The following is a 56,557-nucleotide window of genomic DNA, read 5'->3' on the forward strand; positions in this document are numbered from 1 at the left end:
ACCAGAAGCGTCGTGGCGTCGCGCATCGCGGCAATGATCTCGATCTGCTGCTTGGTCGCCAGATCGATCTCCGAGATGAGGGCGGAAGCCGGGATGTGCGACGCGTCGTACTCGGCGAGGATCGCGGTCGCCTTCCGCAGAAGCTTCCGCTGCGAGATCATGCCCAGCGCGTTGTGCGGCGCGTCGCGCAGGCAGAGCTTCATGGCGACGGAGATGTCGGGCGGGGAGCTCAGCTCCTGGAACGCGATGCCGATCCCGGCTCGGCGCGACGCGCGCGGGTCGCCGAGCGGCATGACGTGCCCGTCCACCGTGACGCTTCCCGTGTCGGGTGCCACCACGCCAGAGAGCACCTTCATCAGGGTGGACTTGCCGGCGCCGTTCTCGCCGAGCAGCCCGTGGATCTCCCCGCGCTCCAGCGTGAGACTCACGCCCTGCAGCGCGCGCGTGGCGCCGAAGCGCTTGCTGATGTCCTCGATATCGATGAATCCCATGTCCGCCTCCTTTCCTTCCTCAGGCCGTTCGACCCGCACGGACGATGCGCGACGCCGCGGTCTCCAGACGGATGTCCGCGAACCGCTCGCGCGCGTGCTCCGGGTCCACCGCGATCAGCTGCTCCAGTGCGGGCCACGTCGCCGCGCTGCGCGAGGCGGCGTACTCGCGATTGCCGGCCTGTCCGCGCGCGCTCCACGTGCTGGCGTTGACGGCCAGGCGTGCCACCGCGAGCGGATACAGGAGATCGACCTCCAGATCCGTGAGCTCTGCCCGTGAGCAGAAGCCGGTCACGACGTCGCAGAAGGCGGAGAAGGCGTCGGGCTGCCGCAGGCCGGCATATGCGGCGGCGACCGCGAGCTCAGCCACCGCAGCCGTGAACACGGCGTCATTGAAGTCCACGACGCCCGAGACCCGTGCCGAGCCGTCCTCGTCCCGCAGCCCGAGCACGTTGAAGTCGTGCAGGTCCTGGTGCACGACGGTCTGGGGAAGCGCGGGGATCCGCGCCTCCACCTGGTCGAACCAGGCGGCCGCGGTGTCGAGGAGAGAGCGTCGCGCGGCATCCTCGACCGCGTGGCTGCCCGACCGGATGGAGTATCCGCTTCGCACGACCATCCAGTGGTGCTCGTTCTGCTCGATGTGCGCACCGTTGAGGGGGCGCAGGCTCTCGATCATCTCCGCCGCCAGGCGGCCGAGCTGCCTCCGGAACGCGGTGTCCGTGACGCCCAGCTCGGCCACCGAACGACCGGGCACCCATGTCGTCACGCGCAGCACGTACTGGTCTTCGCCGAGTGCGACGACCGACATGCTGCCGCCGTCGCGCTGCGGCAGCAGCACGGGGGTCTCGACCGAGAGGGGACGTTCCTCCAGCTGACGCAGCACCGCATTCTGCCATTCGATGGGGGCCATGCCGAAGGAGATCGGCGTGAGCCGCACGAACCACCGGTCACCGCGCGCATTCATCGCCCGGAAATTGCAGTCGAGCTCACCGCCGAGCCGACTGAGTTCGGCGACATCGATGCCGTAACATGCCTTTAACGTGCCGATAATGTGTTGCACATAATTGCGTGAGACATCGACGTCTGGCACGTGATCATCTCCCGCGTTCGAGTGTGCTGGATATCCCCCGGATTGCATTGACGACACACAACCATATGAACGACGCCTCAGACAACGGACGCGACGCCCCCGGATCCGGGCGTATAGTGGGCGCCGTGCACAACCCGTCACCGCAGGCCCAACTCGCCGCCGCCGCCCGCCGCCTCATGACCGAGGAAATCGATCACCTCGTCGAGAAATCCACGGCGCAATTGCTGACGCTTGAGCCGAGCTATAAATTGGTCGACGAGATCAGCCTCAACAGTCGAATGCACACGAATATCGCATTAGCGCTCATGCGAGTCAGCGGCGACCCCATTCCGAAAGACCTGGCGCTTTCCGCATTTGAAACGGGCCAGATGCGCGCAATTCAGCAGATCGGACTTCCCGCCGTCTCGCGGTCGTTCCGCATCGACCTGCGGGTGCTCTGGGAGGCCTTCCTCGCGGACGCCGAGCGGCACCATCTGAGCGGCGATCCGGCCTATCTCACGGCTCTGGTCGGGGTCTGGGAGGCGGTCGAAGCGAACATCAACGAGATGATGCGCGGATACCGCGAGACCAGTGAGAAACTCAAGCAGCAGGACAACGAGCTCAAGGCCGCGGCCTTTCAACGGCTCATGTCCGTGGGTGCCGAGGGCAACTTCGCGGCCATCGCGAAACAGCTCGCCGTGCTCTCCTTCGATCCCAATGAGCCGCTCCTCTGCGTGGTGTCCGAGCTGCGTGATTCCGATTACGGCGCGCTGTCGGCCGTGCAGGGCCGCCTTTCGCACCACGGCGTCACGCATCACTTCGGGTGGCACAGCGGCTACCTCGTGGGGTTGCTCCAGAGCCCGGACCTGCCTGTCGCGCGCCTGACACAGCTGCTCGAGGAGCTGCAGGGCTTCCGATCCGGCATGACGGAGGTCCCGCGCGCCGCGGCGCTGACGGACGCCATCCGCAACACCCGCGTGCTGGTCACGGCCGCCGCCGCGCCGGGGCTGCGGGAGCTACGCGATCACTGGCTCGAGGTCGTCGCACACCTCGAGCCGACCGTCATCGACGCTCTGGTCGAGGACATCTTCAGCCCCTTCGAGGACCTCTCCGACTACGTGCGCGAGGAACTCACCCGCGTGATCGACGGGTTCTTCTCGACGAACGGGAGCATCGCCGAGATCGCGGCGTCTATCTACCGGCATCGCAACACGGTGCGCACCCGGTTGCAGCAGGTCGAGGAGCTGACGGGGCTGCGGCTGAGCGTGCCGCGCGACGCCGCTCTCCTTGCGCTCGCCTTCCCGAGCTGGAAGCGAGCGGGCCGGGCGCGCGCCGCCTCACGCGCCGGCGATCGACCGCGGTGACACCCGGGTCACGTGCCGCAGAAGGTGCGGTACGCCCCGAAGTCCTCCGGTGCGGGCTCGGCGTAGCGCTCGAAGCCCGGACGCTGCGTGTACGGGTCGGTGACGGCCTCCCACAGTCGCCCGAGCGGAGCGAGATCTCCGTCCGTCGCGGCGGCGAGCGCTTCCTCGACCAGGTGATTGCGCGGGATGTACACCGGGTTCACGGCGTCCATCGCATCCGGGTCGGGGGCGAGCTGCTTCCACCGTTCCAGCCACGCGTCGAAGCCCGCGAGATCGATGAACATGCCGCGCGCGCCCTCGGGGACACCGCGGGCGGCGTCGGCGAGACGCCGGAAGAACGACGTGCCGTCGACGCGACTTCCCTGCATCAGCGCGACGAGATCGCCGATCAGGGGGCCCGTCACCGCCTCGTCCACGCCCTCGCGCAGGCCGATCTTCGCGCGGAACCCCTCCGACCACGCCGCGCTGTACTGCGTGCCGAACGCGTCGAGCGCCTCCTGCGCCAGCGCGATCGCCTCGTCTCGGTTCTCGTGGAAGGCGGGCAGCAGCGTCTCGGCGAACCGGGCGAGGTTCCAGCCTGCGATCGCGGGCTGGTTGCCGTAGGCATAGCGGCGCCCGACGTCGATCGAGCTGTAGGCCGCGGCGGGATCGAAGCCGTCCAGGAAGGCGCAGGGCCCGTAGTCGATGGTCTCGCCCGAGATCGTCATGTTGTCGGTGTTCATCACGCCGTGCACGAAGCCCAGGAGCATCCACTGCGCGACCAGCTGCGCCTGCGCGGAGCGCACCGCTTCGAACAGCGCGAGCGCCCGATTCTCGGCCTCGAGCAGGTGCGGATAGTGCCGGGCGACCGCGAAGTCGACGAGACGTCCGACCAGCTCCGCATCCCCCGTCGCCGCCGCATACTGGAAGCTGCCGACCCTCAGGTGGCTGCTCGCGACGCGCACGAGCAGCGCGCCCGGCAGCGCCGTCTCGCGATACACCGTCTGCCCCGTCGCCACGACGGCGAGCGACCGGGTGGTGGGCACCCCCAGCGCGTGCATCGCCTCGCTGACGACGTACTCGCGCAGCATGGGACCGATGGCCGCCAGACCGTCGCCGGCGCGCGTGAACGGAGTGGGTCCCGACCCCTTGAGATGGATGTCGCGCACCCTCCCGGCGACGTCGACGACCTCGCCGAGGAGGAGTGCTCGTCCGTCGCCCAGACGTGGCGAGTACGCGCCGAACTGATGGCCGGCATACCCCTGCGCGACCGGCGTCGCGCCAGGCGGCAGTGCGGCACCCGTCAGGAACCGCACCCCGTCTCCGGCGCGGAGAAGCTCCGCGTCGAGGCCGAGCTCGGCCGCGAGGTGCTCGTTGAGCACCACCAGACGCGCGTCGGGGAAGTCCTCCGCCCGCCAGGGCACCGCCAGCTCCGGAAGCTCGCGCGCGAAGCGGCTCTCGAGGGACACCGCGGACTGCACTCCGGCGCTCATGCGGCCACGATACGCCGCTCACGGGCGGCAGGGGCCGCTCGCGTCAGCGCGACGGGCGCGGCCCCACGACGCTCGCGCAGCAAGACGCCGCTCAGCCGCCCGCGACCGCGCTGCTGACCTCGGCGGGACTCTCGAAGGAGTCCTTCCCGGCCGACTCGAGCGCCGAGACGAGGTCATCCGGCGCACCGTTGTCACGTGCCAGAGCGACCAGGTCGTCCTTGCTGGCCGGATAGTCGGCGCCGCCGAGGTACTTCTGAAGCTCGATGGGCGTGGGGTTGTCGGACATGATCGTTCCCTTCGGGTTGTGACCGTCGCGGGCCATGCTAGGAACGGGCCAGACGCACGGCCCGGGGCTTGACAGAACGCGTCGAGCCCCGCGCCTGCGCTCCGCCGGCATGCCCGCCCCCTGCCATACCATCGGGCGATGACCCATGACGCACCCGCCACCGACGCCACACAGGCGTGCCCCGATCCGCGGCTGCGGCGACGCGCGCCGGAGGTGCTCGACGAGTTCCAGCGTCGCGAACGCCACCCCGAGTACCGCGTCGACCTCGAGCGCATCCGGTTCTCGCCCTACTTCTCGCGCCTGTCGGCCGTCACGCAGGTGATCTCCCAGACCGGCGCGGGTCTCGCGGTGCACAACCGGCTCACCCACTCGGTCAAGGTGTCCGCGGTAGCACGGGCGATCGCCGTGCAGGTGTCCCACGACAGCGGCACGACGGGTCGAGTGGTGGCGCAGCTGGGCGGCTGCGACCCCGTCGTCGCGCAGGCAGGGGCGGCCGCGCACGACCTCGGTCACCCGCCCTTCGGGCACCTGGGAGAGCAGGCGCTCGACCGGCTCGCGCAGGATCGCTTCGGCCTGAGCGAGGGGTTCGAAGGGAACGCCCAGACCTTCCGGATCGTCACACGCCTCGACGAACACGACCGTGCCGGCACGGGGCTCAACCTCACCGCCGCGGTGCGCGCCGCCGTGCTGAAGTACCCCTGGCTGCGCAGAGAGGGGCAGCACGCGGTCGGCGGGCCCGACACGCCGCGCGGCCTCACGCCCTCCTCCCCCGGAGGCGGAGCCAACAAGTTCTCGGTCTACGCGCTCGACCTGCATGAGCTGCACGATGCGCGGTCGGCCTACCCCGCCATCGCGCCGTTCCAGCAGACGCTGGAGTGCGCCGTGATGGACATCGCCGACGACATCGCCTACTCGCTGCATGACCTCGACGACTTCTATCGCGCCGGTCTGCTGAACCAGGTCACCATCGCGTCGGAGTTCCGCGCCTGGCGACGCGAGCGCGCCGAGCTGGCGCAGGCGGAGCCGGGCGAGCTGCGCCGGACCTCGCGCATCCCTGGCCGGTCGCTGGAGCTGCTGTGGCGGCGGCTGGCGGACAAGGATCCGTGGGTGGCCGACGAAGACGCCTTCGCCGAGGCGGTCGCCCGCGTCAACGACGACGTCGTCGAGGGCCTGCTGTCGGTGCCGTTCGACGGGTCGCTGCACGCGGAGCGGTCGCTGTCGCAGTTCACCAGCGGCTGGATCAACCGGCTGCAGCACTCCGTCACGGTCTCGGCGGAGCCTCCCGTGCGCTCCGCGCACGTCACCCTCAGCACCGCCGCGTGGCACGAGGTGGCCGTCCTGAAGTTCCTGCACCAGCGGTTCATCCTGGAGCGGCCCGACCTGGCCGTCTACCAGCGCGGCCAGGCGAGCGTGCTCGAGCGCCTCGTCGACGGGTTCGCGGCCTGGCTCGACGATCCGCACGACGTGCGGCGCGCTCCGCGGCGCCTGCTCGACCTGGTCGACCTGGCGAGCGAGGACCTGGCGCGGCTGCGTCGTGAGGACCCCGATCTCCTGGACGCCGAGGACGGCTCCGACCTGCGCCTGCGCGCCCGCGGTCGCGCGATCATCGACTATGTCGCGGCGCTCACCGATGCGCAGGCCATGCACCTGGACGCGATGATCAACGGCGGGTCCGAGCGACTCTGGGAGGGCGGCCAGGGCCTCTGAGTCCCTCCGGGACCGCCTCGCGTAGCGCCGCCGCAGGGTGAACCGCGGAAGCACCCGCAGCAACCCCATTGCCGCAGACGAGCCCGGGTGTTTAGGTTCGCGGCATGACCGTCACCCTCGCAGGTCTCGCGACCGTCGTCCCGCCTACCGTGCTCGTGCAGGACGAGGTGCGGGATGTCTTCGCCGCGCAGCCGGGCCTGACCCGGCTCGCGCAGCGCATCGTCTCGACGTCGTTCGGCGTCTCCGGAATCGAGACCCGGCACACCGTGCTCGAAGAGCTGACGCGCAGCGCTCGGGACCCGGGCGACCCCGCGCTCTTCTTCGACGCGGAGTCGGGCGAGCTGCTGCTGCCCGGCACGAAGGCACGAAACGACCTCTACGCCGAGCACGCAGGCCGCCTGTACGTCGAGGCGGGACGCGCGGCACTCGACCGCGCGGTCGGCCTCGCGGCCGACGACGTGACGCACGTCGTCACCGTCTCGTGCACCGGCTTCTACGCGCCCGGGCCCGACTTCGTGCTCGCGCGGGACCTGGGGCTGCGGGCAGGAGTGCAGCGCTACCACCTGGGCTTCATGGGCTGCTACGCGTCGATGCCCGCTCTGCGGCTGGCCGCCCAGCTCTGCGAGGCGGATCCGGATGCCGTCGTGCTGGTGGTGAGCGTCGAGCTGTGCACGCTGCACCTGCGCACCTCGAACGACCCCGACACGATCGTCGCGACGTCCCTCTTCGCCGACGGCGCGGGCGCCGCCATCGTCACGGCCCGCCCCGCGGCGGCGGGCGAGCGCGTGCTCGAGCTCGATCGCTTTGCGACCCGCACCACGCCGCAGGGCGAGGGCGACATGGCGTGGAAGATCGGCGATCACGGGTTCGAGATGGTCTTGTCCAACGCCGTGCCTGGCCTCATCGGCGAGCACATCACGGGCGCGCTCGCGCCGCTCCTCGCCGAGGAAGCGGACCTCGCGGACGCTCTGGCCGCACAGACCGCCGGCGACGCGATCACGCACTGGGCCGTGCATCCGGGAGGGCGCAGCATTCTCGACAAGGTCGAGGCGGCCCTGGCGCTGTCGGCCTCTCAGCTGGCCCCGGCGCGGCGCATCCTGCGCGACTTCGGCAACATGTCGAGCGCGACGGTGCTGTTCGTGCTGCGCGACATCCTCGATGCGCCCGAGACGTCGAACGGCGACCGGATCGCCGCGATGGCCTTCGGACCGGGCCTCACGGTGGAGTCGGCACTGATGACCGTACGGGGCTGACCGTGGCGGGGTTCCTCGCCGAGCGGGATTCCACAGCCCGGGAGCTGATGGACGATCCGGCCTGCGACCCGGATGCGCTGCGGCGCACGTACGACCGGTTCGCGCTGGTCAACGCCGCGGTCTCGGGCCAGCGGGCGGTCTACCGGAAGTGGATCCGGCCTCGTCTGCGGCGGGATCGAGCGCTGCGACTGCTCGACATCGGGACCGGAGGCGGCGACCTGCCGCGGCGCGTGCTGCGCTGGGCCCGACGGGACGGGATGCGCGTCGAGGCGGTCGGGATCGATCCGGATGCGCGCTCGATCGGGTTCGCCCGCGAGCAGCCGGAGATGCCCGGTCTGCGCTTCGAACAGGCCGACTCTCGAGCCGTGAGCGAGACGGGCGAGCGCTTCGATGTGGTGGTCTCGAACCACGTGCTGCACCACCTGGACGATGCGGCGCGCGACGCTCTGCTCGCCGACAGTGAGCGACTGCTCCTGCCCGGAGGCGTCGCGGTGCACGGCGACATAGAGCGCTCCCGCCTCGCCTATGCCGCGTTCGCGGCGGCCACCTGGCCCCTGCAGGGGACGCTGCTGCGGGGCACCTTCATCCGGCCCGACGGCCTCACCTCCATCCGGCGCTGCGCGACGGCGTCGGAGATGGCCGCGGCGCTGCCACCGGGCTGGCGAGTGCGCCGCGCGTTTCCGTCGCGCCTCGAGGCGATCCACGAGGCGCTGTGAGCCGTGCCACGAGCCGCGCCGGGAGCCGTGCTGCGCCCGAACCCCTCGGCGCGCGACCAGCCGGTGCCCGCGCGGTCGACGTGGCGATCGTCGGCGCCGGGCCCGTGGGTCTGCTGCTCGCCTGTCTGCTGGCCGCTCGCGGCGTCGACGTGGTGGTGCTCGAACGTCGCGCCGAGCCCGGCGGGCGCACGCGCGCCATCGGCATCCATCCGCCCGGGCTCGCGGCTCTCGACGCGGCGGGAATCGGCGCCTCGGTGCGTCGGGAGGCGACGGCCATCCGCAGCGGCATCGCGTCGTGCCAGGGGCGCCGGCTCGGCGCCCTCGACTTCGGCGACGACCCCGTGCTCTCGCTGCCGCAGCATCGCACCGAGAGCCTCCTCGAGGCCCGCCTCGCAGCCCTCGCCCCCCGGGCGATGCACCGCGGCGTCGAGATGACGGGCCTGCGAGAATCCGGTTCCCGCGTGATGGTGCGCGTGGCCGGCGACGAGACCGGATGGCGAGCGCGCTACGTCGTCGGCGCCGACGGCGTGCGCAGCACCGTGCGCAAGATGCTCGGCGCGGCCTGGATCGCGCGTCCCGGCTTCGCTCGGTATGCGATGGCCGACGCACCCGAGCGCGCAGACCCATCCGCGTCAGCGCTCCTGCACCTCGAGCCCGACGGCGTCGTCGAGTCGTTCCCCCTACCGGGAGGCGTACGGCGCTGGGTCGCCAGGCTCGATGAGGGCGCCGTCACCGACGGCCGCCGCTTCGCCGCGCTCGTGGAGAGCCGGACGGGTACGGCGATCGAGGCGCTCGCGGAGCCCAGCGAGTTCATCGCGCGCCAGCATCTGGCATCGTCCTTCGCGCGCGGCCGCACCGCCCTCGTCGGCGACGCGGCGCACGAGGTGAGTCCCATCGGCGGCCAGGGCATGAACCTCGGATGGCTCGACGCGGTGCACCTGGATCGCGCGATCGCGCTCGCCCTCGAGACCGGTGCGCCGCGCGAGCCCTTCGCGCACTACGACCGTGCGCGCCGATCCGCCGCCCGCCGCGCGATGCGCCAGGCGGCCTTCAACATGGCGATGGGGGCGCCGGCGCACGGGATGCGGCTGACCACCCGCAATGCGCTCGTGGGGCTGCTCTCACGCCGGCCGGCGCGGGACATCCTTGCGCGCGCGTTCACGATGGACGGCCTGAGCACGGGAAGCATGCCGAGATCGGCCGGGCAGTCTACGCGGACAAGCGCGCCGCGTCGAGGGCTCGGCGGCGAGGACCGGTGCACCCCAGACTGAGGGCATGGCATCGGAGAGGCTCGATGCGACCATCGGCGGTCGCATCCGCGCTCACCGAGTCCCCCCGACGGTCCTCGCCCGCGGTGCCTCGCGCTGCGGTCCCGGACCCTCCTCCCCCGATCGGAGACCGTGTGTCCCAGACCATCACCGCCCCTGAGACGGGCCGGCTCCCCTTCGCCGCCCGCGGCCCGCTGAGCGAGGCCGTGCTGCGTCACCTCACGCGGCCGCAGGAAGGCGGCACCGCGGAGCTCGGCGAGCTCGCACTCCAGGCGGCGACGCGGACGCCCGACATCATCCGCGACGACGACGTGCAGCTGGCCCTGTTCGCGCTCTACGCCTCGTCGTACGGCTCGATCGATGCGTTCGACGCCGACCTCGAATGGGACCCGGCGATCATCGCCGCGCGGCGCACGCTGGAGGAGCGCTTCGAGCGCGACCTGCGAGCGGCGGTTCCCATGCCGGAGCTGCCGGAAGCGACCGCCGATGCGGTCTCGCGCTCGCTGTTCGCGCTGGCCGCGGCCGACTCCGGGCCGAGCGTCTCGCGCTACCTCGCGAAGAAGGCGACGCTCGAGCAGGCGCGCGAGTTCTTCATGCAGCGTTCGGTCTACACGCTCCGCGAGGCCGACCCGCACTCGTGGGCGATCCCGCGCCTGCACGGACGGGCCAAGGCCGCCCTCGTCGAGATCCAGGCCGACGAGTACGGCGGCGGGCAGGCCGACCGCGTGCACTCCGCGATCTTCGCGGCGACGATGCGCGGTGCCGGCCTGGACGACACGTACGGCGCCTACATCGACGACGTGCCGGCCATCACCCTCGCCACGCACAACATGATGTCGATGTTCGGGCTCAATCGCCGGCTCGTGGGGGCGATCGTGGGCCATCTCGCGGCCTTCGAGATGACCTCCTCGATCCCCAACCGGATGTACGGCGACGGCCTGCGCCGCCTCGGCTTCGGCGAGGACGTGACCGACTACTTCGACGAGCACGTCGAGGCGGACGCCGTGCACGAGCAGATCGCCAGCCGCGACCTCGCCGGCGCTCTCGCGGAGGACCGACCCGATCTGCTCCCCGACATCATGTTCGGCGCCGCCGCGTGCCTGGCCGGGGACGGCTGGATGGGCGCCCACCTGCTGGAGGCGTGGACCACCGGGGTCTCGTCGCTGCGGAAGGCCGACGCCCGTGGCTGAGCAGCGCCCGACCATCACCGCGTATCCCGATGGACCGCTGCTGCTGCGTGGCGACGTCGACCTGCGCACCGCTGACGGCGAGCCGATCCCCCGGCACCGTCGCACCGTGGCGCTGTGTCGCTGCGGGCTGTCGACGATCAAGCCGTTCTGCGACGGCACGCACAAGGCGGCCGGTTTCCGCACGGATGACTGAGCCGCCCGCGCCTCCGCAGCCGGCGCCCCCTCCTCGGATCGCCGCCGAGTACATCCTGCCGCTGCGCTGGAGCTCGGATGACGGGCTGGACGAGCTCACGGCGTATCTGCGACGGCTGCGCGAGTGGGTCGATGTGACCGTCGTCGACGGGTCCGACCCCGAGCGCTTCGCGGTGCATGCGCTCGCCTGGCAGGGACTCGTGCGGCACGCGCCGGTGGCGGTCGCCCGCGGGGCGAACGGCAAGGTGCGCGGCGTGCTCACGGGCATCACGATCGCTAGACACGAGGCGATCGTGATCGCCGATGACGACGTGCGCTACGAGCACGGGTCGCTGGCGGCGGTGGTGACCGCGTTGCAGCGGGCCGATCTCGTCAAGCCGCAGAACCACTTCCAGCCGCTGCCCTGGCACGCGCGCTGGGACACCGCGCGCACGCTGCTGAACCGCGGCCTGGGGTCGGACTATCCCGGCACGTACGGGGTGCGGCGCTCGACCGTCACGGCGACCGGCGGGTACGACGCCGACGTGCTCTTCGAGAATCTCGAGCTCGAGCGCACCGTGCGGGCCGCAGGCGGGGTGGTGAGCACTCGACCCGACATCCTGGTCGTCCGACGCCCGCCGTCCGCCCGTCACTTCGTGTCCCAGCGGGTGCGCCAGGCCTACGACAGCTTCGCCCAGCCCTGGCGGCTCGTGCTGGAAGCGTCCATCCTGCCCGTCCTCGTGTGCGCAGGGCGCCGCCCCGCAGCGCTGGTGGGCCTGCTCGCGGTGCTGATGGCGGTCGCCGAGCGAGGGCGGCGCCGGCACGGAGGACGAGCGGTGTTCCCCGCATCGAGCATCCTGTGGGTGCCGTTCTGGATCGCCGAGCGCGGCGTGGCCACCTGGATCGCGATCGGGCTGCGGCTGCGAGGCGGCGTGCGCTACAGCGGACGCCGCCTTGCGCGCGCCGCGCACCCCGTTCGCACGATACGCCGCCGCCTCACACAGGCCGGGATGTCACCGCCCGACCGCTCGCGATCGCGTTAGGGGCGCGTCTCGCCCCGGCTCACTCCGCCGGGTCGTTGCCCGTCTGCTCCACGCGCGCGGGATCCTCCTCGACCCAGATCGCCGGGGTGGGGCCGTCGGGCGGCGGCACGGGCCCTCCCCATGGCGCAGCGCCGGCATCCGTCACGCCCTGGGCGCGATACCCGGCGGGGAGCTCGTCGACGGTGCGGCCGTCCTGCGGCCCGCCCTCCAATACGTATGGCATGGCGCGACGATACGTCCGGAGTCCTCGTGACGGATAGGGGTTGCCGGGGCGCTTGCGCCGTGCAACGCGGATCGCTCGGCGGTACGATCGCGCCACATCGCGGCCGGCGAAGAGGTCGTCTCACCGCCGCGCACCAGGGAGCTCGGAGGCGCCGACTGTGAGTGCACCACCGCCCGTGACGCCCGACGAGCGCGCATCTTCGGCGCTGCGGACCCACCAGCACCTGCGACTGTCGCTCGTGCTCCTGATCGCGGTGCTCCTCCTCGCGGTGGCGATCCAGACGGTCGTCGTGTCGTGGCAGCCGTTGCGCCTGGGCTGGAATCTGCTCCCCTCGATCAGCCATTACTTCTACACGCCGGCCCGGTGGGTGTTCATCAGCGTGCTGGTCGGAGCCGCTCTGGCCCTTCTCGCGCTGTCCGGACGGCGGGGGCCGACCGTCGCGCTCGACATCGCCGCGATCTTCGCGCCGGTCATCGCGGTCGTGCCGCCCGGCGTCCTGCCGGGCACAGACGGCGGCAGCGACGGCATCACATGCGTCAGGGACGACTGCATCCCGACGGAGGTGCTGGCGGACGTCCGCGCGAGCGTCGCGACCTACGGCGTCGCGGTCATCCTCGTCGTCGTCGTGATGGGCCGCGTGCGGAGGCGGCAGACGGTGCGGGCCACGCGCGGGCACCTCATCGTGTCGGCCGTCGCGGTGGCGAGTGGGCTCGCACTGGCGCTGCTCGCATTCGCGCCCGGTGCGAGCCGCGGCTTCCCGTTCAACATCTGGCCGATCCCGTCCGTGCACTTCGCCGCTGTGCTGCTGTTCTTCGCCGCCTTCACTGCGGTGCCGCTGTTCTACGGCTGGCGTCCGGCCGAGCCCGACGAGACCCCGCCGACGCCCTGGCAGGCAGGGGTCTACCGGCTGGTGACCTGGCTGATGGCGGTCGACGTGCTCTTCCTCGCCGTCGCGCTCTTGGCGCTGGAGCATGGATGGACCGACTTCGCCGGTGCTCCCGTCGTGCTCATCGGGGAGGCGCTCGCGCTCATCCTGTTCGCCTGGTTCTGGTGGGAGCAGACGCTGCAGCGGTGGAACGACGAGGAGACGCCGTTCCTGATCCCGCCGGCCTGAGGCCGTGCACCGCGGGTTCCTTGTGGGCGACGGAGCGGAGGCCATAGCGTGACAGCGGGGAAGGGATCCACTGCTGGTTCTACTCAATGGGGAGTACGCATGCGCAGGATGAGATTCGCGGTTGCCGCCGTGGCGGCGGTCGCGCTCGCAGGGTCGGGGACGACCGCCGCCGCCGCCGAGAGGGGTGAGAGGGTCGTGCTCCGCGAGGAGGTGCGCGAGGCGTACGCCGACTTCGTCGCCTCCGAGCGGGGGCAGCTGATCGAGCAGCAGATCAAGATGGCATCGCCGAGCTTCTACCTCGCCGACGTCGCACGGGGCATCGACGAGACGAGCGCCGACCCGGCCGACTACTGGTACGTGCGCATCGGCCTTCACGACGACGGCATGTCGCTCGCGCCGCAGGCGACGCTGTACGCCAACCTGCAGCGGCTGAAGAAGGCCGGCGCGATCGAGGACGTCAACTCGGCTCTCGTGGCGAACCTCGGCCACACGGAGAATGTGAGCACGGCGGAGGCGATCTCGTGGATGGATGAGATCCTCGCGAGGGCCGGCTCGTCCGACCCGGTCGACGTGCAGCCGGCGAGCGGCTGGTGGGACGTCACGACCTACGCGGGCGGATCGATCGCGGAGGCCCCGAACGGCACGGTCACCTCGTCGACCGACACCGGATCGCGCACGCTGACCGTCACGCTCGACGGCGAGCCGTTCACCGTGACGCACTACTGGGGCTACTACGCCGAGAACCCCAACAGCCCGGCGCAGAAGATCAGCATCTACGTGCCGGAGAACGTGCGCGAGGACAGCCCGACGTACTTCCGCACGAACAACAGCGGATGGACCCAGAACCCGTTCCGCGGCACGCTCGTCGACGGCGGCGTATATGAGACCGGGAACCTCACGTACAACACCACGCAGGGGCCGAACGTGTACGCCGAGCTGCTGGATCGGGGCATGATCCTCGTGTCGTACGGCGCCCGGAGCCGAGCCGATGCACCGGTGGACGGCGTGTATCAGGGCCACTCCCCCGCCACGATGACCGACACCAAGGCAGCGCTGCGCTTCCTCGCCCACAACCAGGTGTACGGGAGCCTGCCGGGCGACCCCGAGCGCGTGATCATCACGGGCATGAGCGGCGGAGGCGCCCTCACGGCCGTCGTGGCCGCGAGCGGCAACAGCTCCGACTACCACGCGTCGCTTGCCGAGATCGGCGCGCTGGGCCTCACCGAGCGCGACGGAGGGTACGTCGACGACCCGCTCACGGGCGACGACGTGTTCGCCACCTTCTCGAGCGCTCCCATGATCGAGCAGGACATCGCCAGCGAGGCGCACGAGTGGATGTACTACCCGACGCGTCAGAAGGTCGCCGACGGCGAGTACGCCGATGCGGCAGGCATCACGAACGGTCGGAACAACCCCGATCGGCTCGCGGAGTGGCAGCTGCTCGCCTCCGCAGTGCTGTCGCAGGACGACGGCTACCCGGCGTACCTGGAGAGCCTGGGCCTGAAGCCGAAGGACATCCAGCGGACGATGCTCGACATGGTGGCCACCTCGCTCGAGCGTCTGCTGAACGAGGGCGTGACCTATCGTCCGGAGCTGTTCGACGTCGCGACGATCGAGAACCGGGCCGAAGCTGAGGAAGCGCTCAAGACCTACCTGCGGTACGCGATGAACAACCCGGTGCCCGGGTTCGAGGAGCTGCCGCTCGACTGGTTCAAGGTCGCAGGCAAGGCCGGGAAGTTCAAGGTCGTCATCACCCCGAACCAGTGGGAGACCGTGAACGAGTACATGTACTGGAGCGCCCAGTTCGTGAAGAACCCGCCCGCCACCGACCAGGACGGCCTGGTGAGCAACCTCGGCGGCGCTCCCGGCTACAGCGAGAGCAGCCTGTACGGCGGACCGGATGAGCCCTACAACCACGTCAGCGCCGTCGCATGGGCGCTCGACGTGAACAACTGGCCGGCGCTGGGCCTGACGCCCAGCACGAACCCCGACAGCGCCGCGCGCCAGGCCGAGAACGCGGCCATCGCGACGTCGCTGTTCGAGATCACCCGCTGATCGGCGCGAGGGGCCGGGACGCGCCATGCGCCCCGGCCCCTCGTCGTACGCGCGCATTCCGCCGGCGCCATACGTCTCTAGCGGGGAACCGCGGGCACGACAAGCCCGTTCTCATCGGCGGCCGACTCGGATAGCAATACGGAGTGCCTCTTCTCGATACCGCCCAGGACGTGCCGGCGCCCCGGACACCGCTCGATGCACCCTCGATCGTCCGCAGGGGCCCTCGCACCATCCGCGTCGCCTCCGTGCCCTCCGGCCACGTGTATGTCCGCCATCTGCAGCCCGAGGCCGACCTTCCCGGGCTCCCCCGTGTCGAGCGGCTGCGCGATCCGGATCCGGATGCCCCCTCCCGCTCGGCCCAGTCGCGGTGGTGGCCGCCGGCCATGCTCGAGCCGGAATGGGTGCGCGCAAACCCGGACTTCGACATCCTGCACCTGCAGTTCGGCTTCGACGCTCGCACGCCCGCGCAGCTGGAGGAGTGGACGGATGCCCTGCGGGAGACGGGCCGACCGCTCGTCTACACGGTGCACGACCTGCGCAATCCGCACCACCTCGACCGCACGCTGCATGACGCGCAGCTCGACGTGCTGGTGCCACGGGCGGACGCGCTGATCACGCTCACGGACGGTGCTGCGTCCGAAATCCGCGCGCGCTGGGGCCGGGAGGCCCTCGTGCTGCCCCATCCGCACGTCGTCGACTTCGAGACGATGTCTGCCGTAGCCGAGGCCGCCCTCGCACGCGAGTCGCGGACCACGGGCGCATTCCGTGTCGGCGTGCACGTGAAGAGCCTCCGCGCCAGCATGGATCCGCTGCCGGTGCTGCGCGCCCTCCGGGAGACCATCGCCCAGCTGCCCGGCGCGGTGCTGCAGGTGAACGGGCACTGCGACGTGCTGCAGGAGGACGGCGCGAAGTACGACCGCGAGCTCGCCGAGTTCGTGCGGGCGGGAGCCGACGCGGGCGACATCGACCTGCGCGTGCACGACTTCTTCGACGACGCAGCCCTGTGGGAGTACCTGTCGTCGCTCGATGTCTCCGTGCTGCCCTACCGCTTCGGCACCCATTCGGGATGGCTGGAGGCCTGCCGGGATCTCGGGACGCGGGTCATCGCGCCGAGCTGCGGCTACTACCGCGACCAGGGTCCCGTGCTCGAGTACCGCCACGACGAGACCGGGCTCGACGCCAACTCTCTGGACCGCGCGCTCCGCGCCGCGTACGACGCCGGTCCCGCCCAGCCGGAGACGATCGCCGCGCGAAGGGAGCAGCGCCGCGCGGTGGCGACGGCTCATGCGCGACTGTACGAGCAGCTCCTGGCATGAGGCCCCTTCGGATCTGCCTCATCGCGTCGAGCCGCTTCCCTGTGCGCGAGCCGTTCGCCGGCGGCCTGGAGGCGCACACGCATGCCCTCGCGACCGAGCTCGCGGCGCGCGGTCACGAGGTGAGCGTGTTCGCCGCACCCGGATCGGACGAGCAGCTTCGTCCGCATGCGCTCGAGGTCGAGCCGTTCCAGGCATCGGATGACGCGCGCGCCGACGTCGCCGCGCCACCCGAGATGTGGATGCAGGAGCATCATGCCTACCTGTCGCTGATGCTGTCGCTGTCGCGCGCGGGATCCGAGCAGTACGACGTGATCCACAACAACAGCCTGCATCACCTGCCCGTCGCCATGTCGTCGGCGGTCGAGGTCCCGATGCTGACGACGCTGCACACGCCGCCCACGCCGTGGCTGGAGTCGGCCTTGAGCTTCGCGGCGCCGAGCTCGCGGTTCGTCGCGGTGAGCGACTCGTCTGCCCGCCAGTGGCGCGCGGCGGTCGCGGCAGGGGTCATCCGCAACGGCGTCGACACCGACCGCTGGGCGCCCGGGCCCGGTGGAGACCGTGCGGTGTGGTTCGGGCGGATCGTGCCGGAGAAGGCGCCGCACCTGGCCCTCGACGCCGCCCGCATCGCCGGCATCCCGATCGATCTGGCCGGGCCCGTCTTCGACACTCGCTACTTCGCCGACGAGATCGAGCCGCGCCTCGGCCCCCACGCGCGCCACATCGGGCATCTCGACAGCGAGGGACTCGCTCAGCTCGTCGGACGCTCCGCCGTGGCGGTCGTGACGCCGGCGTGGGAGGAGCCGTACGGCCTCGTGGCGGCGGAGGCGATCTCGTGCGGCACCCCCGTGGCCGCCTTCGCACGCGGCGGCCTGCGCGAGATCGTCGGCGAGGGCAGCGGCTTCCTGTGCGCTCCCGACGACGTCCAGGCGCTCGCCCGCACCATCCGGCGCGCGAAGTCGCTGCCGCGCGCCGGCGTGCGCGCCTACGCACTCGCGCACCTGTCGCTCAACCGGATGGTGGACGAGTACGAGGACCTCCTGGCCGACATGGCGCACCGGACCCGCGCGGCATGATCGGCTACTACATCCATCACCACGGACGCGGGCACCTGTCGCGCGCGACCGCGATCGCCCGGGCGCTGGGCGAACCCGTCACGGCGCTCTCGTCTCTGCCCCGTCCCGACGACTGGCCCGGCTGCTGGATCGAGCTGCCGCTGGACCTGCCGCGCGACGCGCCGCTCGACGCGCTGCACCCGGACGCCGAGCCGCCGGACGACGCCCGCGCCCACGGACGCCTGCACTGGGTTCCGCTGGGCTCGCCGGGCCTGCGCGACCGCAGCGCCGCGATCTCCCGGTGGATCTCGGCGGCCCGCCCGCGCGCCTTCGTCGTGGACGTCTCCGTGGAGGTGGCGCTGCTGGCCCGGCTGCATGGGATCCCCACGGTCGTCTTCGCCCTGCCCGGCGACCGCGCCGACCCGGCTCATCGTCTCGGCTTCGACGTCGCCACCGGCATCCTCGCGGCGTGGCCGCCGGATGTCGCCGGGATGCTCACGGGTCTGTCGAACGACGCGCAGCGCAAGCTCGTACCGGTCGGAGCGATCGGCCGGCTCGCCCCGGCCGCCGACGCAGCCGGCGACGTCGCAACGCCGCAGGAGCGACGCGTGCTGGTGCTCGGGGGCGCCGGCGGAGACGACTTCACCGCCGCCGAGGTCGCCGCCGCGCGGCAGCAGACGCCCGGCTGGTCGTGGGAGCATCTCGGCGCCTCGGGCGAGTGGGTGCCCGATGTGTGGCCCCGCCTGCGGGCGGCGACGGTCGTGCTCACCCACGCGGGCCAGGGCGCGCTCGCCGACGTGTCCGCCGCGCGCCGCCCGGCGATCGTGGTTCCCCAGGACCGACCGCATCGGGAGCAGCGCACCACCGCGCGCGTGCTGGAGTCGGGCGACTGGCCGGCGCTCGTGCTGGATGGGTGGCCGCGCTCCGGCGCGGAGACGGGCTGGGCCTCCCTGCTCCAACGGGCTGCCGCGCTCGACGGCCGGGGCTGGGCGAGGTGGAACGACGGCGCCGGCGCGGACCGCGCGGCCGCAGAGATCCGTCGCATCGCGGGAGCCGCCTGATGCGCACGGCCCTCATCACCATCGCGCACGGGCGTCACGAGCACTGGAGGATGCAGCGGGCCGCCCTGGCGCGCCACGCGTCCACGGCCGACCGCCACGTGCTCGTCGCCATCGCGGACCCGCACCTCGAGGAGGACGCGGGCATTCCCGGGCTGCACGTCGTCCCCCTGAGCGGCGATCCCACCCGCCTGCCTCTCGCCCAGGCGCGCAACCGGGGCGCGGCCGCGGCGCTCGCCGACGGCGCCGAGCTGCTCGTCTTCCTCGACGTGGACTGTCTGCCCGGGCCCGAACTCGTCGACGGGTACCGGGCCGCGGCCGCGCAGTCGCGCGGGCACCTGCTGTGCGGGCCCGTCACCTACCTCGATCCGCCAGGCCCGGGGGGATACGACCTGGACGCGCTGCCCGACCTCGATCGCCCGCATGCCGCACGCCCGGCACCGGAGCCAGGCGAGGTCGTGGCGGGCGGCCCGCACGAGCTGTTCTGGTCGCTGTCGTTCGCTCTCGACGCCGACACGTGGCGACGCATCGGCGGCTTCGACGAGGCGTACGCGGGCTACGGCGGGGAGGACACCGACTTCGGGCAGCGCGCCCGCCGTGCGGGCGTCGACCTCGCCTGGGTGGGCAGCGCCCGCGCGTACCACCAGCATCACCCGGTCGAGAGCCCGCCCGTGCGGCACATCGACGACATCCTGCGCAACGGCCGGCTCTTCGCCGAGCGGTGGGGCTGGTGGCCGATGACCGGCTGGCTGGACGCGTTCACCGACCTCGGCCTCGTCGAGCGCGACCCGGTGCGGGGCTATCGTCGGGTGAGGAGAGAGCACGCATGACGAGACCGCTTCCCTTCGACGTCGCGCCCTGGAGCATCGGCCTGAGCGGGCCGGGGCTGTCGGCCCTGGCCCACCTCGAGTCTGTGTTCGCGCTCTCGAACGGGCATCTCGGCTGGCGTGGCAACCTCGATGAGGGCGAGCCGCACAGCACACCCGGCAGCTACCTCAACGGCTTCTACGAGCGGCACCCGATGCCGTACGCCGAGGGCGGGTACGGCTACCCCGACTCAGGCGAGAGTGTGATCAATGTGCCCGACGGCAAGATCATCCGGCTGCTGGTCGACGACGAGCCGTTCGACGTGCGACGCGGCCGCGTCATCCGTCACGAGCAGCGCCTGGACTTCCGGGCAGGCACGCTCCACCGGGAGGTCGAGTGGGCGTCGCCGGCCGGGCGAATGGTCCAGGTGACGTCGACCCGCCTGGTCTCGCTCACCCACCGCGCTGTCGCCGCGGTGCGGTACGAGGTGCGAGCGGTCGACGGACCGGTGACGCTGACCGTCCAGTCGGAGCTCGTCGCGAACGAGCCGCTGACCGAGGTGCACCACGACCCGCGTGTCAAGGACGCGCTCACCGATCCGCTGGACAGCCTGGGCCACTTCCAGCTCGGCACGGCCGCCACGCTGGTGCACGTGACGCGCGAGAGCGGACTCGGAGTGGCCGTCGCGATGAACCACGTCGTCGCCGGCGCGGGCTCGGAGGCGCCGACGGTGAGCACGGAGACCTCGCCCGATCTCGCCCGCACGACCATCCGGGCGCGGCTCGATCCGGGCGAGCGGCTCGAGGTCGTCAAGTTCGTGGGCCACGAGTGGTCGACGTCGCCGTCCGCGCCTGCGCTGCGGGACCGTGCCGAAGCGGCGGTCGCCGAGGCCCTCGAGGCCGGATGGGATGCGCTCGCCCAGGGGCAGCGCGAGCGCCTGGACGAGTACTGGGCGTGCGCTGACGTGGAGGTGGAGGGCGAGCCGCGCCTGCAGCAGGCCGTGCGCTTCGCCCTGTTCCACGTCTTCCAGGCCGCTGCGCGCGCGGAGGTGCGTTCGATCCCGGGAAAGGGCCTCACCGGCGCGGGGTACCAGGGTCACACGTTCTGGGACTCGGAGATGTTCGTGCTGCCGCTGCTCACCGTCACGGCACCCGAGTGTGCGGAGCAGGCGCTGCGCTGGCGGCATGCGACCCTCGACCATGCCCGCGAGCGCGCCGCGCAGCTGGGCCTGGAGGGCGCCGCCTTCTCGTGGCGCACGATCAGCGGACGGGAGAGCTCCGGCTACTGGCCGGCGAGCATGATCGCCTTCCACCTCAACGCCGACATCGCCGCCGCCGTCATGGGATACGTCCGGGCGACCGGCGACGAGGCCTTCGAACGCGAGGCGGGACTCGAGATCCTCGTCGAGACGGCGCGGCTGTGGGTGTCGCTCGGCCGCTGGGACGACGCGGGGCTGTTCCACATCGATGGCGTGACCGGTCCGGACGAGTACTCGGCGATGGTCGATGACAACGTCTACACGAACCTGATGGCGCGGGCGAACCTCGACGGTGCCGCCGCGGCGGCGCGCCGACATCGGGACGTCGCACACGCCCTCGGAGTGTCGGACGAGGAGATCGGCAGCTGGACCGTCACCGCCGCCGCCCTCGCCATCCCGTTCGACGCCGAGCGCGGGGTGCACCCGCAGTCTGCGGGATTCACCGAGCGCGAGCGCTGGAGCTTCGACTCGACGCGGCCGGAACAGTATCCCCTGCAATCGCACTTCCCCTACTTCGACCTCTATCGCAAGCAGGTGGTGAAGCAGGCCGATCTGGTGCTCGCGCTCTTCACCGCGCACGAGGCCTTCACCGCGGAGGAGAAGGCGCGCGCCTTGACGTACTACGAGCCGTTGACCGTGCGAGATTCGTCCCTGTCCGCCGGGGCCCAGGCCGTGATCGCCGCCGAGGTCGGGCACCTCGGCCTCGCCGCCGACTACCTGGCGGAGGCCGCCACGCTCGACCTCGACGATCTGCAGGGCGACACGGAGGACGGCCTGCATCTCGCCTCGCTCGCCAGCCTCTGGATGGCGCTGACGGCGGGTCTCGGCGGCATGCGCCATGGCGCGGCGGGGCTCCGGTTCGCCCCTCGTCTGCCGTCGCGGCTCACGCGCCTCCGGTTCGGTATCCGCGTCCAGGGCCGCACACTGCACCTCGACATCGCTCCGGACGCGACGGAGTACCGGCTCAGCGCCGGACCGCCCCTGACGGTGCACCACTTCGACGAAGAGATCGTGCTCGAGGCCGGCGTGCCGACGATCGCGCCCACACGGCCCGCGCCGGATCCCGGGCCTCGGCCGGCGCAGCCCCCGGGCCGCAGCCCCCGGGCCTTCGACGCGGCCTTCGCCGACTGACGCGGCGGCGGCCGCGTCTCTCCGGGATCAGGCGTCGTCCGAGGAATCGCCCTCCTTCTCGGCGGTCGACTGTGCGGAAGCGGCCGCCTCGCTGACCTCGTCGCTCACGACGGGGGTCGGTGCCGCGTCGTCGGGGCGCGCGTCGTCCGCGTGCCGCTCGTGGGGCTTCTCATCGCTCATGGAGAGCTCCTCTCGCTGGGATCCTCAGACTCCACGGTCGCGGCCTCCCAGCGCAGCCCCTTGACATGCAGTACGACGGTGTCAGGTCCCTGAAGCGAGAGTCCTGGCGCGCAGCGCCCCGCGGGGCCATGATGTCGGCATGACCGGCACCCACCGGCCCGTGATCCGCACCCCCGACCAGCGGATCCGGGTGTTCGTGAGCTCGACCCTGCGCGAGCTCGCCGAGGAGCGCCGCGCCGCGCGAGCCGCGATCGAGCGGATGCGGCTCGCGCCCGTGATGTTCGAGCTCGGCGCGCGGCCCCACCCGCCGCGTGCGCTCTACCGCTCGTATCTCGCGCAGAGCGACGTGTTCGTCGGCATCTACGCCGACAGCTACGGATGGGTCGCGCCCGGCGAGGAGGTCTCGGGCCTCGAGGACGAGTACGCGCTCGCACCGCCGGACATGCCGAAGCTCATCTACGTGCGCGCCTCCGAGCACCGGGAGCCGCGGCTCGAGGACCTCATCGCGCGCATCCGCTCGGACGACACCGCCGCCTACCTGCCGTTCGGGACGGCCGAGGAGCTCGAGGAGCTCGTGTCGAACGACCTCGCGACGCTGCTCGCCGAGCGCTTCGACGAGTCGCGACTGCACAACGGGGGCGGGCCGGAGGAGATCCCGCCGACCCCCCAGTCGCGCATCCCGGTGCCGCAGACGAGCACGATCGGCCGCGACCGCGAGATCGCCGAGGTGCGGTCGCTGTTCGAGCGCGGCACGAAGCTCGTGACCCTGGTCGGCCCGGGCGGCATCGGCAAGAGCAGGCTCGCAGTCGAGGTCGCGCAGGGAAGTGCGGACCTGTTCCCCGACGGGCGATACTTCCTCCCGCTCGAGGGGGTGTTCGAGCCGGGACTGCTGCTGCCGACGGTCGCATACGTGCTCGGCATCCGCGACACGGGCGAGGCGGCACTCGAGGAGCGGATCTCGCGAGCGCTCACGGGCCGGCGCGTGCTGCTGGTGCTCGACAACTTCGAGCAGATCGTGGAGGCGGCGCTCCTGCTCGTGCGGCTGTTCGACGCCGCGCCGTCGGTGTCGCTGCTCGTCACGAGCCGCACGGTGCTGCGGATCCGAGGGGAGCGCGTCTTCGAGGTGAAGGCGCTGGGAGTGCCCGAGGCCGTCGCCCACCCGAGCGTCGAGCGGATGCACCGCTCGCCCGCCGTCGCTCTTTTCGTCGACCGCGCGCAGGCCGTGAAGCCCGACTTCGCGCTCACGGCCGAGAACGCGCCGGCGGTCGCCGACATCTGCCGACGGCTCGAGGGGCTGCCGCTCGCGATCGAGCTCGCCGCCGCCAAGGTGCGGCTGCTCACGCCGCACGGCATCGCGCAGCGGCTCGAGGAGAGCCTGCCGCTCCTCACCGCCGCCGCAAGGGACCTGCCCGACCGTCACCGCACGATGCGCGCGACGATCGACTGGAGCGTGGGCCTGCTGCCGACCGAGCAGCGCGCGCTGCTCGAGGACCTCGGCGTCTTCGCCCGCCAGTTCACGCTGGAGGCGGTGGAGGCGCTCGGTACCGGCCGCGCGTGGGAGGGCCAGGCGATTGACGGCATCGCCGGCCTCATCGACGCCTCGCTCGTGCGGCAGACGGAGGTCGGTGGTCGGTCGGTGCTGTCGTTGCTCGCCGTCGTGCGGGAGTACGCGCTCGGTCGCCTCAAGGAGCACGGCGAGTCGGCGCGGATGCGCGCGGCCCACGCCGACTACTACAGCGACCTCGTCGCCGCGGTCGCGCCGGGCCTGCGCGGCGCCGGGCAGAGCGAGGCCGTCGTGCAGCTCGGCCTCGAGCTGCCGAACCTGCGCGCCGCCGTGCGACACCTCGTGCACATCGACCGGCTCGACGACGCGGGGGACTTCGCGTGGCGGCTTCTCGTCTACTGGTGGATCGCCGGATTCTTCGGCGAGGTGCGCGTCTGGATGCTCGAACTGCTCGGCAAGGACCAGCCGATCACGCCGCACACGCGCGCGGTGGCGTGGTTCTTCGCGCTGTGGAGCGAGATGTGGCAGCACCCGACGGAGGAGGTCGTGGCGGGGCTGGGCGAGTGCGTGCGGCTCTTCACCGAGAGCGGCGACGGCGACGCAGCCGCGATGGCGACCGCGGCGCGCGCCACCGCGCGGCTGCAGCTGCCGCTCCCCGACCTCGACACCGCCGAGCGGGAGCTCGCGGATGCGGTCCACCAGCTGCGGGATCTCGGCAATCCGTGGGCGGAGGCGATCACGGAGGTCTCGCGCGGCCGGCTCGCGTGGCTGCGTGGCCTCATCGACGAGGCGCAGGCGTGCTTCGACCGGGCGACGGAGGTCGCCGAGTCGGTCGGCGACCATTTCACCGTCTCGGTCGCGGGCAACCACCAGGCGAGGCTGCAGCTCGTGCGGGGCGACATCGACGCCGCGGAGGCGGGATGTGTCCGTACCCTGCTCGTCTCGGTGCGGCTGCACTTCGAGGAGGGGGTGGCCTACGCGCTCGAGGGGCTCTGCGCGGTCGCCGCGGCGCGCGGCGACGCGGAGCGGGCCGGGACGCTCTCGGCCGTCGCCCACGCCATCCGGCAGCGCATCGGCGTGTTCGACGCGGAGGCGTTCACGGTTCACATCCCGCAGCTCGACGGCATCCGCTCGGCGCAGCCGGAAGCGGTCGCGGCGGGCGAGCGGCGGGGCGCGGAGCTGACGGTGCCGGAGGCGATCACGCTCGCGCTTCCCGAGCACGAGCGCAGCCAGCTCGAGCCGGAGCTGGCCCGCTGGTGAGCGCGACCGGCGGCATCCGAACGGTCGATCGACGAGGGCAGCGAGTCAGCTGGAAGCGTCGGATTCGAGAAACAGAAAATCCCCGGCGAACCGGGGATTCTTGGTGGACCTGAGGGGACTCGAACCCCTGACCCCCTGCATGCCATGCAGGTGCGCTACCAGCTGCGCCACAGGCCCAGATGTTGTCCGGTAGAAGCCCCGGACAACTCCATCAGCTTACAACAGCTTCTGGGCGACGTGAAATCCGGTCAGTCGGCCGGGCGCGTCGCGACCTCGACGGGCAGCACGGGGCAGTCCTTCCAGAGGCGCTCGAGTGCATAGAACGCGCGCTCCTCCTGGTGGAACACGTGCACCACGAGGTCGCCGAAGTCCAGCAGCACCCACCGCGACTCGGCGCGCCCCTCGCGGCGCAGGCGCTTGTGCCCTGCCTCGTTGAGCTTGTCCTCGATCTCGTCGGCGATCGCGGCGACGTTGCGCTCACTGCGACCGGTGACGAGCAGGAACACGTCGACGAGCGGCAACGGCTCGGAGACGTCGAGGGCGACGAGATCCTCGCCGCCCTTCGCGTCGGCCGCCGCAGCGGCGATCTTCAGCATCTCGAGCGAATCAGCAGAGGCCATCAGCCCAGAACTCCTGTCGTGAATGCGGCGACCACCACGCCGATGAGAGCGATGCCCAGCACCCCCGCCGTGATGCCGAGGAGCAGGGTCAGGCGGTGCGTCTTCTCCGGTGCCGGCGGGCGGATCACCTCCGACGGGCTCTTCGAGGTGCTCACCGCATCACTGGCGGCGATGGGGGTGGGCGACGATGCGAGCGGCAGTTCGCCGTCGATCAGCACGACGTCCACGTCCTTGCCGTCGGTCGTGCCGGCGACGTGCCCGCGGGAGCCGAAGCCCTCGGGCAGAGCGTGCGTGCTCGTGACCAGGATCTCCCCGGTCGAGTCGATGGGCGCCGAGAGCGGGATGGTGCCCGGATCGGTCGCCAGGATGAGGGCGCTGCCCGCGGTCGCGCTGCCGCTCGAGTCCATCGAGTGCGACAGGATCTCCTCGAACGACGCCGACGACGTCGGGCGCGCGGGAGTCTTGAGCACCGTGGAGCCGAAGGCAGGGGCGACCGTGGGGCGGTCTTCCGGCTCCTCCTCGAGCGCGTCCTCGTCGAGCGCCTGCTCATCGAGCGCGGCGTCGTCGGGCACGTACACGGTCTGCACCGGCGCTGTCAGGAATTCCTGCTCGAAGCGCGGGGTGTGCTGCCCCGCCGGCTCAGCGGCGTCCGAGGGCTCCCCCGGCGCCTCACCGGCCTCCTCCGCGTCGGCGGGCTGCTCACCCTCGTCGTAGACGAGCTGCGCGACGGGCAGCGCGTCCTGGTCGGTGGGCTCGTCCTGCGCCTCTTCGGCGGCCTCGCCATGGTCGAAGGGCACCTCGACGACCTCGTAGAGCACCGAGGTCTCGTTCTCCCCGACGACGACGGTCTCGATCGCCGCAACGTTGGGCTCGCCCTCCGGTCGTGCCTCGTCCGGGATGTCCGCGTCCTCCGCGGCCTGCAGCCAGGGGTTCTCCTGCGCGGGCTCCGACACGGCGTCCTGCTCCGCGTCGATGATGGGCACCCCGTTGGTGCGCAGCCGTTCCTGCTCACGCACCTGGCGGCGTGTCAGGGGGCGCTGCTCCCCGAAGCCGAACGACGGCGCGGGGGCGCTCGACTCTTCCGCGGCCGATTCGAGTGCTTCGGCCTCCTCCGCCGGGGACGCCTCGGCGGAGGGCTCATCCTGTGCCGACTCGACGGGCTCGGCCTCGACGGCCTGGGCCTGCTCCTCGCGGACGGCGGCCTCCGCCTCCTCCGCTTCCCGGGCCGCCTTCGCCGCCTCGACCTCATCGGGGCCGATCACGGGGGTCTGGCCGGTCATCTTCAACTCGCGCAGCCTACGGCGAGTCAGCGGCTGCGAAGGCTGGTCCGGTGTGCTCATGCCTTGCTCCGATACAGATGATGCTTCGCGATGTACTGCACGACGCCGTCCGGCACGAGGTACCAGACGGGGAATCCGCGGCTCACGCGGTCACGGCAGTCGGTCGACGAGATCGCGAGCGCCGGGATCTCCAGCTGGCTGACGTCCGCGCTCGGAAGTCCTGCGACGTCGAGGATGTGACCGGGCCGGGAGACCGCGACGAAGTGGGCGAGATCCCACAGTTCATCGTGGTCCCTCCAGCTGAGAATCTGCGCCACGGCGTCCGCGCCGGAGATGAAGAACAGCTCCGCATCGGGACGCTCGGCCTTGAGATCGCGGAGGGTGTCGACCGTATAGGTCAGACCCCCGCGGTCGATGTCCACGCGGCTGACGGTGAAGCGCGGGTTGGACGCCGTGGCGATGACGGTCATCTCGTACCGCGCTTCGGCGGGCGAGACCTCCTCCTTCTGCCACGGGTGCCCGGTCGGCACGAAGACGACCTCGTCGAGATCGAACGACTGCGCGACCTCGCTGGCCGCCACCAGGTGGCCGTGGTGGATGGGATCGAACGTCCCGCCCATCACGCCGATTCGCGGCGGCCTCGGCTGCACCGTCACAGGGGCGACCTAGTGGCCGTGGCCCGTCTCGTGTTCGACATGCACCTCGGCAGGGTCGGCGTGGCGGTTCGACACGTTGCGGTACGACGCCGTGACCACGCCGAGCAGGATGAAGACGACCGCAGCGGTGATGCCGAACGGCAGGGTCGTCATCATCGGGTTGCCGTGGTGTTCCGTCTCAGCGGCGGCTGCGACAAGCGCTGCGGCGAGGTGCATTCGTGCTCCGTTCGTGTTGTGACACGGGTCGTGAAATCGTGTCTTCCAGCTTATCCGTCACAGCCGCACGTGACCGGCGCCACGACCGAGCCACTTGGTGCTCGTCAGCTCCGGCAGCCCCATGGGCCCCCGGGCGTGCAGCTTCTGCGTCGAGATGCCCACCTCGGCGCCGAATCCGAACTCGCCGCCGTCCGTGAAGCGCGTCGACGCGTTCGCGAGCACGACGGCCGAGTCGACCTCGGCCAGGAAGCGCTCGGCGTTGCGCACATCCGTGGTCACGATCGACTCCGTGTGTCCCGTCGAGTAGCGGCGGATGTGCTCGAGCGCGTCATCGAGCGAGTCGACCACGCGCATCGCGATGTCGAGGCTCAGGTACTCGGTGGCCCAGTCATCCTCGGTCGCGGGCACGACGCCCGAGGCCAGGGCACGCACGGTGTCATCGCCGTGCACGGTCACGCCCTGACGCTGCAGGGCCGACGCCACCGGGCCAACCAGCCGCTCGGCGGCGCCTCGCAGCACGAGCACGGTCTCCGCGGCGTTGCACACGCTCGGGCGCTGCACCTTCGCGTTGACCACGATGTCACGGGCCCAGTCATCGGGCGCGCTCTCGTCGAGCACGATGTGCACGTTGCCGGCGCCCGTCTCGATCACCGGCACCGTCGACTCGGTCACGACCGTCTCGATCAGCCCGGCGCTGCCGCGCGGGACGAGCACGTCGACGAATCCGCGCCCGTGCATCAGCGCCTTCGCACCCTCGCGACCGAAGGCGTCGACCGACTGGATGGCATCGGGCGCGACGCCCTGCGCGGCAAGCGCATCGCGCATGATGCCGACCAGCACGGTGTTCGACGACAGCGCGGCGCTGCCGCCGCGCAGCACGACCGCGTTGCCGGATCGGAGGGCGATCGCGGCGATGTCGACCGTGACATTGGGGCGCGCCTCGTAGATCGCCCCCACAACGCCGAACGGCACGCGCACCTGCTCGAGATTCACGCCGTTGGGCATGCGGTGCCCGCGCACGATCTGCCCCACCGGGTCGGGCAGCGCGGCGATCTCGCGCACGGCGTCGGCCAGTCCCCGCACGCGCCCGGCGTCGAGCCGCAGGCGGTCCAGCAGCCCCGCGCCGATGCCGTCGCGCTCGCCCCGGGCCAGATCGTCGGCGTTGGCGGCGATGATCTCGTCGGCGTGCGCGAGCAGAGCGTCGGCGATCGCGTGCAGCGCCGCCGCCTTCTCGCCGCTCGTCAGCCGCGCGGCGACACGGGCCGCGTCCTTCGCGAGCCGCAGGCGATCCTGCGGCGTGTCGACCGCGACGTCGGGGGTCTCGACGATGCTCGTCACGGCTGTCTCCTTCGCAAGATGGGTACCGCTCCTCCGCCCAGGCGGCGGATCACGCGGTCATTCGGAGAGTGTACCGACGGGCGCGCCGGCGGGTGACGGCTCGAACCACGTCCCGACGGCACCCCCGGCGAGGGCCTCGGCCACGAGGTCGGCGCTGGTGACGAGCACGCCGATCCCCGCAGAGGCCGCCAGGCGTGCGGCCGACACCTTTGTCGCCGCTCCCCCGGTGCCGACGCTGTTGACCACGGTCGACCCGAACTCGAGGTCGCTCAGGTCGGCGTCGTGTGGGATGACGTCGAGCGGCTCGGCGCCCGGCTCGCTCGGCGGGCGCGTGTACAGCGATGCGATGTCGCTCAGCAGCACGAGCGCATCCGCCGACACGAGGTGGGCCACCAGCGCGGCGAGTCGATCGTTGTCGCCGAACCGGATCTCGTGGGTCGCGACCGTGTCGTTCTCGTTCACGATGGGCAGGATGCGCAGCCCGAGCAGGCGCTCGATCGCGCGCTGCGCATTGCTGCGGTGCGTGTGGTTCTCGAGATCCCCCGCGGTCAGCAGCACCTGCCCCGCCACGATGCCGAACGGACGCAGCGCCTCCTGGTAGCGGAAGATCAGCACGTTCTGGCCCACCGCGGCCGCGGCCTGCTGCGTCGCGAGGTCGGTCGGGCGCGACTCGAGCTCGAGGAAGGGCATGCCCGTGGCGATGGCGCCCGAGGAGACGAGCAGCACCTCGGCGCCCCGCCGGTGCGCGTCGGCCAGGGCCTTCACCAGCATCGGGATGCGCCACGACGCCTCACCGCTGATCGATGACGACCCGACCTTGACGACGATGCGGCGCGCCGTGGCGAGGGCCGCCCGATCCCGCGCGGTCACGACAGGTCGCCCTCGGCGTCCGCCTCCACGGGCACATCGTCGCGGCGCGCGCGACGCAGCTCCTCGTCCGCCGCGCGCTGGGCAGCGCGCGCGTCCTGGCGCTCGTGATACTGCTCGCGGCGCTCCGAGCTGGTGCGCCGCCGGTTCTGCATCAGGCGCGGGTCGGTGCCTCGGGGCGCCTGGATGAGCTCGGCGGCCGAGCTGATCGACGGCTCCCAGTCGAACACGACCGCGTCGCCCTCGCCGATCACCACGGTCGAACCCGCAACCGCACCGGCACGGTAGAGCTCGTCCTCGACGCCCAGCTTGTCGAGACGATCGGCGAGGAAGCCCACGGCCTCCTCGTTCTGGAAGTCGGTCTGCTGCACCCAGCGCACCGGCTTCTCGCCCAGGATGCGGTACACGTTGCCGTAGGTGCCGCCTTCGACGCGCACCGTGAACTCCTTCTCGGAGCCCTTGGGGCGGATCACCACGCGCGGCTTGACCGGCTCGATGGGCGCCGCCTTGCGGTGCTCCTCGATGATCTCGGCGAGAGCGAACGTCAGCTCGCGCAGGCCCTTGCGCGCGACGGTCGAGATCTCGAACACGCGATAGCCCTGCGCCTCCAGGTCGGGCCGCACGAACGCGGCCAGCTCCTCCGCCTCGGGCACATCCGTCTTGTTCAGGACGACGACCTGCGGGCGCTCGAGCAGCGGGACCTGCCCCTCCGCCACCGGATAGGCGGCGAGCTCGGCCCGGATGACCTCGAGATCGGTGAGCGGGTCGCGCCCCGGCTCGAGCGTGGCGCAGTCGAGCACGTGCACGAGCGCGGTGCAGCGCTCGACGTGACGCAGGAACTCGAGCCCCAGGCCGCGGCCCTCGCTCGCGCCCTCGATCAGGCCCGGCACATCCGCGACCGTGTAGCGCACGTCGCCCGCCTGCACGACGCCCAGGTTGGGGTGCAGCGTCGTGAAGGGGTAGTCGGCGATCTTCGGGCGAGCCGCCGAGATCGCGGCGATGAGGCTCGACTTGCCGGCCGACGGGAAGCCCACCAGGGCGATGTCGGCGACCGTCTTCAGCTCGAGGACGACGTCGCCCTCCCACCCCGGCGTGCCGAGCAGGGCGAAGCCCGGCGCCTTGCGCTTCGGGGACGCCAGGGCCGCGTTGCCCAGGCCGCCCTTGCCGCCCGGAGCGACGACGAAGCGCATGCCCGGCTCGATCATGTCGACGAGCACTTCGCCCGACGGATCCTTCACGACCGTGCCGACGGGCACGGGAAGCTCGAGGTCCTCGCCCTGGGCGCCGGAGCGCATGTCGCCCATGCCGAACCCGCCGTTGCCCGCCGCGCGGTGCGGCGAGTGGTGGTAGCTGAGCAGCGTCGTGGTCTGCGGGTCGGCGACCAGGATGATGTCACCGCCGTCGCCGCCGTTGGCGCCGTCCGGGCCGCCGAGCGGCTTGAACTTCTCGCGGCGCACCGACACGCAGCCATTGCCGCCCTTGCCGGCGCGCAGGTGAAGCGTCACCTCATCGACGAACGTGACCATGAATCGATACTCCCGGGATAGATAGAAGAACGGGACGAGCCGAAGCCCGCCCCGTTCAACAGGTTATTGATCGTTCGAGGGGATTACTCGCCCGCGACGATGTTGACGACCTTGCGGCCGCCCTTGTTGCCGAACTCGACCGCACCAGCGGCGAGGGCGAACAGCGTGTCGTCGCCACCGCGGCCGACGTTGGCGCCGGGGTGGAAGTGGGTGCCACGCTGACGGACGAGGATCTCGCCCGCGTTGACGACCTGGCCGCCGAAGCGCTTCACGCCCAGTCGCTGGGCGTTGGAGTCGCGACCGTTGCGAGTGGAGCTCGCGCCCTTCTTATGTGCCATTGCTCAGCCTCTTCTTCTCTGGCGTCTTACTTGATGCCGGTGATCTTGACGCGCGTGAGGTCCTGACGGTGGCCCTGGCGCTTCTTGTAGCCGGTCTTGTTCTTGAACTTCTGGATGACGATCTTCGGGCCGCGCAGGTTGCCGATGACCTCAGCGGTGACCTTGACCTTCGCGAGCTTCTCAGCGTCGGTCGTCACGTTGTCGCCGTCGACGAAGAGGACGGCGGGCAGCTCGATCGTCTCACCCGCGGCAGCCTGCACACGGTCGAGCTGAACGATGGTGCCGACCTCGACCTTCTCCTGCCGGCCGCCGGCGCGCACAACTGCGTAAACCACTTCACACCTGTTTTTCATTGGGGAGCCTCGTCCGGCTCCGGTATCTCACGGTAAGACTTCGCTTGCTCTCGCTGGCCGCGAGGGGCGTCTGCAAGACTTCCGCCGCGCCGCTGTCCACAGCGCGCGACACAGGGGACGCACCAAAGGAATACTCTACCCGATCGAACCTGAATCCGGCAAAAGGAGCCGACCGGCGCGTCGCCGCGCCCCGCCTCGTTACGATCGTGCGATGGCGATCCTCGTGGACGATCCGATCTGGCCCGCGCACGGACGCCTGTGGGCGCACCTGGTGAGCGATGCCGACCTCTCCGAGCTGCATGCGTTCGCCGCCGCGCATGGCGTGCCCGCGCGTTCGTTCGACCGCGACCACTACGACGTGCCGCAGGATGTCGTCCCTCGCCTGATCGCCGGCGGCGCCCGTCACGTCACGGGCAAGGAGCTCGTACGCGCCCTGATTGCCTCGGGCCTGCGCGTCACCGCCCGCGAGCGCCGCTCGTAGCGACGGCCCGCGGGCGGCGTGGGCGTCAGTCCTCGGATGTGACGGCGACCGGCGTCACCGCGACGGCCGTTCCGGTGAGCGCGGCGGTCGTCACGCGACGGCTGCGGCCGCGACCCTGCCCGGGCGCCTTCGGCTCCGGGAGCGCGTTGAGCACCGAGTCGAGCAGCTGCTCGGTCTCGGTCTTCGGAGCCGGCTGATCGGCCCCCGCACGCTTCTTGCGCGCCTTCTTCGGACGATCCTGTGCCGGGGCGCTCGGGGTGCCCTCGCTCTTGGCCGGCGTGCGCGGTCCCTCGGGCAGCTCGATGTGGATCTCGGGCTGGCCCTCCGGCTTGTCGGCCGGGTGCGACAGCGTCGAGGCGGCGATCTGCGCCAGCGCCGACTTCACGCCCTCCGTGATGACGTGCGTGCCGCCGGTGCTCGACGCGGTGTTCGCCCCGCCGTTGCCGTTGCCGCCGTTGCCGCCGGACGGGCCGCCCGACGATCCGCCGCGCGAGCGGCGTCCCGAGCCGTTGCCGTTGCCGTTCGCGGCCGGCCGCTGCTTGACGACCGGGTCGTGGTGCACGATGACGCCGCGGCCCGCGCAGACCTCGCAGGCCTCGCTGAACGTCTCGAGCAGGCCGAGACCGAGCTTCTTGCGGGTCATCTGCACCAGTCCGAGCGAGGTGACCTCGGCCACCTGGTGCTTCGTCCGGTCGCGGCTCAGGCACTCCACCAGGCGGCGCAGCACGAGATCGCGGTTGGACTCGAGCACCATGTCGATGAAGTCGACCACGATGATGCCGCCGATGTCGCGCAGGCGCAGCTGCCGGACGATCTCCTCAGCCGCCTCGAGGTTGTTCTTGGTGACGGTCTCCTCGAGGTTGCCGCCGGAGCCCACGAACTTGCCGGTGTTGACGTCCACCACCGTCATCGCCTCGGTGCGGTCGATCACGAGCGAGCCGCCCGAGGGCAGCCACACCTTGCGGTCGAGCGCCTTCTCGATCTGCTCCGTGATGCGGAACGCGTCGAACGGATCCTGCTCGCCGTCGTACTTCTCGATGCGGTCGAGAAGATCCGGCGCCACGCCCTCCAGGTAGCTGGTGATGGTGCGCTGCGCCTCTTCGCCCTGGATGAGCATCTTCGTGAAGTCCTCGTTGAAGACGTCGCGCACGATCTTCACCAGCAGGTCGGGCTCGGAGTGCAGCAGGCTCGGGGCGTTGCCCTTTTCGACGAGCGCGTTGATGTGAGCCCACTGCGACGTGAGCCGGTTGACGTCACGCGTCAGCTGCTCCTCCGTCGCCCCCTCGGCGGCGGTGCGGACGATGACGCCCGACGACTCGGGCAGCACCTCCTTGAGGATCTTCTTCAGGCGCGAGCGCTCGGTGTCGGGCAGCTTGCGCGAGATCCCGTTCATGGCGCCGCCCGGCACGTACACCAGGTAGCGACCCGGCAGCGAGATCTGGCTCGTCAGGCGAGCGCCCTTGTGACCCACCGGGTCCTTCGTGACCTGCACGAGCACCTTGTCGCCGGGCTTGAGTGCGAGCTCGATGCGGCGCGGCTGGTTGCCCGTCTCGACCGAGTCCCAGTCGACCTCGCCCGAATACAGCACGGCGTTGCGCCCGCGCCCGATGTCGACGAACGCGGCCTCCATGCTGGGCAGCACGTTCTGCACGCGGCCGAGGTAGACGTTGCCGATCAGCGAGGCGTCCTGGCTGCGCGCGACGTAGTGCTCGACGAGCACGTTGTCCTCGAGCACCGCGATCTGCACGCGCCCGCTCTTCGAGCGCACGACCATCTGACGGTCGACGGCCTCCCGACGCGCGAGGAACTCGGCCTCGGTGACCACGGGGCGACGCCGCCCCGCCTCGCGGCCGTCGCGGCGGCGCTGCTTCTTGGCTTCGAGACGCGTCGAGCCCTTGATGCGCTGCGGCTCGGTGATGACCTCGACCACGCGCTGCCGGCGGCGGCCGCCTTCCTCCTGCTGCTGCGGAGCCGACGCGTCGTCGCCGCCCTCCGAACCGCCACGGCGACGGCGGCGGCGCGACGAACGGCCACCGGCCGGCTCCTCGGGCGCCGGCAGCGCGGGCAGCGGCTGCACGTCGGGCGCGTAGAAGTGAAGGGCGGTCGAGACCTGCGACACGAAGTTCTCGGGCAGCAGGCCCAGGCTCACGGCCGTGGGACGCGCGGGCTCATCGGCCTCCGGCTCGCCGGCCGCTTCGGGCTCGCCGGCTGCCTCGGACTCGGCGGCCGCCACAGGCTCGCCAGCCGCCTCGGACTCGACCGCCTCGGGCTCGGCGACCGCCTCGTCCGAGTCGACCGTGCCCTGCGGCGCGGCGGGAGCGGACTCCTCCGCCGCCGCCTCGGCCGTCTCGACCGGCGCCACATCGCTCGCCTCGGCGTCGTGCACCGGCGGCTCGGGGTCCTCCGTCGACGCGTCGGTGTCGGGCGCCGCATCGGCGGGAGCCTCGAACTCGCCCGGGGCCGTGTCGGCGAGCTGGTCGGTGGGGGCCGCGACCTGCTCGCCCTGGTCGGACGCTACGGCATCCGCGGGCTCGTCGAAGGTGCGCTCGTCGTGCTCATTGTTGTGTTCAGCCATCGCTGGCGTGCTCCCTGCGGGCGGACATCCGCGCGTCGCCCGGAAATCTCGTGCGGCGCCGCTGTCGGCGACTCCGCGAACTCACTCGGCCTGCGACCGGCTCTCGGCTCTGGTCGCGCGGGGCATCCTTTGCCCCGAAGTCTTCATTCGACGCGGGTCGCGGCGCGGCCGCGATGTGCGTCACGTGTCATTATCGCACCCCGGGCGCAAATCGCGCACGCACGCGCGTGCGGCCGCGCGTGTGTCGCGTCGGACGCCACGGGCGGGGAGAGAATGGGGCGCGTGACCGAATCGCGAAACCGCCCTGTCGCCCTGGCTGTCTGGCTCGTGCTCGCGGGGGCGGTCGGCTGGTGGGCCGCCTACTCGCTCACCATGGAGCGGTTCCACCTGCTGATGAACCCCGGCACGGCTGCGGCCTGCGACTTCAACTTCCTGGTGCAGTGCGGGGCGAACCTCACCTCGCCCCAGGGGTCGGTCTTCGGGTTCCCCAATCCGATCCTCGGACTGACCGGGTGGGTCGCTCCGATCGTCGTGGGAGCGGCGATCCTCGCCGGCGCGCGCTTCGCCCGGTGGTTCTGGGCGCTGTTCCTGCTCGGCATGGCGTTCGCGTTCGGCCTCGTGGTGTGGCTGATCGCTCAGAGCATCTACGTGCTCGGCACGCTCTGCCCCTGGTGCATGGTGACCTGGGTGGTCACGATTCCGTCGTTCTACGCGGTGCTGCTGCACGCGCTGCGGGTGGGCGCCCTGCCGGCCCCTGCCTCGATCCGGCGCGGTGCCGACAAGCTCATGGGGTGGCTGCCGCTGCTCGCCGTGGCGAGCTACGCCGTGATCGCGGTGCTCGCCCAGATCCGGCTCGACGTGCTCCGCGTGCTCTTCTGAGACGCAACGCCGGCGGGAAGGGCAGCGGCGACCCGGCCCGGAGGCCGGATCGCCGCGGGTCGTCTGCGCCGCTCAGGCGAACCAGATGGCCAGCTCACGGGCGGCCGACTCTGCGCTGTCCGAGCCGTGCACGAGGTTCTGCTGCACGGCGACTCCCCAGTCGCGTCCGAAGTCGCCGCGGATCGTGCCGGGCGCGGCCGTGGTCGGGTCGGTCGTGCCCGCAAGCGAGCGGAAGCCCTCGATGACGCGGTTGCCGGCGAGGCGGATCGCGACGACGGGGCCAGACATCATGAACTCGAGCAGCGGCTCGTAGAACGGCTTGCCCTCGTGCTCGGCATAGTGCTGCGCGAGCAGGTCGCGGCTGGGCTCGACGAGGCGGATGTCGACGAGCGAGTATCCCTTCGCCTCGATGCGGGCGAGGATCGCTCCGGTCAGCCCGCGGGCGACGCCGTCGGGCTTGATGAGGACGAGGGTCTCTTCGGTGGCCATGTGCGTGTCTGCACCTCTCTGATTCTCTCCGCCGGACCCGGTTCGATCCGGGCGGGTCTGATGGGCTCCGCCGGGTTCAGCGGCCCCTCGATCTGGGGGCGTCGGTCAGTTCGAGTCGCCCTGTGCAGCGCGCTGCTGCGCGATGCGCCGCTCGATCCGTCCTCCTCCGATGGTCGCATACGCCCACATGCCGCCGAAGACGAGCACCACGAGCAGGATGGCCGGCACGAGGACGGCGCCGAGCGCCACGACGCCCTGCAGCGCCCAGCCGACCGCGAAACCCCAACGACGGCGCAGCAGGCCGCTCGTGGCGAACATGGCGAGCGCGACGACCGCGCCGCCCACGATCCCCCACCAGGGCTCGATGCCCGCCGGCAGCGCGCGCAGGCCGTACACCGCCAGGCCCGCGAGGAAGACGATGATCGCCTCGAAGCCGAGCACCACCTGCCCGAGCTTCTCGGGCAGCGACCGGTAACGCGGCGCGCGGGGCGCGTCGCCCGTCAGCTCTGCCATCCGGACTTCCAGTCCTCGGCCTCTGCGAGGCTCAGCGCCTCGCCGGCCAGCACGACGGAGCCCGCGATGGCGACCGCACGGCGCGCGGATCCCGCGGCCCACTCGCGCGCGGCTTCGGCAGCCTCGCCCAGGTCGCGGTGCACGGTCACCCGCAGACCGGCGCTCTCGGCCAGGTCGGCCAGCGCATCCGGATCCGTCGCGCGCTCCGAGTCGGGCGCTGTCACGAAGAGGTGCGCGGCCATCGGCCCGAGCTCGCGCAGGATGCCGATCGCGTCCTTGTCGCCCAGGACCCCGAGCACGAGACCCCACTCGTCGAAGTCGAACGCCTCGCGCAGAGCCGTCGCCAGCGCCGCGGCGCCGTGCGGATTGTGGGCGGCGTCCACGATCACGGTGGGCTCGATGCCCACCAGCTGCAGGCGACCGGGCGATGTCGCCTCGGCGAGTCCCTCGGTCAGCACCGCGCCGGCGATCGGCCGGGCCGCATCGCCGATCAGCGACTCGACGGCGGCGATCGCGAGCGCCGCGTTCGCGCCCTGGTGGCGGCCGTACAGCGGCAGGTACTCCTCGTCGTACGAGCCCGCGAGGCCGCGCACGGTGATGAGCTGCCCGCCGACGGCGAGCTTGTCCTCCGCGAGAGCGAACTCCGCGCCCTCGAACGCGATCTGAGCGCCCTTCTCGTCCGCCGTCGCGCGCAGCACGGCCTCCGCCTCCGGGCGCTGCCGCGCCGACACGACCCGCGCGCCGTCCTTGATGATCCCGGCCTTCACCGCTGCGATCTCCTCGATCGTCCCTCCCAGGCGATCGGCGTGGTCCATGTCGATCGGCGCGAACACCGCGACGTCGCCGTCCGCCGTGTTCGTCGAGTCCCAGGCCCCGCCCATGCCCACCTCGAGCACGAGCACGTCCACCGGCGCATCCGCGCAGGCCACGAAGGCGAGCACGGTGAGCAGCTCGAAGAACGTCAGGGGCTCCTCGCCGGCGGCCTCGAGCTCGGCGTCGACGATCCCGACGAACGGCTCGATCTCATCCCACGCGTCGGCGAAGGCCGCGTCGGCGATCGGGCGGCCGTCGATCAGGATGCGCTCGGTGAAGCGCTCGAGATGCGGGCTCGTGAACAGCCCCGTGCGCAGCCCGTGCGCGCGCACCAGGCTCTCGATGATCCGGCTGGTCGACGTCTTGCCGTTCGTCCCGGTCACGTGCACCACGCGGTAGGTGCGCTGCGGGTCGTCGAGCAGCTCGAGAACACGCGCCGTGCGCTCCTTGCGGGGCTGCACCCAGCGCTCGCCCGCCCGGCTCAGCAGCGTCTGGTACACCGCATCGGCGCGCGCGCGGTCCCGCGGCGTGCCCTCGATGATGTCGTCGTCGCTCACGCCGCTGCTCCGATCCGGCTCACGGCGACCGTGAAGTCGCCCCTGTTGGCATACGTGCCGGCCTTGATGACCGCCGCGTGCTCGAACTCCGTCTCCACCTGCGCGTCGTCCGCGCCGCCGACGCGGTGCTCGAGCGCGAGGGTCTCCCCCGCCACATCCGCCACGTCGAATGCGCTGCGCACGGCGGCGGCGTCGGCCTCATCCGAGAACGCGAGTGAGAGCCGGATGCGGTCGCTGACGTCGAAGCCGGCGCCCTTGCGGGTGTCCTGCACCGCACGGATGACGTCGCGGGCCAAGCCCTCCGCCTCGAGCTCGGGTGTCGTGCGCGTGTCGAGCAGCACGAAGCCGCCCGTGGGCAGCAGCGCGAGGGCCTCGCCCTCCGGACGCCCCGTGGTCTCGAGCACGAGCTCGTACTCCCCCGGCTCGAGCGCCAGACCGCCCGCCGTCACGACGCCGTCCCGCTCCGACCAGTCGCCCTCCTTCGCGGCGCGGATGGCCTGCTGCACCTGCTTGCCGAGGCGCGGACCCGCCGCTCGGGCGTTGACCGTCAGGCGGTGCGAGATGCCGTACTCGGCGGCCGTGTCCTCGCCCAGCGCGACGAGCTCGACGCTCTTGACGTTGAGCTCATCGCGCAGGATGTCCTCGAACTGTCCGAGCCCCGCGTGGCCGGTCACGACCGTGAGCTTGGCCAGCGGCAGACGCACGCGCAGCCCCTCCTTCTTGCGCAGCGCGTTTGCCACGCTCGAGGCCTCGCGCACGGCGTCCATGGACTCGCGGATGTCGGCCGCGTCGGCGAACTGCGCGGCATCCGGCCAATCGGTCAGGTGCACGCTGCGCCCACCCGTGAGCCCCTGCCACACGCGCTCGGCCACGAGCGGGATGAGCGGCGCGGCGACCCGGGTCAGGGTCTCGAGCACCGTGTACAGGGTGTCGAAGGCCTCGCGCGTCTTCGGGTCATCCGTGACGCCCGTCCAGAAGCGGTCGCGAGAACGACGGATGTACCAGTTGGTCAGCACCTCGGCGAAGTCGCGCAGGCGCGCGGCCGCCGTGGTCGAGTCGAGCCTGTCGAGATCGTCGGCGACGTCGCGGACGAGGTCGCCCGTGAGCGCCAGGATGTACCGGTCCAGCACGTCCGTCGAGTCGGTGCGCCAGGTCGCCTCGTATCCGCTGTCTTCCGGCCCTCCGGACGCGTTGGCATACGTCGCGAAGAAGTACCAGGAGTTCCACAGCGGCAGCAGGAACTCGCGCACCCCGGCGCGGATGCCGTCCTCCGTGACGATGAGGTTGCCGCCCCGCAGCACGCTCGACGACATCAGGAACCAGCGCATGGCGTCGGAGCCGTCGCGGTCGAACACCTCGGAGACGTCCGGGTAGTTGCGCAGCGACTTCGACATCTTCTGGCCGTCGGAGCCGAGCACGATGCCGTGGCACGAGACGCCGGAGAAGGCCGGCCGGTCGAACAGCGCGGTCGACAGCACGTGCATCACGTAGAACCAGCCGCGCGTCTGGCCGATGTACTCCACGATGAAGTCCGCGGGCGCGTGCGTGTCGAACCACTCCGCGTTCTCGAACGGGTAGTGCACCTGCGCGAACGGCATCGACCCCGAGTCGAACCACACGTCGAACACGTCCTCGATGCGACGCATCGTGCTCTGGCCGGTCGGATCGTCCGGATTCGGGCGCGTCAGCTCGTCGATGTACGGGCGGTGCAGGTCGACCTCGCCCTGCTCATTGCGCGGCAGCGTGCCGAAGTCGCGCTCGATCTCCTCGAGCGAGCCGTACACGTCGACACGCGGATGGTTCGGGTCGTCCGACTTCCACACCGGGATCGGCGACCCCCAGAAGCGGTTGCGGCTGATCGACCAGTCGCGAGCGCCCTCCAGCCATTTGCCGAACTGGCCGTGCTTGACGTTCTCGGGCGCCCACGTGATCTGCTCGTTGAGCTCGAGCAGGCGGTCCTTGAACTCGGTCACGCGCACGAACCAGCTCGAGACGGCCTTGTAGATCAGAGGGTTCCGGCAACGCCAGCAGTGCGGGTACGAGTGCTCGTACGACTGCAGGCGGAGGAGCCGGCCGTTCTGGCGCAGCAGGCGCACGATGGGCGTGTTGGCGTCCATCCACAGCTCGCCCGCCACATCCGACACCATGCCGAGGAAGCGGCCGTCGTCGCCCAGCGACACGATGGTCGGGATGCCGGCGGCGTCATTGAGGCGCTTGTCGTCCTCGCCGTACGCGGGGGCCTGGTGCACGATGCCCGTGCCATCGCCGGTCGTGACGTAGTCGTCGACCAGGATGCGCCACGCGTTCTGCGTGCCCCACTTCTCGGTGTCCGCGAAGTAGTCGAAGAGCCGCTCGAACGTGACATCCGCGAGGTCGGCGCCGCGCACGCGCGCGCGCACGGCCGCCTTCGCTTCCTCGGCCGACTCGTAGCCGAGGTCCTTCGCGTACCCGCCGAGGAGGTCCTCGGCGAGCAGGAACTCGTCGCCCGTCGCCCCCTCCTTGGCGCCGTTCGGGCCGGCGGGCAGCACGGCGTAGGAGATCGACGGACCGACGGCCAGAGACATGTTGGTGGGAAGCGTCCACGGGGTCGTGGTCCACGCGAGGGCACGGACGCCCTCGATGCCGAGCGACGCCGCCTTCGGGCCCGTGAGCGGGAACGTCACGGTCACCGACGGATCCTGCCGGTTCTTGTAGACGTCGTCGTCCATGCGCAGCTCGTGGTTGGACAGCGGCGTCTGGTCGCGCCAGCAGTACGGCAGCACGCGGTAGCCCTCGTACGCGAGGCCCTTGTCGAAGAGCTGCTTGAAGGCCCACAGCACGCTCTCCATGAACGTGGTGTCCAGCGTCTTGTAGCCGCGCTCGAAGTCCACCCAGCGCGCCATCCGCGTGACGTAGTCCTGCCACTCACGCGTGTATGCCAGCACCGACTCGCGCGCCTTCGCATTGAAGGCGTCGATGCCCATCTGCTCGATCTCGCTCTTCTCGGTGATCCCGAGCTGCTTCATGGCCTCCAGCTCGGCCGGGAGGCCGTGCGTGTCCCAGCCGAAGACGCGGTCGACCTTCTTGCCGCGCATGGTCTGGAAGCGCGGGAAGAGGTCCTTGGCGTAGCCGGTCAGCAGGTGGCCGTAGTGAGGCAGGCCGTTCGCGAACGGCGGGCCGTCGTAGAAGACCCACTCGTCGGAGCCGTCGCGCTGCGCGATCGAGGCGCGGAAGGTGTCGTCCCGCTCCCAGAAGGAGAGCACGTCGCGCTCCATGTCGGGGAAGCGCGGGCTCGGCTGCACCGGCTGCGCGGCGTCGGCGGCGGGTCCGAATGAGGACTTCGGGTAGGTCATGTCACTCCAGCAGTTCCGTAGGGACTGCGAGGACGACCATCCGGCCGCGGTACCACCCCGCGTTGCGTCGTCCGGGGACGGCGCCGCTCTCACTGCGGCTGTGACGGGCCTGCCCCGCGCGGTTCTACTGAGGCGTGCGCCGGTTCTTCCGCGAGCTCCCCGGTGATGGCCGGATCGATGCTGTTCCCTCGATTCTACGGGCACGTCGGAGGTCGCGGCTACCGTGTCGGCATGGCCAGATCCGTCGTCCGTCCCGCCCCTCCGCGCGTCTCGGCACCCGACCTGCCACGCCACCTCGAGGAGGGCACGCCCCGGCGTGGCATGGATGCGCACCGGCTGCGGCTCACGGCGCTGAGCGACGCCGTCGATCTCGCACACGCCGCCCTCGAGGAATGCGCGCTCGAGGACGCCGCGGTCGACGCTCTCGATCTGGCCGGCGCCACGCTGATCGACGTCTCCATCTCGGGCCTGCGGGCCGCATCGGTGTCCGCCCGGGACGCGTCGCTGCGGCGGGTGCGGATCGCCGGGGGCCGCATCGGCACGCTCGACCTCACGGGTGCGCGGATCGCCGAGCTCGAGCTGCAGGAGGTGCGCATCGACTACCTGACGCTCGCCGGTGCCCGCGGCGAGGACATCCGCGTCTCGGGATGCACCATCCGCTCGCTCGACCTGCCGCACGCCACGCTCTCGCGCCTCGCGTTCGCCGACAGCCGCGCCGCCGAAGTCGATCCCCGCGGGCTGCGCGCGGCCGACGTCGATCTTCGCGGTCTGGACGTGGACCGGTTCCTCGACGTCGCGAGCCTGCGCGGAGTCACGCTCACGTCGTTCCAGGTCGAGCGCCTCGCGCCAGCGTTCGCCGTGGCCGCCGGCGTCGACGTGCGCGACTGACCGCGGTCAGTCCCCGCCACGCGGCTCAGAAGACGAGGCCGTAGACCGCCACGTCGTGCCGCTCGCCGCCGACCGGCAGAGCGCTGCGGAGCACTCCCTCCTCCACGAACCCCAGCCGCCGCGCGACATTCCGGCTGCGGACATTGCCGACGGCCGCCCGGATCTCCACGCGCGCCACCCCCGCGTCGGCGAGGGACCGGATGACGGCATCGCACGCACGCGTGACGAGCCCGCGGCCCTCTGCCGCGGCATCGATCCAGTAGCCGAGCGACGCAGAGCCGCCGACATCGTCGATCGTCGCTCCCAGCGAGCCGACGATCGCATCCCCGTCGCAGATGAGAACGGGCCATGCGGCGCCTCGCGCGAAGGATTCCAGCTGCAGCCGCGTCCACGCCGCCGCGCCGTCCCGGGTCTGCTCGCGATGTGCCCACGACTCCCACCGGCGGAGGCGGTCGAGATTGGCGACCGTGAGCGCGTGGACCTCATCGACCGTATCGAGCGTTCGCAACGCGAGCGATGCTCCACCGCCCAGGTCGTGCCGGAACCTCATCAGTCCTCGCGGTGGTAGCCGTGCAGATCGTCCTGCACCCCGTTGATCCAGATCTCCTCGCCGCCGTCCGGGTCTGGGATGCGGATCGTCCGCCCGTACGCCTCGTCGATGACACCCGCGTCGAAGCCGGCCGCGCGGGCTCGCTCGGCGAGGGCGTCGAGGCCCCCGCCCGCCAGGAAGGAGAGCCCGATCGAGGGCGACGAGACCGTGTCTGCCGTGTCCAGGCGATGCAGGCCGACGCTCCCGCCACACGAAGCGACGAGGTCGACCCAGCCGCCCGCGTCGCCGACGATCCTCGCCCCGAGGCCGAGCGCCGCGAGGATCCGGCGCGGCTCGTGGAGGTCGTGCGCGAACCAGATCGGCTGCACCGAGAGATCGCCGCGCGGGTCGCGCGTGCCTGCCGACACGGTGATCGAGACGCCGTCGGCCGTCACCCGCACGGTCTCGCCCACGCCGATCATGTGCTCTCGCGCGACGTCGAACGGCGCCAGCGCTGCCGCGGCGGCCTCGAGCTCGGCGACGAGCAGGTGCAGATCCACCGTGCCCGCCGGATGATCGGGCGTCGCGCGATGGACAGCGAGCACGCCGTCTCCCACGAACTCGCCCCACTGCGACGAGGGCGGGTACGGCGCGACCAGCCCGAGCGCCCGGGCCAGGGCATGCCACCTCTCGGGATGATCCGTGTAGCGGATCTGCTGAACCGTCGTCACTCTCCGATCCTTTCGATCTCAGCCCGCAGCACGCGCTCGACCAGCGCGGACAGGCTCGTCCCGTCATCGATCGCACGGTGCTTGACCGCGCGCACCAGATCCCTGGGCAGATACACGTTGAACTGCACCTTCGCGTCGCCCGCTGCTTGCATGCTAGTAAAATAGCTCATGCCGAAAGACAGGACCGAAGCGAGTGCGTGCATCCTCGAATTCGGTCACTGTCCTTCGTTTCAGCGCGCCGAAGGCGCGGGGGCGAGGTGAAGCCGCTGCGCGATCGCGAGCACGATGCGCTCATGCACCGCCGGCCAGTCGTCGAAGACCTGGTGGTAGCTCACCCGGATGACGTGGTAGCCCATCAGTTTGAGTTGCGCATCGTGCGCATTGTCGGCATCGCGCTGTGCACCGACGTGATGTCCGCCGTCGATCTGCAGGACGAGACGGTCGCCGATGAGGAGATCCACGGGCCGACCGGCGATGACGACCTGGCGGCGGAGCGGCAGGTTCAGCCAGCGCAGACGCGGCACGACGACCGTCTCCACTCCGGAATCCGCATGCGGCCGAGCGGCTTCGAGCACCCGCCGCGTCCGCTCACTCAGGGGCAGCCGACGCATCGATTCGAGCTGGATCAGACCCACCCGGAGAGCCGACTCCCACACCACGAGCGCCGCTTCGAACGGCTGACACTCCGCGATCAGAACCAGCGTGTTCTCTATACCGTCCTCGAGCAGGCCCGGGGGCCGCGGCACGACGGGGCGCGCCCAGTGGACATGCGCCGTGGTCTCCCGCGGGAGCGAATGGTGGCGGGGCGCAGCCACGTGAACCCGATCGCTCCCGAAAGTCCACAGCCCGGCCCGCTCCGCCCGCGTGACGCATGTGACGACCACGCCGAGCTCCGCCGCGGCGCGGAGCATCGGATCTGCGCCCGGCGTCGCGACCCAGCCGTTGCGAGGACGCATCAGCCGTCCATCGCGTTTGGCGCGCTTGATCGCTGCCGACGAGACACCCGCGTCCAGCAGCTCGCGGATGCGCACGACGCCGCCGCGCGCGGCGACGATCGCGACCGGATCCATGCCTCCACCTTCGCGGAGCAGAGAGGCCTCCGCGCGGCCGACGACCACCACATCGAACATGTCACCCGATCACCTCTCTGTGGACGGCAGACGGGCGGACCGGAACCACGGACAGAAGCCGATTCTCAGGACCTCCACGAAGGGATGCGTCCTGCATTCCGGCTTCCTGCCGATGTCCCGGTTCCGGGCGCGGGGACCCCGGTAGACTCGACGCACAACCCCACACTCAGGCACGCAGACACCGTGCCGCATATAGCGAGGAGATCCTCTATGGCAGCCATTCCCGACAAGCCCGCACTCGAGGGTCTCGAAGACAAGTGGGGTGCCGTGTGGGAAGAGCAGGGCACGTACCTGTTCGACCGCGACGCCGCGAAGGCCGTCGGCCGCCCCGGCGTCTACTCGGTCGACACTCCGCCGCCGACGGCGTCGGGATCGCTGCACATCGGCCACGTGTTCTCGTACACCCACACCGATGTCAAGGCGCGATTCGAGCGCATGCGCGGCAAGACCGTGTTCTACCCGATCGGCTGGGACGACAACGGCCTGCCCACCGAGCGCCGCGTGCAGAACTACTACGGCGTGCGCTGCGACCCGTCGCTGCCGTACGACCCCGACTTCACGCCGCCCTTCGAGGGCAACGCGAAGAGCCTGAAGGCCGCCGATCAGGTGCCCGTCAGCCGCCGCAACTTCATCGAGCTGTGTGAGAAGCTCACGGTCGAGGATGAGAAGACCTTCGAGGAGCTGTGGCGCAAGCTCGGCCTCTCAGTCGACTGGACGCAGACCTACCGCACGATCTCGGACGACACCATCCGCACCAGCCAGCTGGCGTTCCTCCGCTCGGCCGACCGAGGCGAGGCGTATCGGGCGCTGGCCCCCACCCTGTGGGACGTCGATTTCCGCAGCGCGATCGCTCAGGCCGAGCTCGAGGACCGCGAGCAGCAGGCCTCGTATCACCGGCTCGCGTTCGCCAAGACCGACGGCTCGGGCGACATCGAGATCATGACCACGCGTCCCGAGCTGCTCGCCGCCTGCGTCGCACTCGTCGCTCACCCGGATGACGAGCGCTATCAGCCGTACTTCGGCAAGACGGTCACGACGCCGGTCTTCGGCGTCGAGGTGCCCGTGCTTCCCCACCCCCTCGCCCAGCAGGACAAGGGCTCGGGCATCGCGATGGTCTGCACGTTCGGCGACGTCACCGACATGATCTGGTGGCGCGAGCTCGACCTGCCGATCCGCACCATCATCGGTCTCGACGGCCGCGTCGTGGCGGATGCCCCGGACGCGATCACGACCGACGAGGGCAAGGCGGCGTATGCCGAGCTCGTCGGCCTGACGGTCTTCAGCGCCAAGAAGAAGATGGTCGAGCTTCTCGAGGCCTCCGGCCGCCTCCTCGAAGTCGGCAAACCCTTCATGCACCCCGTGAAGTTCTTCGAGAAGGGCGACCGCCCGCTCGAGATCGTCTCGACCAAGCAGTGGTATCTCACCAACGGCGCCCGCGACGAGAAGCTCAAGGAGCGCCTCCTTGAGCTCGGCCGGGAGATCGACTGGCACCCCGAGTTCATGCGCGTGCGCTACGAGAACTGGGTCAACGGCCTCTCGGGCGACTGGCTGGTCTCTCGGCAGCGCTTCTTCGGCGTGCCGATCCCCGTCTGGTACCGGATCGACGAGAACGGCGAGCAGGGCGACGTCCTGTACGCGACGACCGACCAGCTGCCCGTCGACCCCTCGACCGACGTGCCGGACGGGTTCACCGAGGACCAGCGCGGCGTGCCGGGGGGCTTCGTCGGCGAGACGGACGTGCTGGACACGTGGGCGACCTCGTCGCTCACCCCCCAGATCGTGGGCGGCTGGCAGCGCGACGAGGAGCTGTGGAACCTCGTGGCGCCGTTCGACGTGCGCCCGCAGGGGCAGGACATCATCCGCACGTGGCTCTTCTCGACGCTCCTGCGCAGCGCGCTGGAGGACGACCGCACGCCGTGGGCGAACGCGTCCATCTCCGGCTTCATCGTCGATCCCGACCGCAAGAAGATGTCGAAGTCGAAGGGCAATGTCGTCACGCCCGCCGACATCCTGGATCAGCACGGATCGGATGCCGTCCGCTACTGGGCGGCGTCCAGCCGCCTGGGAACCGACGCCGCGTTCGACCCGCAGAACCCCACGCAGATCAAGATCGGACGTCGACTGGCGATCAAGCTGCTCAACGCCGCCAAGTTCGTACTCGGGTTCCCACTGCCGGCGGGCGCCGAGATCACCGAGCCGCTCGACCGCTCGATGCTCGCCACGCTCGACGGCGTGCTGGCCGACGCCACCAAGGCGCTGGAGTCGTACGACCACGCGCGGGCGCTCGAACTGACCGAGTCGTTCTTCTGGACCTTCTGCGACGACTACCTCGAGTTGGTGAAGGAGCGCGCCTACAACCCGGAGCACCCCGGTCAGGCATCGGCGGCTCTGGCGCTGCGCACCGCACTGGAGACGCTCATCCGCCTCTTCGCCCCCGTCCTCGCGTTCGCCGCGGAGGAGACGTGGTCGTGGTTCCGCGAGGGATCCGTGCACACAGCCGCGTGGCCCACCGCGACGGGTGTCGAGGGGGACCGGCGCGTGCTCACGGCCGCGAGCGAGGCCCTCATCGGCGTGCGCCGGGCGAAGACCGAGGCCAAGGCCTCGCAGAAGACGCCGGTCGCATCCGCTGCCATCACCGCTCCGGCTGAGACCGCGACGGCGCTGCGCCTCGCGGCCGACGACCTCAAGGCCGTGGGCCGGATCGCCGACCTCGAGATCACCGACGGCGAGGCATTCGCGGTGACGCGGATCGACCTCGCGGAGCAGGAGGACTGATGCAGCTCGGAACCCGCTGGAACGCAGGATCACAGCCCCCGGCCTCGGTGCCGGCGGAGCTGCGCGAGACGATCGCGCAGGTGGAGCAGCACCTCACCGCGGCAGCGGTGCAGGGCGGCGCGATGCCCGGTTGGACGCTCACCTGGCTCGAGGGTCGCCCCATCGCCGAACTCGACACCGGGGTCACCGTGTCCCTCGGCGCGGACGGCCGAGCCGTCGTCGGGCACATCGACGGCATGGACGACGAGGAGCGCTGACCCGCGCTCGTGACGATGGCGCTCGGCGCGCGGCTCAGATGTGCTGCGGACCGAGCGCCATCTCGCGTGTCGCGGCGTGCAGCTGGCCGCGATGGTGGCGCTCGCGATCGCGCGACGCCTCCCAACCGGCGATGCGGCGTGCGACACGACGATGGATGGCGCCGGCGAGCGCCACGGCGGCGCTCAGGGCCAGGCGCTCCGGCCAGGTGGTGCGCACCGCGGGGACCCGGGGTACGCGACGATGATGCGCGGTGAGCGCGGTCATGATGTGGCTCCCGGTGCTTTGAGGGGAAACAGATCGGCGCGCAGCGTCACGGGCCGCACATCGTCGCCCTCCTGGTGGCGGTAGCGACGGATCGTCTCGGTGATGAGCTCGTCGATCTTGCGCGACACCTCCTCCAGCTGCGCGGCGGTCATGCGCGTGGAGGCGGTGATCGAGGTGCTCGCCCGCTGCCACTCCTCCGGCTCCCGCTCCGCACGCTGGAGCAGGAACTCGGTCAGCTCCTCGTAACGCAGCCGGTGCGTCTCGGCAACGGCCACCTGCAGCGCGGCGCGGCCGGCCGGAGTGTGCGCGATCTCGGCGCCGTCCATGGTGACACCGCCCGGCGGGCGCTCCCACCAGCGCTCGCGACCGCTGCTGCGCTCGGGGATCTCGCGGATGAGGTTCTGCCGCGCGAGGATGCGCAGGTGATAGCTCGTGGATCCCGACGACTCCCCCATCAGCTCCGCGAGCGTGCTCGATGTCTGCGGCCCGTACTGGCTGAGCAGGTCGAAGATGCGCGCGCGAAGCGGATGACCGAGCGCTCGCAGGGCGGCGACGCCGAGTACACGATTCTGCTCGGTCGTCGCCTGATCCTTCTTCGGGTGCATGGACCCATGGTAGCTCTGCAAAGATTTCTTTGCAAGAGTTCCTTTGCAGGCAGATCTTTGCAAATGGATGGCTGCACCCCTCGCTAGGCTGAGCGCATGACAGAGGTCCCCGCGTTCAACCCGCTCCTCGCCCCGTCGCCCCTCCCATACGGCCTGCCCGACTACGCCGCGATCGAGCCGGAGCACTACCTCCCGGCGTTCGAGGCGGCATTCGCCGAGCACCGCGCCGAGGTCGAGGCCATCGCGTCGACCCCCGACGAGCCGACGTTCGACAACACCATGCTGGCTCTCGAGCGCGCGGGCGAGCTGCTGGAGCGGGTCGGCCAGGCCTTCTACACCGTGAGCTCCGCGGATGCGTCGCCGGAGATCCAGGAGATCGATGAGCGCCTCGCCCCTCTCATGGCGGCCCACTCCGACGCCATCCAGCTCGATGCCCGGCTGTACGCCCGCATCCGTGCGCTCTTCGAGCGGATCGACGAGCTGGGGCTCGATCCCGAGCAGCGCCGGCTCGTCGAGCGCCGCTATCGCGAGATGACGCACGCCGGCGCCGCGCTCGACGACAGTGCGAAGGAGCGCCTGCGGGCCGTGAACCGCCGCTTGTCGGAGCTGACGACGCAGTTCGAGAAGAACCTGCTGGCCGACACCAACGACCTCGCGGTGGTCTTCGACGACCCGGCCGAACTCGACGGGCTGACTGCGGGCGAGCTGTCGGCGGCCGCCGAAGCGGCGCGAGGCCGCGGCCTCGACGGCAAGCTGCTCGTGACGCTCACCCTGTTCTCGGGCCACCCGTATCTGGCGCAGCTGACGAACCGGTCGACGCGTGAGCGGATCATGGCGGCATCGCGCGCGCGCGGTTCGCGAGGCAACGCGCATGACAACCGCACCGTGCTGCGGGAGATCACGCGGCTGCGCGCCGAGCGAGCCGAGCTTCTGGGCTACCCCTCGCACAGCGCCTACGTGACGGCTGACCAGACCGCCGGCAGCCCGGAGGCCGTCCACAGCCTGCTCCGCGAGCTTGCGGGTCCCGCGGCGCGCAATGCGGCCTCCGAGGCCGCCTCGTTGCAACGGCTCGTCGATGCCACGGCGGAGCGCCCCTACCCGCTCGCGGCGCACGACTGGGCGTACTGGACCGAGAAGGTTCGCGCGGCCGAGTACGACATCGACACCGCCGCGCTGCGCCCGTGGTTCGAGGCCGAGCGCGTGCTCGTGGACGGCGTGTTCCGCGCCGCCGCGCTGCTGTACGGCCTATCGTTCCGCGAGCGCGCGGACATCCCCGCCTACCACCCGGACGCACGCACGTTCGAGGTGTTCAACGAGGACGGCTCAGCACTTGGCCTGTATGTGCTCGATCTCTACACGCGAGACACGAAGCGCGGTGGCGCATGGATGAACTCGATCGTGAAGCAGTCGCGCCTGCGCGGAACGCAGCCCGTCGTGGTGAACAACCTCAACGTGCCCAAGCCGGCGCCCGGCGAGCCCACGCTGCTCACGCTCGACCAGGTGACCACGCTCTTCCACGAGTTCGGACACGCCCTGCACGGACTGTTCGCCACAGCGACGTTCCCCCACTTCGCCGCCACGGCGGTGCACCGCGACTTCGTGGAGTTCCCCAGCCAGGTCAACGAGATGTGGATCCTGTGGCCTGAGGTGCTCGCGTCATACGCGGTGCATCACGAGACCGGGGAGCCCCTCCCGGCGGACGTCGTCGACCGGTTGCGCGCCAGCGAGGCGTTCAACCAGGGCTTCGCCACCAGCGAGTACCTCGCGGCGGCCTGGCTCGACCAGGCATGGCATTCACTGTCGAGCGCCGAGGCCGCGGCGGTCAGCGACGTCGCGGAGTTCGAAGCGGCGGCACTCGCCGATATCGGTCTCGCGTCCCCCGTCATCCCCCCGCGCTACTCGTCGACCTACTTCGCGCACGTCTTCTCGGGCGGGTACAGCGCAGGCTACTACTCGTACATCTGGGCGGAGGTCCTCGACGCCGACACCGTCGAGTGGTTCCGCGAGAACGGTGGCCTCACGCGCGCGAACGGCGACCGCTTCCGCGCGCGCCTGCTGGGCGTCGGCGGCACCAAGGATCCCCTCGAGGCGTATCGCGACTTCCGCGGCCGCGACGCGGAGATCGCGCCGCTGCTGAAGCGGCGCGGGCTCGACGGCTGACCTGTCGCCCAGACCGCCGCGGGTCTACGCTTCGCGCAGGAGACCCGCGGCGAGAGGACGGGAGCATGTACCTCGAGACTGTCTCGGAGGAGGAGGCACGCGGCGACATCGCGGATGTCTACGCAGCCGAGCGCGGCGACATGGGCGCCGTCATGAACGCGACACGGAGCCTCTCGGCACGGCCCGACCTGCTCGTGCCCGTGGATCGGCTCCTCAACCAGTTGCGCGACGGATTCTCGCTCGGCCTGGAGGCGTTCCGCATGATCACGCTGGTCGTCGCGAAGCACGTGCCGTCGAGCTACTGCAGCCACGTGTACTTCCGAGGGCTGTCGCGATTCGTGGGACGCGAGCAGGCCCTGGCGATCCAGAGGGACCATCACACGGCGGGCCTGACCGACCGGGAGGTGGCGATGCTCGACTATGCGCAGCAGATCGCGATCGATGCGTCGCGTATCGCGCCGGCCGACATCGAACGGCTCCGCGCCCTCGGATTCAGCGACCTCAACATCGCGGACATCGCATACGCCGCCGCCTACCGCTGCTTCCTGAGCCGCTATTTCGACGCCGTCGGCGCCGAGGCCGAGCCCGGGTTCCTGGACGATGACCCGGCCGTGCGGGCACAGCTCGCAGTGGGCAAGAGCTGACCGCCGGCCGCCGCGAGTGGCGTCAGGCCGACTTCTTCTTCTGCGCCAGCACCAGGGTCGGATCGGCCCCCTCTTCGACCGCGGCACGGGTCACGATCACCTTCGCGACGTCTTCCGACGAGGGGATCTCGAACATGATGGGACCCAGCACGTCCTCCAGGATCGCGCGCAGGCCGCGCGCGCCGGTCTTGCGCTCGACCGCCAGGTCCGCGATCGCGCGCAGCGCGTCCTCCTCGAACTCGAGCTGCACGCCGTCGAGCTCGAACATCCGCTGGTACTGCTTGACCAGCGCGTTGCGCGGCACCGTCAGGATCTCCATGAGCGCATCCTGATCCAGCGGCTGCACCGAGGCCACCACGGGCAGGCGACCGATGAACTCGGGGATCAGCCCGAACTTGTGCAGGTCCTCGGGCAGCACCTCGCTGAACAGCGCGCTGTCGTCGTTCTTGTCGTGCAGAGGCGCCCCGAAGCCGACGCCGTGCTTGCCGACGCGCGCCGAGATGATGTCCTCCAGGCCGGCGAAGGCGCCCGCCACGATGAACAGCACGTTCGTCGTGTCGATCTGGATGAACTCCTGATGCGGGTGCTTGCGCCCGCCCTGGGGCGGCACCGACGCGACCGTGCCCTCGAGGATCTTCAGCAGCGCCTGCTGCACGCCCTCGCCGGAGACGTCGCGCGTGATCGACGGGTTCTCGGCCTTGCGGGCGATCTTGTCGACCTCGTCGATGTAGATGATGCCCGTCTCGGCGCGCTTGACGTCGAAGTCGGCCGCCTGCAGCAGCTTGAGCAGGATGTTCTCGACGTCCTCGCCCACGTAACCGGCTTCGGTCAACGCCGTGGCGTCGGCCACCGCGAACGGCACGTTGAGGCGCTTTGCCAGCGTCTGAGCCAGGTAGGTCTTGCCGCAGCCCGTCGGCCCGAGCATCAGGATGTTGCTCTTGGCGACCTCGATGTCCTCGGCCTTCTGGTCGGCCGGCTTCAGCTCGCCGCGGGCACGCACGCGCTTGTAGTGGTTGTACACCGCGACCGCGAGCGCGCGCTTCGCGGGCTCCTGGCCCACGACGTACTCCTCGAGGAACTGGAAGATCTCTCGCGGCTTGGGCAGATCGAACTCGGCCACCTCACCCGAGCCGGCCGACTCGGCCATCCGCTCTTCGATGATCTCGTTGCACAGCTCGACGCACTCGTCGCAGATGTACACGCCGGGACCGGCGATCAGCTGCTGCACCTGCTTCTGGCTCTTGCCGCAGAAGGAGCACTTGAACAGGTCGGCGCTCTCACCGATGCGAGCCATGCGTGTCCTCCTCGGGCCTTTCCGTTCGAGTCTCCACGAGCCTAACCGCTGCCACCGACACGGGGCCCGCGGCGCGCGCCGCAAACGGTGACAGTCCGGTCACGGGCGATCAGCCGCCCGCACGCGCGCGCTCGGCCTTCTGACGGCGCGCGGCGATCTCCGACAGCAGGATGGCCTCGGTCTCCGGCCCGGCCTTGATGCCGCCGGGCAGTCGCGATGCGAACACGATGCCGACGATCATCCATGCCGCGAAGATCGCGTACGACTGCCAGGCCAGCGTGATGCTGATCGGCGTCAGGCCCGGGATGTACAGCAGGAAGAGGATCACGCACAGCACCGACGCGGCGATCCCGACCGCCATGCCTGTCGTGCGGCCGCTGCCGACGCGGAACGGCCGCTCCATGCCCGGGTCCTTGACGCGCAGCAGGCAGAACGAGATGGCCACCAGCGCGTAGGCGAGCACGATCATCGGCGAGCCGCCGTCCACGGCCCATCCGAGAACGGCGGTGCCGCCGAAGGGGGCGATCACGGAGAGCGCGCCGATGAACAGGATCGCGTTCGACGGCGTCTTGTAACGCGGGTGGATGTGACCGAACCAGGCGGGGATCATGCCGGAGGTCGACATGGCCCACAGCAGGCGCGACGCGCCCAGCAGGAAGCCGATCCAGGAGGTCAGGATGCCGGCGAGGCCGCCGGCGATCACGATGCGACCCCAGACCTCGGATCCGAGCATCACGGTCAGGGCGTCGGCCGTCGCGAGGTCGAATGCGGCGAGCTCCGAGGCGGGCCGTGCGAGCGACGTGACGTAGATCACGACCAGGTAGAAGGCCACCGCCATCGCGACCGACAGGATCAGCACGCGGCCGATGCGCCGGGGCGGGAGGTCGATCTCCTCGGCGGCCTGCGGGATGACGTCGAAGCCGACGAAGAGGAACGGCACGGCGCCCAGCACGATCGCGAAGCCCGCCGCTCCGCCGGCGAAGGCCGGCTCGGTGTTGGCGACGTCCCCGCCGACGGCGCCGCCGAAGACCAGCACCGCCGCCACGAGCAGAAGGAAGGAGACCACGAACGTCTGCACGAGCGACGTGATCTTCACCCCGCGGATGTTGATCCACGTCACGACGACGGCGGCCACGACGCCGACCAGGGCCCACGGCAGCCCCACCTGGAACCCGGCGACCTCGTACATCGGCATCAGCGACGCGAGGCCCGGGAAGAGATAGTCGAACGTGCGCGGTGTCGCCACGGCCTCGAACATGATCACCGTGATGTACCCGCCCGTGATCGCCCACGATCCCACGAGCGACCAGCGCGGGCCCATTCCGCGCATGAGGTAGTTGTGCTCCCCGCCCGCGCGCGGCATCGCCGAGACCAGCTCGGAGTAGACGAGGCCGACGAGCATCATGATCGCGCCGCCGACGACGAACGCGAGGATCGCTCCCCACGTGCCGGCGGAGGAGAGCCAGCCGCCCGTGAGGGTGATCCAGCCGAAGCCGATCATCGCGCCGAAGCCGACGAACAGCGCGTCGACCGTTCCCATCGCCTTGACGAACACCCCTTCGCGGTGGTGCCCCGTCGCCGTTCGCTCGCTCGTCATCTCATCGCCTCTCGTTCCACAGCCGTGACGCCATCCTGTCGCGACGCGGTTTCACGGATATTACAGGCGACGACGAGGCGCCCCGGACCTCTCCGGTCCGGGGCGCCTCAGGGCTGCTCACGCGATGGCGCTCACGGCGAGCGCTGCGCTCACTTCGAGATCGCCGGCTGGCGCTTCCGCGTCGTGAGGACCTGGTCCACCAGGCCGTACTCGACCGCCTCGGCTCCGCCCAGGATCTTGTCGCGGTCGATGTCCTTGTGGACCTCCTCGACCGACTTGTTCGAGTGCTTCGCCAGAGTCTCCTCGAGCCACGTGCGCATGCGCAGGATCTCGGCGGCCTGGATCTCGATGTCCGACGCCTGACCGTGGCCGGCCTCGCCGACGGCGGGCTGGTGGATCAGGATGCGCGCGTTCGGCAGGGCCAGTCGCTTTCCGGGCGCGCCGGCCGCCAGCAGCACGGCTGCCGCCGACGCGGCCTGCCCCAGCACCACCGTCTGGATCTGGGGCGAGATGTACTGCATCGTGTCGTAGATCGCCGTCATGGCCGTGAACGAACCGCCGGGCGAGTTGATGTACATGATGATGTCGCGGTCGGGATCCTGGCTCTCGAGCACGAGCAGCTGCGCCATCACGTCATCGGCCGACGCGTCGTCGACCTGCACGCCGAGGAAGATCACGCGGTCCTCGAACAGCTTGTTGTACGGGTCCTGACGCTTGTAGCCGTAGGCCGTGCGCTCCTCGAACTGGGGCAGGATGTAGCGGCTGCCGGGCAGCTGCAGGCCCTGCGGCGAAGTCTGGCCGGTGTAGGGGGTGTGCATCTTCGTACGTCCTTCTCTGGGCTCAGTTCGCGTCGCGGTCGGTGCCGCCGGCGCCGGTCACGTCGACGGCGTGCTCGCGGATGTGGTCCACGAAGCCGTACTCGAGGGCCTCCTCAGCAGAGAACCAGCGGTCGCGGTCGCCGTCCTCGTTGATCTGCTCGACGGACTTGCCGGTCTGAGCGGCCGTGATCTCCGCCAGTCGACGCTTCATGTCGAGGATGAGCTGCGCCTGCGTCTGGATGTCGCTCGCGGTGCCGCCGAAGCCGCCGTGCGGCTGGTGCAGCAGCACACGCGCGTTCGGCGTGATGTAGCGCTTGCCCTTGGTGCCGCTGGTGAGCAGCAGCTGCCCCATCGAGGCGGCCATGCCGATGCCGACCGTGACGATGTCGTTGGGCACGAACTGCATCGTGTCGTAGATCGCCATGCCGGCCGTGATCGATCCGCCGGGCGAGTTGATGTAGAGGTAGATGTCCTTCTGCGAGTCCTCGGCGGCGAGCAGCAGGATCTTCGCGCAGATCTCGTTCGCGTTCTCGTCGCGCACCTCCGAGCCAAGCCAGATGATGCGGTCCTTCAGCAGCCGGTCGAAGACACTCTGTGCCATCAGCGGTTCGGGCATTCTCACTCCATTCAGTGGTGCGTCGATATGACCCTACCCGTGGGGTATCGGGGCCTCGCGCGTGTTCGCCGTGGGCATACGCTCCCCATCCAGCGGCGCTCGCGATAACCCCTCGCGGCACCGGTGGCAAGCCCTTTCTCGCCCTCCCGCGCGCGCAATAGCGTCGAGTTCCCAAGCCGCCCCACCTCAAGAGATCGGCAGGTCCCCATGGAGACGTGGCCCGGACGTCCCTACCCGCTCGGCGCGACATATGACGGAGACGGCACGAACTTCGCGCTGTTCAGCGAGGTCGCCACGAAGGTCGAGCTGTGCCTGTTCGACGACGACGGCACCGAGACACGTGTGAACGTCATCGAGGTGGACGGCAACGTCTGGCACGCGTACCTTCCGGACGTCGGTCCGGGCCAGCAGTACGGGTACCGGGTGCACG

54 protein-coding genes and 1 tRNA gene (2 of these 55 running past the window's edge) are annotated in these 56,557 nt (G+C 70.8%); 24 read left to right on the forward strand and 31 right to left on the reverse strand.

Annotation, left to right across the window (positions count from 1 at the left end; translation table 11 throughout):
- A protein-coding gene (locus ABTW64_RS01365) for a sugar ABC transporter ATP-binding protein (RefSeq protein ID WP_350618397.1) crosses the window boundary here: on the reverse strand, positions 1-491 show its beginning. The gene continues 994 nt to the left of window position 1, outside the view; only the first 491 of its 1,485 coding nucleotides appear in the window; it begins with the start codon at positions 489-491; its stop codon lies beyond the left edge, outside the window.
- A gap of 19 nt (positions 492-510) precedes the next feature.
- Positions 511-1,452 carry a phosphotransferase gene (locus ABTW64_RS01370; protein ID WP_350618399.1) on the reverse strand — a complete coding sequence of 314 codons (942 nt, stop codon included), beginning with the start codon at positions 1,450-1,452 and terminating at the stop codon, positions 511-513.
- Between the two features lie 251 nt (positions 1,453-1,703).
- Here ABTW64_RS01370 and ABTW64_RS01375 point away from each other — a divergent pair, with 251 nt between their 5' ends.
- Entirely contained in the window at positions 1,704-2,921 is a 1,218-nt protein-coding gene (locus ABTW64_RS01375) for a PucR family transcriptional regulator (RefSeq protein ID WP_350618401.1), read from the forward strand.
- A gap of 8 nt (positions 2,922-2,929) precedes the next feature.
- On the opposite strand, the gene ABTW64_RS01380 is transcribed toward ABTW64_RS01375, so the two are convergent.
- The gene (locus tag ABTW64_RS01380) at positions 2,930-4,393 is read right to left on the reverse strand and encodes a protein adenylyltransferase SelO (RefSeq protein WP_350618403.1); all 1,464 of its coding nucleotides are present in this window, start codon (positions 4,391-4,393) and stop codon (positions 2,930-2,932) included.
- Between the two features lie 91 nt (positions 4,394-4,484).
- Complete coding sequence (locus ABTW64_RS01385) at positions 4,485-4,679, reverse strand: DUF2795 domain-containing protein (RefSeq protein ID WP_350618405.1); 195 nt, start codon at positions 4,677-4,679, stop codon at positions 4,485-4,487.
- Positions 4,680-4,817: 138 nt separating this feature from the next.
- On the opposite strand from ABTW64_RS01385, the gene ABTW64_RS01390 reads away from it, so the two are divergent.
- The 7 genes from ABTW64_RS01390 (at position 4,818) to ABTW64_RS01420 (ending at position 12,027) form a co-directional block, all read left to right on the forward strand.
- Complete coding sequence (locus ABTW64_RS01390) at positions 4,818-6,386, forward strand: deoxyguanosinetriphosphate triphosphohydrolase family protein (RefSeq protein WP_350618407.1); 1,569 nt, start codon at positions 4,818-4,820, stop codon at positions 6,384-6,386.
- Between the two features lie 104 nt (positions 6,387-6,490).
- On the forward strand, positions 6,491-7,639 hold the full coding sequence (locus tag ABTW64_RS01395) for a type III polyketide synthase (protein ID WP_350618409.1): 1,149 nt from the start codon (positions 6,491-6,493) through the stop codon (positions 7,637-7,639).
- Positions 7,640-7,641: 2 nt separating this feature from the next.
- Positions 7,642-8,355, forward strand: a complete 714-nt coding sequence (locus ABTW64_RS01400; protein WP_350618411.1) for a methyltransferase domain-containing protein — start codon at positions 7,642-7,644, stop codon at positions 8,353-8,355.
- Positions 8,352-9,626, forward strand: a complete 1,275-nt coding sequence (locus tag ABTW64_RS01405) for an FAD-dependent oxidoreductase (RefSeq protein ID WP_350618413.1) — start codon at positions 8,352-8,354, stop codon at positions 9,624-9,626. Before ABTW64_RS01400 ends, ABTW64_RS01405 begins: the two co-directional genes overlap by 4 nt.
- 131 nt (positions 9,627-9,757) lie before the next feature.
- Positions 9,758-10,813, forward strand: a complete 1,056-nt coding sequence (locus ABTW64_RS01410; RefSeq protein ID WP_350618415.1) for an iron-containing redox enzyme family protein — start codon at positions 9,758-9,760, stop codon at positions 10,811-10,813.
- Positions 10,806-11,006, forward strand: a complete 201-nt coding sequence (locus tag ABTW64_RS01415) for a CDGSH iron-sulfur domain-containing protein (protein ID WP_350618417.1) — start codon at positions 10,806-10,808, stop codon at positions 11,004-11,006. Before ABTW64_RS01410 ends, ABTW64_RS01415 begins: the two co-directional genes overlap by 8 nt.
- Positions 10,999-12,027, forward strand: a complete 1,029-nt coding sequence (locus ABTW64_RS01420) for a glycosyltransferase family 2 protein (protein WP_350618419.1) — start codon at positions 10,999-11,001, stop codon at positions 12,025-12,027. The genes ABTW64_RS01415 and ABTW64_RS01420 overlap by 8 nt, the downstream gene beginning before the upstream one ends.
- 19 nt (positions 12,028-12,046) lie before the next feature.
- Here ABTW64_RS01420 and ABTW64_RS01425 read toward each other — a convergent pair whose 3' ends face one another.
- On the reverse strand, positions 12,047-12,250 hold the full coding sequence (locus ABTW64_RS01425; RefSeq protein WP_350618421.1) for a hypothetical protein: 204 nt from the start codon (positions 12,248-12,250) through the stop codon (positions 12,047-12,049).
- A 157-nt stretch (positions 12,251-12,407) separates the two neighbouring features.
- Here ABTW64_RS01425 and ABTW64_RS01430 point away from each other — a divergent pair, with 157 nt between their 5' ends.
- From ABTW64_RS01430 to ABTW64_RS01460, 7 genes are all read left to right on the forward strand, one after another.
- Positions 12,408-13,364, forward strand: a complete 957-nt coding sequence (locus ABTW64_RS01430; RefSeq protein WP_350618423.1) for a hypothetical protein — start codon at positions 12,408-12,410, stop codon at positions 13,362-13,364.
- A gap of 108 nt (positions 13,365-13,472) precedes the next feature.
- On the forward strand, positions 13,473-15,419 hold the full coding sequence (locus tag ABTW64_RS01435) for a hypothetical protein (protein WP_350618425.1): 1,947 nt from the start codon (positions 13,473-13,475) through the stop codon (positions 15,417-15,419).
- 143 nt (positions 15,420-15,562) lie between these two features.
- Entirely contained in the window at positions 15,563-16,735 is a 1,173-nt protein-coding gene (locus ABTW64_RS01440) for a glycosyltransferase family protein (RefSeq protein WP_350618427.1), read from the forward strand.
- Complete coding sequence (locus ABTW64_RS01445) at positions 16,732-17,808, forward strand: glycosyltransferase family 4 protein (protein WP_350618429.1); 1,077 nt, start codon at positions 16,732-16,734, stop codon at positions 17,806-17,808. The genes ABTW64_RS01440 and ABTW64_RS01445 overlap by 4 nt, the downstream gene beginning before the upstream one ends.
- Positions 17,805-18,848 (forward strand): glycosyltransferase, encoded by a 1,044-nt coding sequence (locus tag ABTW64_RS01450; RefSeq protein WP_350618431.1) that lies wholly within the window; start codon positions 17,805-17,807, stop codon positions 18,846-18,848. The genes ABTW64_RS01445 and ABTW64_RS01450 overlap by 4 nt, the downstream gene beginning before the upstream one ends.
- Positions 18,848-19,675 (forward strand): glycosyltransferase family 2 protein, encoded by an 828-nt coding sequence (locus ABTW64_RS01455; protein ID WP_350618433.1) that lies wholly within the window; start codon positions 18,848-18,850, stop codon positions 19,673-19,675. The genes ABTW64_RS01450 and ABTW64_RS01455 overlap by 1 nt, the downstream gene beginning before the upstream one ends.
- Positions 19,672-22,041, forward strand: coding sequence for a glycoside hydrolase family 65 protein (locus tag ABTW64_RS01460; RefSeq protein WP_350618435.1), 2,370 nt, complete (start codon positions 19,672-19,674; stop codon positions 22,039-22,041). Before ABTW64_RS01455 ends, ABTW64_RS01460 begins: the two co-directional genes overlap by 4 nt.
- 27 nt (positions 22,042-22,068) lie before the next feature.
- Here ABTW64_RS01460 and ABTW64_RS01465 read toward each other — a convergent pair whose 3' ends face one another.
- Positions 22,069-22,221 (reverse strand): hypothetical protein, encoded by a 153-nt coding sequence (locus tag ABTW64_RS01465; RefSeq protein WP_350618437.1) that lies wholly within the window; start codon positions 22,219-22,221, stop codon positions 22,069-22,071.
- Positions 22,222-22,360: 139 nt separating this feature from the next.
- Here ABTW64_RS01465 and ABTW64_RS01470 point away from each other — a divergent pair, with 139 nt between their 5' ends.
- Positions 22,361-24,985, forward strand: a complete 2,625-nt coding sequence (locus tag ABTW64_RS01470) for a DUF4062 domain-containing protein (RefSeq protein ID WP_350618439.1) — start codon at positions 22,361-22,363, stop codon at positions 24,983-24,985.
- Between the two features lie 101 nt (positions 24,986-25,086).
- Here the strand turns inward: ABTW64_RS01470 and ABTW64_RS01475 are convergent.
- The 10 genes from ABTW64_RS01475 to rplU all read right to left on the reverse strand — a co-directional run bounded on the left by ABTW64_RS01475 (position 25,087) and on the right by rplU (position 32,161).
- Positions 25,087-25,162: transfer RNA gene (locus ABTW64_RS01475), tRNA-Ala, on the reverse strand.
- 71 nt (positions 25,163-25,233) lie between these two features.
- Positions 25,234-25,605, reverse strand: a complete 372-nt coding sequence (rsfS, locus tag ABTW64_RS01480) for a ribosome silencing factor (RefSeq protein WP_502892281.1) — start codon at positions 25,603-25,605, stop codon at positions 25,234-25,236.
- Complete coding sequence (locus ABTW64_RS01485) at positions 25,605-26,885, reverse strand: hypothetical protein (protein WP_350618441.1); 1,281 nt, start codon at positions 26,883-26,885, stop codon at positions 25,605-25,607. The genes rsfS and ABTW64_RS01485 overlap by 1 nt, the downstream gene beginning before the upstream one ends.
- A 56-nt stretch (positions 26,886-26,941) precedes the next feature.
- Positions 26,942-27,541 (reverse strand): nicotinate-nucleotide adenylyltransferase, encoded by a 600-nt coding sequence (nadD, locus tag ABTW64_RS01490; RefSeq protein ID WP_350618443.1) that lies wholly within the window; start codon positions 27,539-27,541, stop codon positions 26,942-26,944.
- A gap of 9 nt (positions 27,542-27,550) precedes the next feature.
- On the reverse strand, positions 27,551-27,757 hold the full coding sequence (locus tag ABTW64_RS01495) for a hypothetical protein (protein WP_350618445.1): 207 nt from the start codon (positions 27,755-27,757) through the stop codon (positions 27,551-27,553).
- A 57-nt stretch (positions 27,758-27,814) separates the two neighbouring features.
- Positions 27,815-29,095: a glutamate-5-semialdehyde dehydrogenase gene (locus ABTW64_RS01500; protein WP_350618447.1), complete on the reverse strand. Its 1,281-nt coding sequence runs from the start codon at positions 29,093-29,095 to the stop codon at positions 27,815-27,817.
- 57 nt (positions 29,096-29,152) lie between these two features.
- Entirely contained in the window at positions 29,153-29,965 is an 813-nt protein-coding gene (gene proB, locus ABTW64_RS01505; protein WP_350618449.1) for a glutamate 5-kinase, read from the reverse strand.
- Positions 29,962-31,488, reverse strand: a complete 1,527-nt coding sequence (obgE, locus tag ABTW64_RS01510; protein WP_350618451.1) for a GTPase ObgE — start codon at positions 31,486-31,488, stop codon at positions 29,962-29,964. The genes proB and obgE overlap by 4 nt, the downstream gene beginning before the upstream one ends.
- An 83-nt stretch (positions 31,489-31,571) precedes the next feature.
- A complete protein-coding gene (rpmA, locus tag ABTW64_RS01515) occupies positions 31,572-31,826 on the reverse strand; it encodes a 50S ribosomal protein L27 (protein WP_067023644.1) in 255 nt (84 codons plus the stop codon).
- Positions 31,827-31,852: 26 nt separating this feature from the next.
- Positions 31,853-32,161, reverse strand: a complete 309-nt coding sequence (gene rplU, locus ABTW64_RS01520; RefSeq protein WP_350618454.1) for a 50S ribosomal protein L21 — start codon at positions 32,159-32,161, stop codon at positions 31,853-31,855.
- A 229-nt stretch (positions 32,162-32,390) separates the two neighbouring features.
- On the opposite strand from rplU, the gene ABTW64_RS01525 reads away from it, so the two are divergent.
- Positions 32,391-32,660, forward strand: coding sequence for a DUF4031 domain-containing protein (locus tag ABTW64_RS01525; RefSeq protein WP_350618456.1), 270 nt, complete (start codon positions 32,391-32,393; stop codon positions 32,658-32,660).
- A gap of 25 nt (positions 32,661-32,685) precedes the next feature.
- On the opposite strand, the gene ABTW64_RS01530 is transcribed toward ABTW64_RS01525, so the two are convergent.
- Complete coding sequence (locus ABTW64_RS01530; RefSeq protein WP_350618458.1) at positions 32,686-35,235, reverse strand: Rne/Rng family ribonuclease; 2,550 nt, start codon at positions 35,233-35,235, stop codon at positions 32,686-32,688.
- A gap of 282 nt (positions 35,236-35,517) precedes the next feature.
- On the opposite strand from ABTW64_RS01530, the gene ABTW64_RS01535 reads away from it, so the two are divergent.
- On the forward strand, positions 35,518-36,114 hold the full coding sequence (locus tag ABTW64_RS01535; protein WP_502892282.1) for a vitamin K epoxide reductase family protein: 597 nt from the start codon (positions 35,518-35,520) through the stop codon (positions 36,112-36,114).
- A 72-nt stretch (positions 36,115-36,186) separates the two neighbouring features.
- Here the strand turns inward: ABTW64_RS01535 and ndk are convergent, their stop codons facing one another.
- From ndk to ileS, 4 genes are all read right to left on the reverse strand, one after another.
- Entirely contained in the window at positions 36,187-36,603 is a 417-nt protein-coding gene (gene ndk, locus ABTW64_RS01540; RefSeq protein ID WP_350618462.1) for a nucleoside-diphosphate kinase, read from the reverse strand.
- Between the two features lie 105 nt (positions 36,604-36,708).
- Positions 36,709-37,116 carry a DUF4233 domain-containing protein gene (locus ABTW64_RS01545; protein WP_350618464.1) on the reverse strand — a complete coding sequence of 136 codons (408 nt, stop codon included), beginning with the start codon at positions 37,114-37,116 and terminating at the stop codon, positions 36,709-36,711.
- Positions 37,104-38,486, reverse strand: a complete 1,383-nt coding sequence (locus tag ABTW64_RS01550) for a bifunctional folylpolyglutamate synthase/dihydrofolate synthase (protein WP_350618466.1) — start codon at positions 38,484-38,486, stop codon at positions 37,104-37,106. Before ABTW64_RS01550 ends, ABTW64_RS01545 begins: the two co-directional genes overlap by 13 nt.
- Complete coding sequence (ileS, locus tag ABTW64_RS01555; protein ID WP_350618468.1) at positions 38,483-41,818, reverse strand: isoleucine--tRNA ligase; 3,336 nt, start codon at positions 41,816-41,818, stop codon at positions 38,483-38,485. Before ileS ends, ABTW64_RS01550 begins: the two co-directional genes overlap by 4 nt.
- Positions 41,819-42,049: 231 nt before the next feature.
- On the opposite strand from ileS, the gene ABTW64_RS01560 reads away from it, so the two are divergent.
- On the forward strand, positions 42,050-42,706 hold the full coding sequence (locus tag ABTW64_RS01560; RefSeq protein WP_350618470.1) for a pentapeptide repeat-containing protein: 657 nt from the start codon (positions 42,050-42,052) through the stop codon (positions 42,704-42,706).
- Positions 42,707-42,731: 25 nt separating this feature from the next.
- On the opposite strand, the gene ABTW64_RS01565 is transcribed toward ABTW64_RS01560, so the two are convergent.
- From ABTW64_RS01565 to ABTW64_RS01580, 4 genes are read right to left on the reverse strand one after another with little or no spacing between them, the layout of a single operon-like run.
- Positions 42,732-43,214: a GNAT family N-acetyltransferase gene (locus ABTW64_RS01565; RefSeq protein WP_350618472.1), complete on the reverse strand. Its 483-nt coding sequence runs from the start codon at positions 43,212-43,214 to the stop codon at positions 42,732-42,734.
- 41 nt (positions 43,215-43,255) lie between these two features.
- Entirely contained in the window at positions 43,256-43,966 is a 711-nt protein-coding gene (locus ABTW64_RS01570) for a hypothetical protein (protein WP_350618474.1), read from the reverse strand.
- Positions 43,963-44,169 carry a ribbon-helix-helix domain-containing protein gene (locus ABTW64_RS01575; protein ID WP_350618476.1) on the reverse strand — a complete coding sequence of 69 codons (207 nt, stop codon included), beginning with the start codon at positions 44,167-44,169 and terminating at the stop codon, positions 43,963-43,965. The genes ABTW64_RS01570 and ABTW64_RS01575 overlap by 4 nt, the downstream gene beginning before the upstream one ends.
- A gap of 27 nt (positions 44,170-44,196) precedes the next feature.
- A complete protein-coding gene (locus tag ABTW64_RS01580) occupies positions 44,197-45,096 on the reverse strand; it encodes a DUF559 domain-containing protein (protein ID WP_350618478.1) in 900 nt (299 codons plus the stop codon).
- A gap of 210 nt (positions 45,097-45,306) precedes the next feature.
- Between ABTW64_RS01580 and valS the strand changes: the two genes are divergently transcribed.
- Positions 45,307-47,871 (forward strand): valine--tRNA ligase, encoded by a 2,565-nt coding sequence (valS, locus tag ABTW64_RS01585; protein WP_350618480.1) that lies wholly within the window; start codon positions 45,307-45,309, stop codon positions 47,869-47,871.
- A complete protein-coding gene (locus tag ABTW64_RS01590; RefSeq protein ID WP_350618482.1) occupies positions 47,871-48,128 on the forward strand; it encodes a hypothetical protein in 258 nt (85 codons plus the stop codon). The genes valS and ABTW64_RS01590 overlap by 1 nt, the downstream gene beginning before the upstream one ends.
- A gap of 34 nt (positions 48,129-48,162) precedes the next feature.
- Here the strand turns inward: ABTW64_RS01590 and ABTW64_RS01595 are convergent, their stop codons facing one another.
- Both ABTW64_RS01595 and ABTW64_RS01600 read right to left on the reverse strand, forming a co-directional pair.
- On the reverse strand, positions 48,163-48,393 hold the full coding sequence (locus ABTW64_RS01595) for a hypothetical protein (protein WP_350618484.1): 231 nt from the start codon (positions 48,391-48,393) through the stop codon (positions 48,163-48,165).
- The gene (locus ABTW64_RS01600) at positions 48,390-48,998 is read right to left on the reverse strand and encodes a winged helix-turn-helix domain-containing protein (RefSeq protein WP_350618486.1); all 609 of its coding nucleotides are present in this window, start codon (positions 48,996-48,998) and stop codon (positions 48,390-48,392) included. The genes ABTW64_RS01595 and ABTW64_RS01600 overlap by 4 nt, the downstream gene beginning before the upstream one ends.
- Before the next feature lie 96 nt (positions 48,999-49,094).
- Here ABTW64_RS01600 and ABTW64_RS01605 point away from each other — a divergent pair, with 96 nt between their 5' ends.
- Together ABTW64_RS01605 and ABTW64_RS01610 are read left to right on the forward strand one after the other, a co-directional pair.
- Positions 49,095-51,158, forward strand: coding sequence for a M3 family metallopeptidase (locus tag ABTW64_RS01605; RefSeq protein ID WP_350618488.1), 2,064 nt, complete (start codon positions 49,095-49,097; stop codon positions 51,156-51,158).
- Positions 51,159-51,223: 65 nt separating this feature from the next.
- A complete protein-coding gene (locus ABTW64_RS01610) occupies positions 51,224-51,802 on the forward strand; it encodes a carboxymuconolactone decarboxylase family protein (protein ID WP_350618490.1) in 579 nt (192 codons plus the stop codon).
- Between the two features lie 22 nt (positions 51,803-51,824).
- On the opposite strand, the gene clpX is transcribed toward ABTW64_RS01610, so the two are convergent.
- The 4 genes from clpX to ABTW64_RS01630 all read right to left on the reverse strand — a co-directional run bounded on the left by clpX (position 51,825) and on the right by ABTW64_RS01630 (position 56,127).
- Positions 51,825-53,096: an ATP-dependent Clp protease ATP-binding subunit ClpX gene (gene clpX, locus ABTW64_RS01615; RefSeq protein ID WP_350618492.1), complete on the reverse strand. Its 1,272-nt coding sequence runs from the start codon at positions 53,094-53,096 to the stop codon at positions 51,825-51,827.
- Between the two features lie 109 nt (positions 53,097-53,205).
- On the reverse strand, positions 53,206-54,693 hold the full coding sequence (locus ABTW64_RS01620) for an APC family permease (protein WP_350618494.1): 1,488 nt from the start codon (positions 54,691-54,693) through the stop codon (positions 53,206-53,208).
- Positions 54,694-54,842: 149 nt separating this feature from the next.
- Positions 54,843-55,511, reverse strand: a complete 669-nt coding sequence (locus ABTW64_RS01625) for an ATP-dependent Clp protease proteolytic subunit (protein ID WP_350618496.1) — start codon at positions 55,509-55,511, stop codon at positions 54,843-54,845.
- Positions 55,512-55,533: 22 nt separating this feature from the next.
- Positions 55,534-56,127: an ATP-dependent Clp protease proteolytic subunit gene (locus ABTW64_RS01630; RefSeq protein ID WP_350618498.1), complete on the reverse strand. Its 594-nt coding sequence runs from the start codon at positions 56,125-56,127 to the stop codon at positions 55,534-55,536.
- 207 nt (positions 56,128-56,334) lie between these two features.
- Between ABTW64_RS01630 and glgX the strand changes: the two genes are divergently transcribed.
- A protein-coding gene (gene glgX / locus ABTW64_RS01635) for a glycogen debranching protein GlgX (protein WP_350618500.1) crosses the window boundary here: on the forward strand, positions 56,335-56,557 show its beginning. The gene runs 1,955 nt beyond the window's last position; 223 of the gene's 2,178 nt are visible here — the first part of the coding sequence; its start codon is at positions 56,335-56,337; its stop codon lies off the right edge, out of view.

Origin of the sequence: Microbacterium sp. NPDC096154 (genome assembly GCF_040302945.1) — a bacterium.
Classification (GTDB): domain Bacteria; phylum Actinomycetota; class Actinomycetes; order Actinomycetales; family Microbacteriaceae; genus Microbacterium.

Excerpts from the sequence above, each read along its gene's own strand:
- ABTW64_RS01370 (WP_350618399.1), bottom strand. The coding sequence starts at position 1,452 with ATGAATGCGCGCGGTGACCGGTGGTTCGTGCGGCTCACGCCGATCTCC.
- ABTW64_RS01380 (WP_350618403.1), bottom strand. The coding sequence starts at position 4,393 with ATGAGCGCCGGAGTGCAGTCCGCGGTGTCCCTCGAGAGCCGCTTCGCG.
- ABTW64_RS01385 (WP_350618405.1), bottom strand. The coding sequence starts at position 4,679 with ATGTCCGACAACCCCACGCCCATCGAGCTTCAGAAGTACCTCGGCGGC.
- ABTW64_RS01390 (WP_350618407.1), top strand. The coding sequence starts at position 4,818 with ATGACCCATGACGCACCCGCCACCGACGCCACACAGGCGTGCCCCGAT.
- ABTW64_RS01395 (WP_350618409.1), top strand. The coding sequence starts at position 6,491 with ATGACCGTCACCCTCGCAGGTCTCGCGACCGTCGTCCCGCCTACCGTG.
- ABTW64_RS01420 (WP_350618419.1), top strand. The coding sequence starts at position 10,999 with ATGACTGAGCCGCCCGCGCCTCCGCAGCCGGCGCCCCCTCCTCGGATC.
- ABTW64_RS01425 (WP_350618421.1), bottom strand. The coding sequence starts at position 12,250 with ATGCCATACGTATTGGAGGGCGGGCCGCAGGACGGCCGCACCGTCGAC.
- ABTW64_RS01435 (WP_350618425.1), top strand. The coding sequence starts at position 13,473 with ATGAGATTCGCGGTTGCCGCCGTGGCGGCGGTCGCGCTCGCAGGGTCG.
- ABTW64_RS01445 (WP_350618429.1), top strand. The coding sequence starts at position 16,732 with ATGAGGCCCCTTCGGATCTGCCTCATCGCGTCGAGCCGCTTCCCTGTG.
- ABTW64_RS01450 (WP_350618431.1), top strand. The coding sequence starts at position 17,805 with ATGATCGGCTACTACATCCATCACCACGGACGCGGGCACCTGTCGCGC.
- ABTW64_RS01455 (WP_350618433.1), top strand. The coding sequence starts at position 18,848 with ATGCGCACGGCCCTCATCACCATCGCGCACGGGCGTCACGAGCACTGG.
- ABTW64_RS01460 (WP_350618435.1), top strand. The coding sequence starts at position 19,672 with ATGACGAGACCGCTTCCCTTCGACGTCGCGCCCTGGAGCATCGGCCTG.
- ABTW64_RS01465 (WP_350618437.1), bottom strand. The coding sequence starts at position 22,221 with ATGAGCGATGAGAAGCCCCACGAGCGGCACGCGGACGACGCGCGCCCC.
- ABTW64_RS01470 (WP_350618439.1), top strand. The coding sequence starts at position 22,361 with ATGACCGGCACCCACCGGCCCGTGATCCGCACCCCCGACCAGCGGATC.
- rsfS (WP_502892281.1), bottom strand. The coding sequence starts at position 25,605 with ATGGCCTCTGCTGATTCGCTCGAGATGCTGAAGATCGCCGCTGCGGCG.
- ABTW64_RS01485 (WP_350618441.1), bottom strand. The coding sequence starts at position 26,885 with ATGACCGGCCAGACCCCCGTGATCGGCCCCGATGAGGTCGAGGCGGCG.
- ABTW64_RS01495 (WP_350618445.1), bottom strand. The coding sequence starts at position 27,757 with ATGCACCTCGCCGCAGCGCTTGTCGCAGCCGCCGCTGAGACGGAACAC.
- obgE (WP_350618451.1), bottom strand. The coding sequence starts at position 31,488 with ATGGTCACGTTCGTCGATGAGGTGACGCTTCACCTGCGCGCCGGCAAG.
- rpmA (WP_067023644.1), bottom strand. The coding sequence starts at position 31,826 with ATGGCACATAAGAAGGGCGCGAGCTCCACTCGCAACGGTCGCGACTCC.
- ABTW64_RS01525 (WP_350618456.1), top strand. The coding sequence starts at position 32,391 with ATGGCGATCCTCGTGGACGATCCGATCTGGCCCGCGCACGGACGCCTG.
- ABTW64_RS01530 (WP_350618458.1), bottom strand. The coding sequence starts at position 35,235 with ATGGCTGAACACAACAATGAGCACGACGAGCGCACCTTCGACGAGCCC.
- ndk (WP_350618462.1), bottom strand. The coding sequence starts at position 36,603 with ATGGCCACCGAAGAGACCCTCGTCCTCATCAAGCCCGACGGCGTCGCC.
- ABTW64_RS01545 (WP_350618464.1), bottom strand. The coding sequence starts at position 37,116 with ATGGCAGAGCTGACGGGCGACGCGCCCCGCGCGCCGCGTTACCGGTCG.
- ileS (WP_350618468.1), bottom strand. The coding sequence starts at position 41,818 with ATGACCTACCCGAAGTCCTCATTCGGACCCGCCGCCGACGCCGCGCAG.
- ABTW64_RS01560 (WP_350618470.1), top strand. The coding sequence starts at position 42,050 with ATGGCCAGATCCGTCGTCCGTCCCGCCCCTCCGCGCGTCTCGGCACCC.
- ABTW64_RS01575 (WP_350618476.1), bottom strand. The coding sequence starts at position 44,169 with ATGCACGCACTCGCTTCGGTCCTGTCTTTCGGCATGAGCTATTTTACT.
- ABTW64_RS01580 (WP_350618478.1), bottom strand. The coding sequence starts at position 45,096 with ATGTTCGATGTGGTGGTCGTCGGCCGCGCGGAGGCCTCTCTGCTCCGC.
- valS (WP_350618480.1), top strand. The coding sequence starts at position 45,307 with ATGGCAGCCATTCCCGACAAGCCCGCACTCGAGGGTCTCGAAGACAAG.
- ABTW64_RS01590 (WP_350618482.1), top strand. The coding sequence starts at position 47,871 with ATGCAGCTCGGAACCCGCTGGAACGCAGGATCACAGCCCCCGGCCTCG.
- ABTW64_RS01595 (WP_350618484.1), bottom strand. The coding sequence starts at position 48,393 with ATGACCGCGCTCACCGCGCATCATCGTCGCGTACCCCGGGTCCCCGCG.
- ABTW64_RS01600 (WP_350618486.1), bottom strand. The coding sequence starts at position 48,998 with ATGCACCCGAAGAAGGATCAGGCGACGACCGAGCAGAATCGTGTACTC.
- ABTW64_RS01605 (WP_350618488.1), top strand. The coding sequence starts at position 49,095 with ATGACAGAGGTCCCCGCGTTCAACCCGCTCCTCGCCCCGTCGCCCCTC.
- ABTW64_RS01610 (WP_350618490.1), top strand. The coding sequence starts at position 51,224 with ATGTACCTCGAGACTGTCTCGGAGGAGGAGGCACGCGGCGACATCGCG.
- clpX (WP_350618492.1), bottom strand. The coding sequence starts at position 53,096 with ATGGCTCGCATCGGTGAGAGCGCCGACCTGTTCAAGTGCTCCTTCTGC.
- ABTW64_RS01620 (WP_350618494.1), bottom strand. The coding sequence starts at position 54,693 with ATGACGAGCGAGCGAACGGCGACGGGGCACCACCGCGAAGGGGTGTTC.
- ABTW64_RS01625 (WP_350618496.1), bottom strand. The coding sequence starts at position 55,511 with ATGCACACCCCCTACACCGGCCAGACTTCGCCGCAGGGCCTGCAGCTG.
- ABTW64_RS01630 (WP_350618498.1), bottom strand. The coding sequence starts at position 56,127 with ATGCCCGAACCGCTGATGGCACAGAGTGTCTTCGACCGGCTGCTGAAG.